Annotated in this window: 28 protein-coding genes; 19 read left to right on the top strand and 9 right to left on the bottom strand. The window is 41.7% G+C overall.

Annotated elements, in window-relative coordinates; translation table 11 throughout:
* Positions 1-8: 8 nt before the first annotated feature.
* Complete coding sequence (locus DXD04_RS12065) at positions 9-590, bottom strand: DUF3109 family protein (RefSeq protein WP_117673519.1); 582 nt, start codon at positions 588-590, stop codon at positions 9-11.
* Positions 591-721: 131 nt separating this feature from the next.
* Between DXD04_RS12065 and DXD04_RS12070 the strand changes: the two genes are divergently transcribed.
* On the top strand, positions 722-1,324 hold the full coding sequence (locus tag DXD04_RS12070; RefSeq protein ID WP_117673521.1) for a ribonuclease HII: 603 nt from the start codon (positions 722-724) through the stop codon (positions 1,322-1,324).
* 74 nt (positions 1,325-1,398) lie between these two features.
* Here DXD04_RS12070 and DXD04_RS12075 read toward each other — a convergent pair whose 3' ends face one another.
* Genes DXD04_RS12075 through DXD04_RS12100 form a run of 6 tightly spaced genes read right to left on the bottom strand, consistent with a single transcriptional unit; the run spans position 1,399 to position 8,587 of the window.
* On the bottom strand, positions 1,399-1,620 hold the full coding sequence (locus DXD04_RS12075) for an immunity 17 family protein (RefSeq protein ID WP_022053998.1): 222 nt from the start codon (positions 1,618-1,620) through the stop codon (positions 1,399-1,401).
* 2 nt (positions 1,621-1,622) lie between these two features.
* Positions 1,623-2,051, bottom strand: a complete 429-nt coding sequence (gene tsaE / locus DXD04_RS12080; RefSeq protein WP_007560073.1) for a tRNA (adenosine(37)-N6)-threonylcarbamoyltransferase complex ATPase subunit type 1 TsaE — start codon at positions 2,049-2,051, stop codon at positions 1,623-1,625.
* 32 nt (positions 2,052-2,083) lie between these two features.
* Positions 2,084-2,905, bottom strand: a complete 822-nt coding sequence (locus DXD04_RS12085; RefSeq protein WP_117673523.1) for a metal ABC transporter permease — start codon at positions 2,903-2,905, stop codon at positions 2,084-2,086.
* A 14-nt stretch (positions 2,906-2,919) separates the two neighbouring features.
* Positions 2,920-3,339, bottom strand: a complete 420-nt coding sequence (locus DXD04_RS12090) for a phospholipase (protein ID WP_117673524.1) — start codon at positions 3,337-3,339, stop codon at positions 2,920-2,922.
* Between the two features lie 11 nt (positions 3,340-3,350).
* Positions 3,351-4,583: a 3-phosphoshikimate 1-carboxyvinyltransferase gene (locus tag DXD04_RS12095; RefSeq protein ID WP_117673526.1), complete on the bottom strand. Its 1,233-nt coding sequence runs from the start codon at positions 4,581-4,583 to the stop codon at positions 3,351-3,353.
* Positions 4,584-4,624: 41 nt separating this feature from the next.
* Positions 4,625-8,587, bottom strand: a complete 3,963-nt coding sequence (locus DXD04_RS12100) for a hybrid sensor histidine kinase/response regulator transcription factor (RefSeq protein ID WP_117673529.1) — start codon at positions 8,585-8,587, stop codon at positions 4,625-4,627.
* Between the two features lie 600 nt (positions 8,588-9,187).
* Between DXD04_RS12100 and DXD04_RS12105 the strand changes: the two genes are divergently transcribed.
* From DXD04_RS12105 to DXD04_RS12175, 15 genes are all read left to right on the top strand, one after another.
* A complete protein-coding gene (locus DXD04_RS12105) occupies positions 9,188-11,626 on the top strand; it encodes a glycoside hydrolase family 127 protein (RefSeq protein ID WP_117673531.1) in 2,439 nt (812 codons plus the stop codon).
* 26 nt (positions 11,627-11,652) lie between these two features.
* Positions 11,653-14,685: a SusC/RagA family TonB-linked outer membrane protein gene (locus tag DXD04_RS12110; protein ID WP_117673533.1), complete on the top strand. Its 3,033-nt coding sequence runs from the start codon at positions 11,653-11,655 to the stop codon at positions 14,683-14,685.
* A 12-nt stretch (positions 14,686-14,697) separates the two neighbouring features.
* A complete protein-coding gene (locus tag DXD04_RS12115) occupies positions 14,698-16,365 on the top strand; it encodes a RagB/SusD family nutrient uptake outer membrane protein (RefSeq protein WP_117673535.1) in 1,668 nt (555 codons plus the stop codon).
* Positions 16,366-16,390: 25 nt separating this feature from the next.
* Entirely contained in the window at positions 16,391-17,398 is a 1,008-nt protein-coding gene (locus DXD04_RS12120) for a DUF4859 domain-containing protein (RefSeq protein WP_117673537.1), read from the top strand.
* 247 nt (positions 17,399-17,645) lie between these two features.
* The gene (locus DXD04_RS12125) at positions 17,646-19,517 is read left to right on the top strand and encodes a DUF4859 domain-containing protein (RefSeq protein ID WP_259299552.1); all 1,872 of its coding nucleotides are present in this window, start codon (positions 17,646-17,648) and stop codon (positions 19,515-19,517) included.
* Positions 19,514-20,866 (top strand): DUF6055 domain-containing protein, encoded by a 1,353-nt coding sequence (locus tag DXD04_RS12130; protein ID WP_117673539.1) that lies wholly within the window; start codon positions 19,514-19,516, stop codon positions 20,864-20,866. Before DXD04_RS12125 ends, DXD04_RS12130 begins: the two co-directional genes overlap by 4 nt.
* A gap of 12 nt (positions 20,867-20,878) precedes the next feature.
* A complete protein-coding gene (locus DXD04_RS12135) occupies positions 20,879-22,252 on the top strand; it encodes an aminopeptidase P family protein (protein ID WP_117673541.1) in 1,374 nt (457 codons plus the stop codon).
* Positions 22,249-23,157: a DMT family transporter gene (locus DXD04_RS12140; protein WP_117673543.1), complete on the top strand. Its 909-nt coding sequence runs from the start codon at positions 22,249-22,251 to the stop codon at positions 23,155-23,157. Before DXD04_RS12135 ends, DXD04_RS12140 begins: the two co-directional genes overlap by 4 nt.
* A gap of 140 nt (positions 23,158-23,297) precedes the next feature.
* The gene (locus DXD04_RS12145; RefSeq protein ID WP_117673545.1) at positions 23,298-26,021 is read left to right on the top strand and encodes a glycoside hydrolase family 97 catalytic domain-containing protein; all 2,724 of its coding nucleotides are present in this window, start codon (positions 23,298-23,300) and stop codon (positions 26,019-26,021) included.
* A 16-nt stretch (positions 26,022-26,037) separates the two neighbouring features.
* Positions 26,038-28,452: a family 43 glycosylhydrolase gene (locus DXD04_RS12150; RefSeq protein WP_117673547.1), complete on the top strand. Its 2,415-nt coding sequence runs from the start codon at positions 26,038-26,040 to the stop codon at positions 28,450-28,452.
* A gap of 31 nt (positions 28,453-28,483) precedes the next feature.
* Positions 28,484-30,892, top strand: coding sequence for a glycoside hydrolase family 127 protein (locus DXD04_RS12155; RefSeq protein ID WP_117673558.1), 2,409 nt, complete (start codon positions 28,484-28,486; stop codon positions 30,890-30,892).
* 159 nt (positions 30,893-31,051) lie between these two features.
* Positions 31,052-33,265: a S9 family peptidase gene (locus tag DXD04_RS12160; RefSeq protein ID WP_117673549.1), complete on the top strand. Its 2,214-nt coding sequence runs from the start codon at positions 31,052-31,054 to the stop codon at positions 33,263-33,265.
* A gap of 150 nt (positions 33,266-33,415) precedes the next feature.
* Positions 33,416-34,417: an aldo/keto reductase gene (locus DXD04_RS12165; RefSeq protein WP_117673551.1), complete on the top strand. Its 1,002-nt coding sequence runs from the start codon at positions 33,416-33,418 to the stop codon at positions 34,415-34,417.
* A 148-nt stretch (positions 34,418-34,565) separates the two neighbouring features.
* Positions 34,566-35,867: a hemolysin family protein gene (locus DXD04_RS12170; protein ID WP_117673553.1), complete on the top strand. Its 1,302-nt coding sequence runs from the start codon at positions 34,566-34,568 to the stop codon at positions 35,865-35,867.
* 246 nt (positions 35,868-36,113) lie between these two features.
* Positions 36,114-40,139, top strand: a complete 4,026-nt coding sequence (locus tag DXD04_RS12175; protein WP_259299553.1) for a hybrid sensor histidine kinase/response regulator transcription factor — start codon at positions 36,114-36,116, stop codon at positions 40,137-40,139.
* Positions 40,140-40,171: 32 nt separating this feature from the next.
* Here the strand turns inward: DXD04_RS12175 and DXD04_RS12180 are convergent, their stop codons facing one another.
* Both DXD04_RS12180 and DXD04_RS12185 read right to left on the bottom strand, forming a co-directional pair.
* Complete coding sequence (locus DXD04_RS12180; RefSeq protein WP_117673554.1) at positions 40,172-41,992, bottom strand: RagB/SusD family nutrient uptake outer membrane protein; 1,821 nt, start codon at positions 41,990-41,992, stop codon at positions 40,172-40,174.
* Between the two features lie 33 nt (positions 41,993-42,025).
* Positions 42,026-45,244, bottom strand: a complete 3,219-nt coding sequence (locus DXD04_RS12185) for a SusC/RagA family TonB-linked outer membrane protein (protein WP_117673555.1) — start codon at positions 45,242-45,244, stop codon at positions 42,026-42,028.
* A 352-nt stretch (positions 45,245-45,596) separates the two neighbouring features.
* Between DXD04_RS12185 and DXD04_RS12190 the strand changes: the two genes are divergently transcribed.
* From DXD04_RS12190 to DXD04_RS12200, 3 genes are read left to right on the top strand one after another with little or no spacing between them, the layout of a single operon-like run.
* Positions 45,597-47,501: a heparinase II/III family protein gene (locus tag DXD04_RS12190; protein ID WP_117673556.1), complete on the top strand. Its 1,905-nt coding sequence runs from the start codon at positions 45,597-45,599 to the stop codon at positions 47,499-47,501.
* 26 nt (positions 47,502-47,527) lie between these two features.
* Positions 47,528-48,772 (top strand): glycoside hydrolase family 88 protein, encoded by a 1,245-nt coding sequence (locus DXD04_RS12195; RefSeq protein WP_117673557.1) that lies wholly within the window; start codon positions 47,528-47,530, stop codon positions 48,770-48,772.
* A gap of 42 nt (positions 48,773-48,814) precedes the next feature.
* A complete protein-coding gene (locus tag DXD04_RS12200; RefSeq protein WP_409034804.1) occupies positions 48,815-50,014 on the top strand; it encodes a DUF2264 domain-containing protein in 1,200 nt (399 codons plus the stop codon).
* Positions 50,015-50,259 lie beyond the last annotated feature (245 nt).

Here is a 50,259-nt window from a genome sequence, read left to right on the forward strand (position 1 = left end):
TTATTGTTTTAAATCAGATGCTGTGCTTCCAGTTCCTTGGCTACATTTTCCAGCTCCTGATACCATTCAGCACCAAATTTGCGAATCAACGGCTCTTTCAGAAATTTATAAACCGGCAGGTTTTCTTTCTTTCCTAACAAAACTGCGGCCTTACATACATCCCATCGGTGGTAGTTGACTGCCTTATACGGACCGTAATCTCCTATGCGTATCGGATACAGGTGGCAGGAAATCGGTTTGTAGAAGTTGCATTTCCCTTCCCGGTATGCTTTTTCGATGGCACAATAACAATAGCCTTTCTCATCGTAGCAAGTAAATACGCAGTCCTTTCCGTTGACGATAGAAGTAACCAGATCCCCTTCTTCGTCTGTGTAGACCACGCCCTGGCGGTTGATTACCTCCTGAGCTTCCGGAGCCAGATCATCCCAGATTACGGGTAGCACTTCCTCCAGTTTTTCCACTTCTTCCAGTTCTACGGGTGCACCTGCATCCCCTTCAATACAGCATTCTCCTTTGCAGGCGTGCAAGTCACATAGAAATTTTTCCCGGAATACATCCAGGCTTACTATTACGTCGTCAATCTGTACCATAAGTTTCTGTTTAGTGCGGCAAAGATACGAAAATCGGTGAATAACACAGGGATAACTTCTGCTGAAAATAAATGGCCACACTTGAAAAAAAGCACTACCTTTGCAGTCCGAAAAAATAGAATGATTCATATATGCTGTTACCCTATTTACATAAAGACCTGATAGAAGCCGGTTGTGATGAGGCCGGTCGTGGTTGTCTGGCAGGAGCCGTCTATGCTGCAGCCGTCATTCTTCCTCCCGGATTTCAGAATGAAATGCTCAATGACTCCAAGAAACTGACAGAGAAACAGCGTTATGAATTGCGTACGGTAATCGAGAAAGAAGCTACAGCCTGGGCTGTAGGGGTAGTGACACCCGAGGAAATAGATAAGATTAATATCTTGAATGCTTCCTTTCTGGCCATGCACAGAGCCGTATCTCAGTTGAAGGTCACTCCTCAGCATCTGCTGATTGACGGGAACCGCTTCAATCCTTATCCGGGAATTCCGCATACCACTATAGTGAAAGGAGACGGGAAGTATCTTTCCATAGCCGCTGCTTCCATTCTGGCAAAGACCTACCGTGATGATTACATGAACCGTCTGCATGAGGAATATCCCATGTACGACTGGAAGGGTAACAAAGGTTATCCCACCAAAAAACACCGGGCTGCCATTGCTGCCTACGGCACGACTCCTTATCATCGTATGAGCTTTAATTTGCTGGGCGACGGTCAGCTCTCCCTTGATTTTTGAAGTGTGGAAAAATAAAACAGCCTGTTAATAACCGGAGAAAGTTATTAACAAGCTGTTGAAAACTCTGTTCGTTTTTACACCGTACCCTGAATGGACAGGAAGAAAAAGATTCCTGTTCCCATCATCAGTATGCCAATCAGGGCATAAAACCAGCGTGCCTGTTTCCGTCCTACGTTTCTCACGATGAACTGTGTGTTCTGTGCCGTGAAAAACCAGTTCCAGTTGCAGATGGCTGCCAGTACAGACAAAAGTCCAACCAGGACAAATAGCCCTTGTATAAAATAGTGTATTCCCATTTTTATGCGTTATTCTCGTCGAAGCGGACTGTGCGTGTACCATCTTCTTTTTCTTCAATGTACACGTTCACTGCATTGCCCGGAAGCAGTTCCTCAATCAGTTCCGGCCATTCAATGAAGCAGAGAGCGCCACTGTAGAAATAATCTTCATATCCCATGTCGTACACTTCTTCCAGCTTCTTGATGCGGTAGAAGTCAAAATGGTAAATCAGTTCTCCGTTTTCATCTGAGCGGTATTCGTTGACAATGGCAAATGTCGGTGAGTTGATGACATCTGTTACGCCCAATTCTTCACATACGGCCTTGATGAATGTAGTCTTTCCGGCTCCCATTTTACCATAAAAGGCAAAGACCGTATTGTCTCCCATCGCTGCGATGAATTCTTTGGCAGCTTCGTGGATATTGTCCAGTGAGTTGATTTTTATTTCCATAATACTGTGATTTTAACTTGATTCCGATATTCCTAATGAGCCGTTTTCTTGCGTAGCATGCAAATTAACTTAGCTCCTACATAAATTAAAATTGAGATAAATATGATTGCTGCTCCCGAAGGTACCCGAAGCTGGTAGGAAAGTAGCAGTCCCCCCAAGCAGCCTATGTAACCAATGCCGACAGACAGCCAGATAATGCGTTTAAAACTATAAGTAAAGAGATTGGCCGTCATCTGCGGAAGCGTGAGCAAAGAGATAGCCAGTACGATACCCACCATGCGTAAGCAGGCTACGATGGTCAGGGCGATGAAAGCCATGAGCGTATATTCGAAAGCAGCCACAGGAATGCGCTGTGAACGGGCAAATTCCCGGTCAAAAGAAATGGCTGTGATAGGCCTTAGAAACAATGTAAAGAATAGAATAAGTGCCACACTCAAGATAGCCAGCAGTGTAATGTCACTCCGGTTGATGGTCAGGATGTTACCGAAGAGGAAGGACGACAGGTCGGGCGTGAATCCGGGAGCCAAGAAGCTGAAGATGATACCTACTGCCATACCAAATGTCCAGAATACCGCAATGGCAGAATCTTCCCGCATGTCACTGCGCTTGCTGAGCCATTCCACTCCGAATGCTGACAGCACAGAGAATATGGCCGCACTTAAAATCGGGGAGATACCTGCATATAAGCCGATACCGATTCCTCCGAAAGAGGCATGCGTAATTCCTCCGCTGATAAACACCAGTCGGCGGGTAACGATATACGTGCCTATAATTCCACAGGCAATGCTGGCAAACAGACTTCCCAGCAGGGCATGTTGGAAAAACGTATAATGAAATAGTTCTAATATATTCATTGGTGAATAGCAGCTTAGTGAAAACGACGTTCTCCGACAATCAGGAACAGTTCATCTTTCAGTTCGTCAGGAATTTCTATTCCGCGGAGTTGCAGGCTGCGGCACCAGCCGGCTACCTCTTCCTCCTTCATGGTATACATGATTTCCCGGAACTCATTGATTTCCTCTTCCGTGTAGTTGTCCGACGGATGTCCCTTGAAGCGGTCCAGCTCCTCATCGTCGTAATATTCTATTTGTTTGCTGACAGCTGCCAGCAGACTCTCTTTTTCACAAATCTCATGCTGTCCGCAGCATTCTTCGTCCACGGTTTTTATTTCGGGGGCTTCTTTCAGTTCCCCTCGTTCTATTTTTTTCTGGATAGAGCGGTTATAAAAGAATCCGGCTATCAATCCGAAAATGACTATTCCAATTAAAATAATGACAAGAATCCACATAATGAATCAGATTAAAGTTGGGTGATACGAAAACCTGCCGTCAGTAAATCTTCCCAGAACCGGGGATAAGACTTGGATACGACGTGCGGATTGCGGATGCGTAATGCACTGTTACAGAGTGCAGCTGGTGCGAAAGCCATGGCCATGCGATGATCCTCATACGTGTCGATGGCAGGCGATTCATCCGGAGCACATCGGGTACCGTTCCATGAAAGTACGGAACCTTCACTTTCTTCCAGTACATAACCTAATTTACGCATTTCGGCAATTAAGGCAGCCATCCGGTCGGTTTCCTTGATTTTCAGACTTTGCAGTCCGGAGAAACGGAAGGGGATGCCCAACATGGCGCAAGTCACCACGAAAGTTTGTGCCAGGTCTGGCTGGTTCACAAAATTATATTCCATCCGGTCGGTATGCGTATGTGTTTGTTTCAATGTCACGCTGTTTCCTTCTCTTTGCGTGCAGACACCCAACTGCTCAAACAGCTCAGCCACTTTTGCATCCCCCTGCGGACTCTGTGCAAATAGTCCAGGAAGTGTTACGACGGCTTCATGCTTGGATAATGCTACGATCTCATACCAGTAGGAAGCCGCACTCCAGTCACTTTCCACATAGTAAGGAACAGGATGATAAGGCTGTGGAGCCACCTGCAAGGTATGGTCGGATGTCCATTCAGCTTTTGCCCCAAAATCTTTCATCACTTTCAGCGTCAGGTTGATGTAAGGGCGTGAAATAATTTCTCCTTCCAGTTCCAGGTTCAAGCCGTGTGCCAGCATCGGTCCTATCATCAGCAAGGCCGAGATATATTGCGAACTGACATTTCCCGGAAGACAGAGTGAATGTCTTTCCAGTGCCTTTCCCGTAATCTTTAACGGGGGATAACCTTCATTTTCCGTGTATTCAATCTGCGCCCCCAGACTTCTCAAGGCATCCACTAAAATCTTGATAGGGCGTTGTCTCATCCGTTCGGTTCCGGTCAGTACATGTGTACCGGGAGTTACGGACAAATAAGCCGTCAGAAAACGCATGGCCGTACCAGCAGCCATGATGTCAATCGTTTCCGGCATGTGTGTCAATGCTTCTATCATTACGCGCGTATCATCGCAGTCCGACAGATTTTCAGGACGGCATGTACTGCCCGCCAGTGCATTGATGATAAGTGCCCTGTTGCAGATACTTTTAGAAGAAGGCAACTGAATACAAGTCTGTATGTCAGCCGGTGGGGTGATTTCTATACACTTCATGGTTTAATCAAATCTTTGTGACGCAAAGATACATAAAATTTTCATTCTGCTTTATGTGCATGACTGGCTATATACTCTCCCGGTTTCATTCCGAATTGTTTCTGGAAACACTTGCTGAAATAAGACGGATTATTGAATCCCACCATGTAGCTTACCTCATTGATGCGGTACTGGTTTTCCAGCAAGAGAGAAGCCGCTTTCTTCAGGCGGATAATCTGAATCATTTCATTCGGTGTTGTATTGGCCAGTCCTTTGATTTTCACAAATAATCCGGAACGGCTGATACATAATTTTTCAGCCAAGAAGTCGACTGACAGTTCTTCGTTGTTCAGGTTCTCTTCAATCAGGTGGTTCATTTTCTCCAGGAACACTTTATCACTCTGATTGGCCGCAATGGAGTTGATGGAAACCGTCGGCATTTGTGAGAACTTTTGTCGTAACTGCAAACGCAGTTCTAACAGGTTCTTGATGCATGCCTCCAGATATTGCAATGAGAACGGTTTCTCAATATAGGCATCTGCCCCACAATTCATACTCGTAATCTTGGCTTCCGTATCGGTCTTTGCCGTAAGCAGGATAAACGGAATGTGACTGGTCAGCTGGTTGTTTCGTACCGCTTTACACAAATCAATTCCATTCATGTTCGGCATCATCCAGTCGCTGATAATCAGGGCCACTTCCTGTTCCTTCAGCTTGTTGAGCGCATCCACCCCATCTACAGCCGTCACAATGGTATAGCTGGTCTGAAAGTGAGAAGAGAGGAAGTGTAGCATATCTTCGTTATCATCTACAATCAGCATGATGGGGAGCACCTTCTGCGACATGGAAGCTGTGGCATTCTGCTCTGGGATAATATCTTCCGGAAGCGGACTGCCTGCCTGATTTTCTTCCTCTTCAGCCGATAGGTTTTCCTGTTTTTGAGGAAGAGTAATCATGAATGAAGAACCATGCCCTTGCTGGGAAGTTACCTTGATCTGTCCATGATGTGCTTCTACTATCCCCTTTACGATACTGAGCCCGATGCCGGTTCCCGGTTTGTTCTCTGAAGCCTGATAGAAAGGTTTGAAAATCTTTTTCAATTCCTCTTCATTCATTCCTTTTCCATTGTCTTTTACTTCTATGGAGAAGGTCTGTTTTTCGGGATGTTCCTGAAAACGGACCTCAATCCTGCTTTGCGTATATTTGTTGGCGTTTGTCAGCAGGTTGCTTAGCACCTTGGTAAGTGCTTCCTTATCCACATCCGCATGAAAATGTTCATTGGGATAAGTGACGGAGAAGTTGACTCCATTTTGCTGAAGTGTCGGTGAGAAACGTTCACATACAGCCTGCATCAGTTCTTTGATGGATTGTGAGCTGAACTTCATCCGTATTTCTTTTTGTTCCACTTTTCGGAAATCCAGTAACTGATTTACCAGGTACAGCAACCGTTGGCTGTTACGGTCGATAATCTCCAGTTCCTGACGTTCGTTGGTAGGAATATGGGTTGATTGCATGATTTTTTCCAACGGTCCGATGATGAGTGATACCGGCGTACGTATCTCATGCGCAATCATGGTAAAGAAATTAATTTTAGCTTCGTGAATTTCTATTTCCTTTTTGCTGTTCAGCTCGTCAATGGCTTTGGCATGTTTCTTCTCACTGCGCCGTATGACGTAGCGTAGCAAAAGACCTAGGGCAAGCAAGAACAGCAACACATAGCCAATCTTGAAAGGCAGAGACAGATAGAAAGGCGGATGTACAATGATACGGATGGAAGTTCCTTCTTCGTTCCATATATTGTCATTGTTGGAGGCTTTCACTCTAAAGGTGTACGTGCCTGCCGGAAGGTTGGTATAGGTGGTGCTGTGCTGTGAACCTACATAGTTCCAGCCTTTGTCAAATCCTTCCAGCATGTAGGCATACTGATTTTTCTGTGGAGTGCAATAACTTAATGCCGCATAATTCAGGGTAATGACATTGTCTTTATAAGAAAGATGAATTTCTTTCAGATGGTCGATGGCTTCCGGTAATGTACCGTCTTTTTGTGTGTCAATTTTCTGATTGAAAATTTCCAGGCTGGTCAATACTACATTCGGTTTTTGTGTATTGAGTTTCAATTGGTGAGGATAGAAGGTATTAAAACCGTTGATGCTTCCAATATAGAACTCACCGTTGCGTGTTTTTAACGCAGAGGCCATGATGAATGCTTCACTTTGCAGCCCGTCGCTTTTAGTGAAAATCTGAGTCTCTTGTGTGGCTGGAGTATATTTCACCAGTCCTTTGGCAGTGGTAAGCCACAGGCAGTCTTCTCCTTCCAAGATGGCATTGATACACTCGTTGGGAAGTCTAAGTGGCTGGTAAGTAAATATATCTTTAAGGGGATTATATAAGTACAGTCCTTCGCTGGTTGCAGCCCAGATTTCATTGTCTTTATTAATGCATAGATGGTTGACAGTTAGGCTATTGAAACCTTTTTCCAGACCATATTTTTCCCATTCCTTATTCTTTTGTGGAGAATATCGGAACAGTCCTTTTCCTTGAGTGGCAATCCAAAGATTTCCTTTGGCATCCTCTACAATTTCAATAATAAGTGCTTCTAAATGTTTAATAGGGGTAAAATGTTGTTTTTGTGCGTCGTATTGACAAATTCCATTCATTGAGCCTGTCCAAATTTGTCCTTGACTGTCTTTAAAAATAGAATAGATGCTATTTTCATCCAGACCATTTGTGGTATTATAATTCTTGATTTTTCCTGTTTGTGCATTTAGGACTTGTATACCGTCTCCGTATGTGCCTATCCATAAATCTTTGCCTACTATGCAGAGTGCATGCAAGTTATGTTTATTCAGCTTTTCTCTTCCGTGAAAATCTATAAATTGCATTGTGGAAGGATTGAAGCAACTGAGTCCTGAATCATCGGATGCAATCCAGATATTCCCGTTTTCATCCTCACAGAAACGGCTGATAATTCGACTGTTGAAGTAAGGAATGTCGCTGGATTCGGAGTAGCCGTTGAACTGTCCACAGTAGGGTGGAAGATAGTTTATTCCATTATAATAGGTTCCAATCCATACTCCTCCTTCTCTATCCTTTAACATAGGATAGATAAATTTATCGGACAATGATTTTTCGCTATCTCCGTAATTATCATAGAGAAAACTTTCATGGGTGACAGGATTAAATATCGTAAGTCCGTCGTCTGAACCTATAAACAGCAGTTCTGGAGAGTATTCAAGAATGGAATGAATATGTAATATTCCTTTTCCTTCTGTCAGGTATTTCTCTACTTGTTTTGTTTGTGGGTCGAGTTTCCAGAGGCCTTTATCCCAGGTTCCTATCCAAATATAGTGTGAATTGTCTTCCCATAGTGCCATGGAGTAGACGCCTTCTGTTTCTCCTTCAATCGTATAAGTTTCAAATGTGTTGTTTACTTTATTTAGTTTGCAAAGTTGATAGGGGCCTGATAGCCATATATTGTTTTGTTCGTCATTAAGTATACGGATTACAATATTGTCGTTTTGTGGTATTTCAAACTGGGTGAGTTTATCGGTTTGTGTGTTAAATAGAAAGATACCTTGTTTGTGTGTGGCAATCCATATATTTCCAGCTTTATCTTGAATAATATGTGTAATCCATGAAGTGATAGAGGTTTTGTCACTTGTTTGTTTGACAAATGGGGTAAATGTATCTTTAACTTGATTGTAGATGAATACGCCGTTGTCCGTTCCTAACCATAGCTTTTTGTCGGTAGTTTCGCAAATGGTATTGATTGAATTGGCGTGGAAATTGGAATAGAGTGGATTGTTTTTTTGATAAAGGGTAAATTGGTTACCGTCAAAACGGTTTAATCCATTTTCTGTACCTATCCAGATATATCCCTTTTGGTCTTGGAATAAAGTTGAAATATTATTGGATGAAACTCCGTTTTCAATATTATAATGGCGAAAATGGAACTGGGTAGGTAATATAGCATAGCCACATAGGTGGATTGATAGGCTAATGATTAGACAGTAAAAGGATTTCATACGTGTTGTTTTCTTTTTAAATCTTTACAAAGATGACTAAAACATACGAATAAAGCATATAAAATAGTATAGAAAAATAATGTAAAAGTCTAATTAAAGATTCCGGAGCATTGTCTTGAACTCTCCGGTATATTTTTTAGAAGTCTTCAGCCTATTCCGTGAAATGCCCTAATATATTCTCTGTTTCACAGTGCGGGATTTGTATCCCACACTGTGAAATATATATCCCACACTGTGGTTTTTGTATTTCACAGTGTGAAACAGAGAATTTGTTTCCATATTTCCTTCTTTATCTAAGGATGTGTGGAAGAATTATTACTATGATATTATTCTTACAAGGTGCTGATGCTGTTCAGCTGTCAGTATAATAATGGCGGCAGGAAGAATGAGTGTCTGCATGATAGATGCTAAAATAGTCCTGAAACATATCAAAAAAATCTAATGTAATTGTATAACTAGTTGGATTATAGAGTGTTGTCATGTTTTAGATATACGTAGGACACCGACTATTTTGGTAGTGGAATGGATGATATTTTTATCACTCCAATCTTTAAACTTCTACATTTGCAACAAACGAATAAAGAACCCAATTTATATAATATGAAGAACAAGCTTTTGATATTGATGAGTGGTGTCGCTGTGCTGGGAATCACTTCCTGCACAAAACCGGCCTATCAGCAACCGGATGCTCCTATTCAGGAAGTTCCGTTTACCCAAGTACATATTAATGATGGTTTTTGGTTGCCCCGTATTGAAACAAACCGTACGGTTTCTATTCCTTCCGCTTTCAAGGAATGTGAGAAGAACGGTCGTTTCGATAATTTCGCTATTGCAGGCGGTTTAAAAAAAGGGGAACATCGTGGTGATTTTTCTTTTGATGATACTGACCCGTATAAGGTAATAGAAGGAGCGTCTTATTCATTGGCGGTGAAGTATGACCCTCAGCTTGATCATTATTTGGATAGCGTAATCAATATCATTGCAGCAGCTCAGGAACCGGACGGATACCTGACTACCTGTGTGACAAATAAGTGCTATCGACTTTCTGGTTGGTGGGGACGTTCCAAATGGGAAAAACTGAACAGTCATGAGTTGTATAACAGTGGTCACATGTATGAGGCTGCCGTAGCACATTATCGAGCTACGGGCAAGCGTACATTCCTTGATGTGGCTATCAAGAATGCCGACCTGGTTTGCAAGGTATTCGGACCGGGTGAAGGACAGAAACATGTGCCGTCAGGCCATCCTATCGTGGAAATGGCATTGTGTAAATTATATAAGGTAACGGGTGACAAGAAATACCTTGACATGGCCCGTTATTTTGTGGAAGAAACCGGACGTGGAACAGACGGACACAAATTGAGCGAATACAGCCAGGACCACAAGCCTATTCTTCAGCAGGATGAAATTGTAGGTCATGCGGTACGTGCCGGATACCTTTATTCTGGTGTAGCCGATGTGGCAGCTCTGACAAACGATACGGCTTATTTTCATGCGTTGACCCGTTTGTGGGATAACCTGGTGAGCAAGAAACTGTATATTACCGGAGGTATGGGTTCCAGAGCTCAGGGAGAAGGTTTCGGCCCGAATTATGAATTGCAGAATCATACCGCTTATTGTGAGACCTGTGCAGCCATTGCCAATGTGTACTGGAACTACCGTATGTTCCTGGCTACGGGTGATTCCAAGTATGTGGATGTGTTGGAACGTGCCTTGTACAACGGCGTGATTTCAGGTGTTTCTCTGAGCGGTGACAAATTCTTTTATGACAATCCGCTGGAATCTATGGGCGAACACGAACGCCAGCGCTGGTTTGGTTGTGCCTGCTGTCCGGGTAATGTAACCCGCTTTATGGCTTCCGTACCAAGCTATGCGTATGCCACCCAGCAGAATGACATTTATGTGAACCTCTATATCCAGGGTAAGGCAGAAATGCAGACCGCAGATAATAAGGTGACATTGGAACAGACTACCGAATATCCGTGGAACGGAAAAGTAACCATTAAGGTTACTCCTGAAAAAGAAGGCAAATTTGCTATCCGCCTCCGTATCCCAGGATGGACAAAAGCAGCTCCTGTAGCTTCTGACCTGTATGCATATACCGATGCGGCCAAGAAATATACATTGAAGGTAAACGGCTCGGCTACACGTGGAGCAGAAGGTGACGGCTACGAAACCATCGTACGTACATGGAAGGCAGGTGATGTAATTGAACTGGAAATGCCGATGGACGTTCGTCGTATCAAAGCCAACGATAAAGTGGAAGTAGACCGTGGAATGGTAGCATTGGAACGTGGACCGATTATGTTCTGTCTGGAAGGAAAGGATCAGCCTGACAGCATCGTATTCAATAAATTTATTCCGAATGATACTCCGATAGAAGCTTCTTACGAAGCCAATCTGTTGAACGGGGTGATGGTATTGAAAGGTACCGCAAAGGAAGTTGAAAAAGACGGTACAGTGAAAGACGTTGCATTCAAGGCCATTCCTTATTCTACATGGAACAACCGCGGAGCCGACCAGATGGAAGTATGGATTCCGGAATCAAAAGAATATGCAATTCCAACTCCCGAGCCGACTATTGCTTCAAAGGCACAGACATTCACCATTCAGGCTGCAATCCAGAAAGATGCGCCCGAGTCGGCAGCTGTGATGTCCTACGCATGGGGCGTGAACGACCAGTGGGAGCCGAAACGTTCTTCAGATACTTCCAAGCCCTATTTCTACTGGTGGTTGAAGAATGGTACGATGGAGTCTCTGGCCTACGAATTCGACAAACCTTACACCGTATCGAAAGTGGAAGTTTACTGGCTGGATTTTGATCATTACGACGGTGATTTCCGTGTACCGCAAAGCTGGACATTGTATTACAAGTCTGGAAACAGCTGGAAAGAAGTAGAAACGAGTGATAAATATGGGGTAGAAAAGGACAAATACAATGTAGTAAACTTCAAGCCAGTCCAGACTACCGGACTGAAAATCTCGGCACAGCTTCAGAAAGGAGCTTCGGGAGGTATTATTGAATGGAAAGTAGAGTGATTTATTAACCCTTAAATATAAACAAGATGAATACACAGTTAAATCGCATGTTGTTTAGTCGTGCATTTGTAAAAGTGTCGGCATGTGTAGTGCTTTCTGCAGGTTGTTTACCTATGGCAACCTATGCGGAATCTGTTGGAGCACCGGTTGTGGAGACTGTCTTGCAACAAAAGGCTATCTCTGGTAAGGTGGTTGATTCAAAAGGTGAGTCCATTATTGGTGCAAATATTATGGAGAAAGGCACTTCCAATGGTACGATTACTGATTTTGATGGGAATTTTAGCTTAAATGTATCAGCCAAATCAGTACTTCAAATTAGCTACATCGGTTATAAGACGCAGGAAATTCCTGTCAGTCAGTTGAAGGCAGGTGCTGTCATTACCTTGAAGGAAGATACGGAAGTGATGGACGAAGTCGTGGTAATTGGTTACGGTACGCAGCGTAAAGGTGATGTGACCAGTGCGATTGCTTCTGTAAAAGCGGAAGACTTTACAGTGGGTAAGGTAGGCGATGCGGCCGATTTGATTAAAGGTAAGGTGGCTGGTTTGAGTATTGCAAAAGGTTCTGGTGACCCGAATGCGACTTCTGCCATCCGTCTGCGTGGTGTTATCTCCGTAAATGGTAGTACAACTCCTTTGATTCTGATAGATGGAGTGGAAGGAGATTTAAGTACAGTCGCTCCTGAAAATATTGAAGCTATCGATGTGTTGAAGGATGCTTCTGCCGCAGCTATCTATGGTACACGAGGTGCAAACGGTGTGATTTTGATAACTACAAAAACCGGTAAGCGTGAGGCACATACTACTGCTTCTTATTCGGGCTACGTTTCTGCTTCTCAGTTTGGCAAGAAACTGGATTTTATGACTGCAGAAGATGTACGTGCCGGGAAAACAAACTTTACAGACAAAGGGTATGATACTGATTGGCTGGATGCCATCAGCCGTACCGGTTTTACTCATAATCACAACTTTAATATTTCTGGAGGTACAAAACAGACTACTTATTCAGCAGACTTTACTTATCGTAAGGAAGACGGTGTGATTATGAATACGTATGCAGAAGATATCCGTATGCGTTTTGATGTTTCTCACTGGATGCTGAATGATATGTTGAAGGTTAATTTGAATATGGTCAAGAAATGGCATAAGAATAGTGCAACCAATGCTACAGCCACAGACCAATCAAATATCTACCGTCAGGCAATTGCACGTAATCCGACAGCTCCGATTTATAACGAAGATGGTTCTTATAATGAAGATTTCGGGGTAAACTACTACTATAATCCGGTAGGAATGTTGGAAGAACGTTTGGGTAATTATACTTACGAAGAGACTCGTGCTGCTGGTAATATTACTTTTGAACCCATTAAAGGATGGCAAACCAATTTGATGTTAGCTACCAGTCGTTTTGGTGCCCACGATAAGGGGTATAATACTTCTGATTATTATGGGAACCAATTGAACCAATGGACAGGATATGCTTATCACACAAATAGTGAAAGCTTTCAGAATAATTTGGAGCTTACTTCTAAATATGATTTGAATGTAGGTAAGCATCGTATGAATGCAATGGTGGGTTATAGTTACCAGTATTACAAATATGAACAAAATTATGCTAATAACTATAATTTTCCAACAGACTTCTTCCAATGGAATAATTTGGGTATAGGTCAGGCTTTGAAGGAAGGTAAAGCAGGAATGGGCAGTAGTGCCAGTGAAAATACTTTAATTGGTTTCTTTGCCCGTGTAAGTTATGCCTACGATAATCGTTATAATTTGTTGGTGAGTGTACGTCGGGAAGGTTCTTCCAAGTTTGGAGATAACAATAAGTGGGGTACGTTCCCTTCTGCTTCATTAGGATGGACTATCAGTAATGAGGAGTTTATGAAAGGCATTACTTGGCTAAATAATTTGAAATTGCGTGCAGGTTTTGGTATTACTGGTGTTATACCGAATGATCCGTATATTTCATTGACAAAGTACGCTTATGGCAGTTCCTATTATTATAGTGATGGTAAATGGTTACCAGGTTTATCTGTAAGTTCTAATCCGAATCCGGATCTTCGTTGGGAAAAATCTACGGAATTCAATGTGGGTTTAGATTGGAGTGTATTGGATAATCGTTTGGGTGGTTCTATTGATGTATATAACAAGAAGACAACTGATTTATTGTTTTGGTACACAGTTCCAACTCCTCCGAACTTATTCAATTCAACTTTGGCTAATGCGGGTTCTGTACGAAATCAAGGTATCGAAGTTGCTGTAAATGCAGTTCCGGTGCGTACCAAAGACTTTGAATGGAAAACTGTTGTTACAGTTTCTGCTAATAAAAATAAGTTGTTGAGTTTGTCTAACGATATGTATGAATCTAACAGCTTTATGGATACCGGGGGACTGGGGGAACCTATTAGTATTTCTACTCACCGTATGGAAGAAGGTAGAGCTTTGGGAGAATTTTATGGATTGAAATCTGTTGGTGTATCCGAGAATGGTCTGTTCCTGATTGAAAAACCAGATGGAGAGGTTGTAGAATTCTCTAATGATCAGTTGAAAAATGATGAATATCGTCAGTACTTGGGTAGCGGTCTGCCTAAAGTCTATTTGGGATGGACAAATAATTTGTCTTATAAAAACTGGGATTTGAGTATGCAGTTTACCAGCCAATTGGGATTCAAGATTTTGAATGAGCCTCGTGCTTTCTATGAAAACAATTCTATTGCATACAACCGATTGAAATCTGTTGAGGAAGCTCCTTATGGTGGACAGTATACATTGTCTTCTTCTCAGCCTCAGACTTTTGTAAGTTATTATTTGGAAGATGGTGATTTCTTGAAGTTGACGAACCTTACTATTGGCTATACTTTCCCAATAAAGAAGAACAATAAATACATCAAGGGGGTACGTGCTTATTTGTCTGGTGATAACTTGTTCTGTATTACTGGTTATTCTGGATTGGATCCAGAGTTGTCCAACTGGTATCCTACTTCTGCAGGTATTGATGCGCGTGATAAATATCCATCCATTCGTTCGTTTACCTTTGGTTTGAACTTAACTTTCTAATATTGAATCGATATGAAATCAAATTTATATAAATCATTACTCGGAACAGTAATCGGTGCAAGTATGCTCTCACTGAATAGCTGTACTGATTTGAGCGAAACTATTTATAGTGAGCTGGCATCTGAAAAGTACGAATTTACAGATAAGGATGCTGCTGCCATGTTTGCTCCTGTATATTCTTCCTTGCGTAGCTTGTATTGGGGATGGAATGGTTATGCAGATGTGATGGATGAGACCTCTGATCTGTGGACTACTCCTTTGCGAATTGGAGTGGGATGGGGAGATCTTTATATTGCTATGCATGAGCACAATTTCCATTCACAGATTGACCATTTGTGGACTGAATGGCAATATGCTTATGAAGGTATTAATGCTTGCAATAAACTTTTGGCGGATAAGGCTGTACAGGAGGCAGAAACATCAGTTGCACAACTTCGTGCTTATCGTGCATTGTATTATTACATTTTGTTTGATTTGTTCCGTAACATTCCATTGGATACTACGTATGATCATCCGACTGGCTGGCAACCCGAGCAAGCTAAACCGCAGGAGGTTTGGGATTTTCTGATTACGGAACTGAATGACATTAAAGATAAGTGCGGTGATGAAGTGAGAATGGGTGAAATCAATAACTATGCGGTACACATGATTCTTGCTAAAATGTATCTGAATCATAACGCATGGTTTAATGACCATTCGGATGATTCTTATTATCAGAAATGTATCGATGAGTTGAATCAGGTGTTGGCAGGTCCGTTCGCACTGGCACCGAATTATTCTGATAACTTCAAGGAAGATATTTCTACATCTCCGGAAATTATTTTCGGTATTCCGTTTGAATATTTGTATGCCGGTGGTAACTATTATGCCAACAAATGGATGAACGAAGCCGGACGTGCTACATGGGGATTTACCGGATGGGCTACAGGCGGAAGTGCAGCTTTGCCACAGTTCCTTGAAACTTACGATCCGGATGATACACGCTTTACAGACTGTTGGATTGAAGGTGAACAGAAAGATATGAATGGTAATACTATTTATGTAGATGGTAAACCTTTGAACTATACACGTGAAATCCGTAGTACAGATAATCCGGGCTGTTACCCAATGGAAGGAGCCCGTCTGGTGAAATATGAAATCAAGACTGGCGACTGGGGTACTTCTTACGACGATGTTCCTTTCTTCCGTCTGGCAGACGCTATGATGATGAAAGCCGAATGTCTGTTGCGCTTGGGTGGATATAATGGCGAAACCGAAGAAGACGCTGCTCGTCTGGTTACACAGGTACGTGCACGTGCTTTCAAGGATAATCCGGAAAAAGCTACCCGTACAGTGGCTCAGCTGAAAGGTGGCAGTGTGTACAAATATGGTCATCGTGAGAATACGGCCAAACAAGATGAACCGGATAATTGGGTAACTACGGAAGAAGGTGGTGCTGATATTATTTTAGGTGGATTATTGGATGATTTGGCATGGGAGTTTGTAGCAGAACATCATCGTCGCCAGGACTTGATTCGTTTCCGTATGACGAACGGACAGAATGTGTTCAATGGCAAATCTTGGTTCTGTAAAGACCGTAAAGAAGATGTGAATGATAATCATTGTGATATCTTCCCGATTCATAAGACATTCCTGGAAGGAAACTTGAAGTTGAAACAAAATCCGGGTTATGGAGGTTAATGAAAACACTTAAAAAAGATTTATCATGAAAAAGAATATATTATTAGCATTTTGTTGCTGTTCGTTGCTCGCATTTACAGCATGTAGTGACGATTACAATGATGCTACCTCAAAACATGTTTATGGGGAAAATGAAAACCCTTATTTAAAGATTGACACAGAAGCTCAGATTTCTGCTACTGGTGTCTTGGAAGTAAATGGAGAACATTCATATACAGTAAAGCTTTCGGACTATGCTGCAAAGTTTGAAGAAAAGATGGGTATGAGTGTAGATGCTGTGATTGATGGATTGAGCACAGGCGAAACTGTTTTCTATCCGATTAATACGACTCGTAATCAGTGGTTAAAGACGCCATATAACAAGGACGATGCCGGTTGGTATTTCAACTCGGCGAACCAGCCTTGTGCGCAGGACGATGCGGCTTGCAGAGCTTCTGTGGTACTGGATAAAACGAACAAGGAATTGGTTTTTGAATTGTCGGAAGGCGGAATTACCGCTGGTACAGTGTTGGCACTGGAAGTAGGATTCGCTAAAAACGGTCCGGATTATGACGACTATGTACGCTTTACTCTGAATGCGAGTGTGACAGACCCGACTGTAGCTGTTGCTACTGTGGCACTTCCTAATACAAATTATACGTCGGATGATATTTTGTTGACCTCAATTGAAGAAAATATTGCTGCTGTGTTTGAAATGACATTGGACGAATTTATTACAGCATTTGACGAAGGTACAATTAAGTTTTATGCGGCAGACCCAACAACTGGTGTATGGGATACAGAAAGTGCTTATACAGGTGAGGCACCTGCAGGCTATTGGTTTGATGAAGCTGGTAAGGTATGTGCTTACCCTGGTGTAGTATGTGCTAATTTTAAACCTGACTCTGATGATGTAAGTAAGAGTTGTGTAAAATTATGTTGCATGCCAGAAACGGCAGTTGGTAAACAATATAATTGTAGTTTTGGATTTATTGATACTACTGATGCAACCAAATTTTTCCGTTTCGTTGTTACTTGTAATATTACAGAATAGTATAATTAGGGAAAGATGGATATTTTAGGAGAATATCCATTCCCTTAAACAAAAACGTCCTGATAGAATTGTCAGGACGTTTTTATTTATCGATTTAGTAATGAGAAGTTAAGTCTTTATGTGTTTTAAATCTGTGAAATATCTGGATAGATCTGTAACTATGTGTTTATTGCTTTGGTTCTGCTTGCTGTGGAGTTGTAGCGATAAGGTTCCTCAAAAAGAGGAGGATAAAAACATTTTACAGGTTATGTCTGAAGATAATATTGAGGACTTTGATAAATATTACAAGCCGGCTGAGTTTGAAGGGATGGATATGCTCCGAAGTGATGCCAAATGGTCATGGTTCCGTTCCAAACAAAGTGAGCATTTCTTCGTATTCTGGGAAGCTGGTTTTGGTGATGACCCTAATGCGGAAACAGTTCCTGCCAATTTGAGAGTAGATATAGATGACCTCCTGGAAAAGGCGGAACTATTCTATCGGACTAATGTGGAGAAACTGAAATTTGCTGAAACTGGACAGGGGAAATCATTTTTGGACCGTTATAAAATGGAAATATATTTGTTGTATCAGGAAGAATGGCTTGCCACAGGTTCTGGATACGACAATATCATCGGGGCCTTGTGGGTAAATCCGAGTACATGCCAGCCTGTAGGCTCTACTATTGCACACGAAATCGGACATAGTTTCCAGTATCAGGTGTACTGCGATAAGTTATGCCAGGGAGGAAATGATGACCTTAAATCGGGTTTCCGCTATGGATATGAAGGAAGCAATGGTGGATGTGGCTTCTGGGAGCAGTGTGCGCAGTGGCAATCATTCCAGGATTATCCGGAGGAGATGTTTACCTCTTATAACTTTGACGTCTGGTTGAATAATAATCATCGTCATTTTGAAAATGAATGGATGCGTTATGCCAGTTATTGGTTGCAGTCTTATTGGACTATGAAACACGGTATTGAGACAATCGGTAATATTTGGAGAGAGTCTGTCTATCCGGAGGATGCTATTTCGGCGTATACACGGTTGTATTGCAATGGCGACTGGAGTAAAACTAAAAAGGAACTGTATGATTATGCCAGCAGGATGGCAACCTTTGATATTGATGGAGTACGTGAGTATTCAGAGGGCTACCTCGGACGTTATCATACTACTTTTTATACGAGTGGTGAATATTATCAGGTGGCTTATGCCAATTGTCCGGAGGCTACAGGCTTTAATGTGATTCCTTTAAATGTGCCAGATGCGGGCAATATGGTAGTAGCGGCTGATTTTGTAGGGCTGGAACCTGGTGCAACACTGGCTTCGGGTGATCCGGGTGAATATATGGAATCGGAAACAGTGAAGGGTACAACCACGAAATACAATACGGCGGGTAGTGCCGGAAATATGGGATGGATGTATGGTTTTGTAGCTTTGAAACAGGATGGAAGCCGGGAGTATGGTGAAGCACATTTCGATAAGAGCGGACGTGTTTCCTTCACTGTTCCGGCTGGTACACAGAGTTTGTATTTTATAGTGCAGGCTGCACCACAGAATTATGTAGTTCATCCGTGGGATGAAAAAGAGTTGACTGATGAACAGTTCCCGTATAAGGTGAAATTTGAGAATACAAATTTGTTGGGAAATATTACAATCGACCCGGATGCTGAACCTCAGGATTTGACACTGACGTATAATGTTACATTTGCAGCAAGTGATGCCGATTATAATGGGGCTTCTGTCAGTGTTTCTGAAAATGGAGATCTTACGAAAATAGCACAGGCGCTTGCTATGCAACCCTCACAATTGACTTCGAACATGTTATCAGCAAAGTCTGAGCCTCAGGAAGGAAAGATTGCTTTTGCTGCTGTGAAGCCGAATGGTAGTTTGGACTATAATACGACTGCTAATGGGTACGGGTTCTGGTTCGATAGTCTTGGCAATCCCATTGGATGGGGAAGTGATAATGATAGTAAGGTCTATGTGGAATATGATGCGAAAAACTTTAGTTTTTCTGTCGGACAATATCCGGGAAAATTAGCTTCGGGTGATAATTATATCGTGAAAGAAGCCTTGGTCTATACAAAGGGCGGACAACAATATGTAATAACTTTAGTCTTTAATATTGATATCAAATGAACAAACGACTAATAGGGACATGTTTTTTAGCGGCAGTTTTTACTGCCGCTTTTTCTCAATCGGTATGTCCCGTTGATTTATGTAACAATAAGTTGAGAGGAAAAGAAATCTACATTCCCAAAGATTTGCAGGGAATGGATCTTCAGAACCCGGAATCCCAATGGAGCTATCACCGGATGTGCTGTACGGATAATGTGGTGGTGTTTTGGGAGAAAGGTTTCGGTAACGATTTGGCCAATCCTCCTCAGTTGGAAGGGCATGACATGCATGTAGATTTGAATAACCTGACGGATAAACTGGGATACTTCTATACGTTCTTCCGTGACTCTTTACAGTTCACGAAACCGGGTTCGAAAAGTGACCGTTACCGGATGATGGTGATGATTAATTATTCGCTGGAAGGAACGGCCTACGGAGGTGATTATGACCAGCAGATTGGTGCACTATGGGCGGCTCCTAATCGTATACAGGATGAGAAATTGAACTGCGTGGCACATGAATTAGGTCATAGCTTTCAGGCACAGATTTCGTGTGACGGAGAAGGAGAGGCCTGGGGTGGCTCCGGCTTTTTCGAAATGGCATCACAGTGGATGTTATGGCAGGTGAATCCGGACTGGCAGACGGATGAACGCTATCACTGGGAAGCTTTTACAAAGTTGACGCACAAGGCTTATCTGCACTTGGAGAATATTTATCACTCACCGTATATTCTGGAATATTGGGGGATGAAGCGAGGACGTCCGATTATTGCAGAGCTTTTCCGTCAGGGCAAGAGAGGGGAAGACCCGGTGATGACTTACAAGCGCATGACGGGATTGTCGCAGGAAGCTTTCTGTGATGAGATGTTTGATGCCTGCCGGCATTTGATTAACTGGGATTTTGACAGGGTGTGGAAGAATACGCGTCCTTATGCGAACAAGTACACTTGCAAGTTGACAGCCCAATCGGATGGATGGTATCAGGTGGCCGCCGAAAATTGTCCGGAGAATTATGGATTTAATGCCATTCCGCTGAGGGTACCTGAACCGGGAACAAAGGTGGAGTTGCAGTTTGAAGGAGTAAATGGAAAGCAAGGCGGATATGTATCGGTACATCCGGAAAAGGCCGGTTGGCGATATGGGTTTGTAGCCGTCAAAGCCGACGGGAAGAGTATATATGGTGAAATGTCTGCCGATAAAAAAGGAAAACTCACTTTTAAGGTGCCTGAAAACGAGAAGTTAGTATATTTGTGGTTGGTAGTGATGGGGGCACCAGAGGAGCATTGGATGAATCCTTCACCGGAAAGTGGGGAAAAAGATGCACAGTGGCCTTATCGCATCAGACTGAAAGGAACGGATTTAAAGAACTAATTTTATTGGGGTATGTTTGCAAAAGAAACGTATGTCGCTCGCAGGCGGCAGTTGAAGGAGAGTGTAGGCTCCGGCTTATTGCTCTTTTTAGGGAATGACGAGTGTGGAATGAATTATGAAGACAACACGTATAATTATCGGCAGGATTCTTCATTCCTCTATTTCTGGGGATTGTCATACGCTGGTCTGGCGGCTGTAATTGATATTGACGAGGACCGTGAAATCATTTTTGGTGATGAACTGACCATTGACCATATCGTGTGGATGGGGACGCAGCCAACTTTACACGAGAAGGCACAGCGAGTAGGAGTGACGGAAACCTTGCCACTGGCTGAACTGAAGAAGTACGTAGAGAAGGTGGTGGCACAGAAGCGTACGGTACATTATCTTCCGCCTTATCGGGCAGAGCATCGCCTGAAGCTGATGGACCTGTTAGGGGTAAAGCCGGGAGCAGAGATGCCTTCTATTCCGTTTATCAAAGGGATTGTGAACCTGCGAAATTATAAGACGGAAGAAGAGATTGCAGAGATTGAACGCGCATGTGATGTGACGGCTGAAATGCATCTGGAGGCAATGCGTGTGTTGCGTGTCGGGATGAAGGAGCATGAGGTGGCTGCGGCATTGGAAGCGGTGGCTCAGGTGCATGGATGTAACTTGTCTTTCCCGACCATTGCTACGGTATGCGGACAGACTCTTCATAATCATTATCATGGGCATACGGTAAAGGAAGAGGAGATGTTGCTGGTGGATGCCGGAGCAGAGACGGCCATGGGGTATGCAGGTGATATGTCTTCTACTATCTGTGCGGGAAAGAAATTTACCAGTCGGCAGAAGGATATTTATGATATTCAGGTGGCTGCGCATCAGGCAGCGGTGAATGCTTTGAAGCCCGGGGTATATTTCCGTGATGTGTATGACTTGTCCTGTCGGGTAATTTGTGAAGGCTTGAAAGGGCTGGGACTGATGAAAGGAAATCCGGCAGATGCGGTAGAACAGGGAGCACATGCCATGTTCTTCCCTTGCGGACTGGGACACATGATGGGACTGGATGTGCATGATATGGAAAATCTCGGAGAGGTATGGGTCGGTTATGACGGACAGCCTAAGAGTACGCAGTTCGGGCGTAAGTCGTTGCGTCTGGCTCGTAAGTTGGAACCGGGTTTTGTACTGACCATTGAGCCGGGTATCTATTTTATTCCGGAACTGATGGATTACTGGAAAGCAGAGCATCGTTTTACCGATTTCATTAATTATGAGAAACTGGAAAGTTATCGGGACTTTACGGGGCTGCGTAATGAGGAGGATTACCTGATTACGGCTACCGGAGCACGGAGACTGGGTAAGAAGATTCCTTTGACAACGGAAGAAGTGGAGGCAATGAGATGACGAACGATAGTAAAGCGATTGCGTGTGCCTGTGTGGCGGTGTTAAGCTGGTCGACGGTGGCCACGGCTTTCAAGATGGCCTTGCGTTATCTGACGCATTTCGAGATGTTGTGGGTGGCCAGCCTGACTTCACTGGTGATATTTGCGGTGTTGCTGACTGCACAGCGGAAATGGAGATTGCTTGGGAATCTGACTGGGAAACAATGGCTGTATTATGCCGGACTGGGACTGCTGAATCCGGTGGCTTATTACTTGGTGCTGTTCAAGGCATACGATTTGCTTCCTGCGCAGGTGGCGCAGCCTATTAACTATGCCTGGCCGATTGTGCTGCTGATTTTATTGGCTTTGTTTGCCGGACAACCTATACCTAAGAAGAAATACATCGGTATGTTTGTTTCTTTGGCGGGAGTCGCTTTGATCTCAATCGGTACCGGATTTAACGGAGAGATGAGTGTATCGACCGAGGGGTTTCTATTGGCGGCACTGAGTGCTGTGCTGTGGGCTACCTACTGGATGCTGAATAACCGGAATAAGGTACAGACGGATGGTAGTGTGGTTTTGTTTTTGACTTTCTTATTTGGTTCGGTTTATTTGTCAGTGGGAGCTTTGTTCTGTGGGTTGAACTTGAGCTCGCTGACCGGTGTGTTGTCGGGCATGTACGTCGGAGGATTTGAAATGGGAATTCCTTTTATTTTCTTCGGACTGGCCATGCGGAAAACTTCCAATCCGGCATTGATAAACCAGTTGTGTTACCTGTCGCCCTTCATGTCATTGTTCTTCATTTCTGTCGTGCTGGGCGAGCAGATTGTGTTTACTACTTACATCGGACTGGTGATGATTGTGTTGGGTATCGTCTTCAATCAGTATTTCGTAAAAAGTTCCAATCAGGCAAAAATCGTCCAATAGGATGAAAAAATAGTATAGAATCGCCTCTCCTGGGTGCAGGAGGGGCGATTTTGGGATAATATTGTTATCGTTTCAGACTTCAATGGCAGAGAGTTATTCGTTTATCTTTTTTCTTTGCAATTGGAAAAATATTCTATGATATGAAAAATACATCGTTAATCGTAAGTGCTGTTTTATGGCTTTGCAGCTGTCTTTCCATGATGGCAGCCGGAAATAAAGTATATGTGGTGCAGTCGCCCGACAAGCAGTTGAAAGTAGAAATCTCTGCGGGTACGGACGGACTGATTTATTCTGTATATCATAAAGACTCTCTTATTGTTGTTGATAGTAAATTAGGGTTAATTCAAGAAGGAAAGACACCTGCTCTGGCGGGTGGGGCGAAAGTGATTTCTGCCAAAACTAAAAAGATTTTTCAGGACATTGATGCACCTTTTTATCGCTTCAAGTCGTTTCAGGCAGTTTGCAATGAAATGAACTTGAAGCTGAAAGGTGAGTATGGAGTGTATTTCCGTGTCTACAACGAAGGAGTGGCTTATCGTTTTTATACCTCTTCCAAAGAGGATTTGATTATCAAGAATGAAATTGCGGAATTCCGGTTTGCTGGTGATTATACAGCTTATTTGCCGTACTCTACGAATAAGGAAAAACCGATGGCAATGGCTTTTCAAAATACGTATGAGGTGAAACCGTTGTCAGAGGCTCCACAGGAACTGGCTTTTTTGCCGGTAACAGTGGATTGCAAGCAGGCGAAGGTGACACTGCTGGAGTCGGACTTGGAAGCTTATCCGGGAATGTTTGTGCAGCCGGATGGAAAGCAGGCATTGAAAGGTGTGTTTGCTCCTTATCCGAAAAAGACGGATTTCTATCCATGGCGCAAGCAGGAGTATGTGACGGAAACGGAGGATTACATAGCACGCGTAAAAGGAAACCGTACGTATCCGTGGCGTATCCTGGCTATAACGGAGAAGGATACAGAAATGCCGGTGAATAATCTGGTATATGCGCTGGCTTCTCCTAACCGCATTGGAGACTATTCTTGGGTAAAACCGGGTAAAGTGGCTTGGGACTGGTGGAATGACTGGAACCTGAAAGGGGTACCTTTCAAGGCAGGTATTAATATGGATACATATAAGTATTATATTGATTTTGCTTCCCGGAACGGATTGGAATATGTCGTATTGGACGAAGGTTGGTATGACCCGAAGAGTGGGGATATGCTGACAGTGATTCCTGAACTGGATTTGCCGGAATTGATTCGATATGGAAAGAGCAAGGGAGTGGAGCTGGTACTCTGGACGGTGTTCAATGTGCTGGATTCACAGTTGGATGAGGCTTGCCGGAAGTATGCTGAAATGGGAATCAAAGGCTTTAAGGTGGATTTCCTTGACCGGGATGACCAGACTGCGGTGGAAATGATTTATCGTATTGCGGCAAAGGCAGCAGAATATAAACTGATATTGGATTATCACGGTATCTATAAGCCAACCGGTTTAAATCGTACTTATCCGAATGTGGTAAATTATGAAAGCGTGTTTGGTATGGAAGAGATGAAATGGAGTGAGGTGGAGAAGAATATGCCGCTTTATGATGTGACTTTCCCGTACATCCGTTTGATGGCTGGCTATGTGGACTATACACCGGGGGCTATGCGGAACTTGTCGAAGCGTGATTTCCAGCCTATGTATTCCAGTCCCGCCAGTATGGGTACACGCTGTCATCAGTTGGCTGCTTACATTGTGCACGATTCTCCGTTTACGATGCTGTGTGATGCACCGACAAATTATTTGAAAGAGCAGGAATGTGTGGATTTCATCAGTTCGATTCCGGTGGAAACAGATTCTACCTTTATTTATTCAGGTAAACTTGGTGAATCAATTGTGACGGTTCGCAAAAAAGATATTAACTGGTATATCGGAGGTATGACAAACTGGGATGAGCGTGAGGTGACACTGGATTTCTCTTTCTTGGGTGAAGGGGAAAAGTATCAATGTACTTTGTTCAAGGACGGTGTCAATGCATCTCGCCAGGCAGAAGATTATGTGAAGGAAACTTTTGTGGTAGATGCCCATACGAAACTGCCTATCCATTTGGCTTCTGGAGGAGGCTTTGCCTTGAAACTGGAGCGTACTTTTGTAACGGAAGTGAAACCTTCAGCTGTGCCTGCGGGAAAAGGAATCCCTTCTTTTTATAAAAAATACTTGGAAGTAGACGGATTATATATCGTGTCATCTGATAAGGTACGTGATGAGGCTCTGGAAAAGGCGTATGAGATTGTATCGCTGATGCTGGCGAAGCGTCCGGATGTGAAGCAGTACATGGTGAGCAAAGGATGTCATGTGATGATTATCGGTGAGCACGAAGAGGTGTGTGATTTGCCGGAATATGCGCATATCTGCAACACACCGGAGAATATCGCTTTCTGGAATAAGCGTGCCAGAGGCTTTGGCGGTGCTCCGGAAGATGACTTTTCGGCCAGCTGTGGAGAAGAGAATGTGCTGGCTTTCCCAGGTGACAAGTATGTGGGAGAAAATATCCTGATTCATGAGTTTGCACATTTGTTCCATACCATTGGTATTGTAGGTGTAGAGCCTGATTTCAACGACCGTTTGGAGCAGTGCAGACAAAATGCCATTGCCAAGGGATTGTGGAAGGATACGTATGCTATTTCAAATAAAGAAGAGTATTTTGCAGAATGTGTGCAGTCGTTCTTCAACTGTAACCGTTATTCGGAGACTCCGAATAAAGTACACAATGCCATGAACCGTCGTACGAAACTGAAATCGTATGATCCTGACATGTATCAGTTGCTGAAAGAGTATTTTTATGAAATTGAAATTCCGATATTGAATGAAGTGCACCCATAATAAAAGGAGGAAAAGAATGAAAAAACATGTATTGACAAGTTTGTTGTTGGGTACAGTTTTGAGTACTGCTTATTCACAAAAGGTGGAATGGAATACTCCAGGTGCGGGGAATCCGTTTATTCCAGGGTATTTTGCAGACCCTACGGTAAAGAAGTTCGGAGATACATATTATGTCTATGCTACGACTGATGGTAGTGGGGCAGGGTTTGGCCCTTCGCAGGTATGGTGTAGCAAGGATTTTGAGAACTGGACCATTATGCCGATGAACTGGCCGGACAGCCACTGGATTTGGGCACCGGATGTAATGCAGCATACCGATGGCACATATCGTATGTTCTACTGTCAGCCTTGCAATGTATATGAAGGAGTTGCAGATACACCGCGTGGACCATGGAAGAATGTACTGGGAGAAAGTGAAGCCGTATTGGTTCCCGACCGTTTTGTGAAGAATGCCATTACGCTGGATGGCCAGACGTTTGTAGACGATGACGGCTCGGTATATTTGTATTGGGGTACATGGGGTATCTATAAAGGTTTTGGCTGCGGGGCTGGAAAGATGACGTCTGATATGAAAGGTTTTGTGGAAACAAAGTTGATTCCTAATACGGAAGTAAAAGATTTCTTTGAGGCGCCGTTTGTGATGAAACGAAACGGTATCTATTATTTTATGTATTCTTCCGATTCGTGTCATGACAGCACCTATCATGTGCAGTACGCTACGAGCACGGTAGGACCGCTTGGACCTTATACATATAGAGGTACAATCCTGAAGACGTCCGCCGACGGTACAGTGCACGGACCGGGTCATCACAGCATTTTGCAGGAAGGAGATAATTATTATATCGTATACCATCGTCATGATAATCCTCATTCCAACCGTGGATTTCATCGTCAGGTTTGTATTGACAAGCTGAAATTTAATGCTGATGGTTCCATCGCTCCTATAGAAGGAACACACAGCGGAGTGGGGGCTTTTGCCAAGAGTGTATTGAAATCGAAAAACTTGGCCTATCGGAAACCGGTCAAAGCTTCTTCGTATTATGATGCCAACTTTGTGCCTGAATATGCGGTAGACGATAATAATGGTACGTTGTGGCGTCCGAAGACAATGGGGCAGGAGTGGATTGAGATTGACTTGCAGAAGGTTGAGAATATCCGTACGGTGTGGACACAATTTGAATATGGCACGTCGTATTATCAGTATGTAATTGAGACTTCAGTAGACGGAAAGAAGTGGGATGTTTTTGCGGATAAGCGTTCCAATTATCTGGCTGGAAGTCCGATGGTAGATTTCGGTGATGTGAAAGCACGGTATGTACGATTAACCACAACGGGAACACAGAAAAATGGTTTTGCCGGTGCTTTGTGGAACATTAAAGTGTTCGGCGAGTTTGAAACGGCATCTCCTCAGTTGTGGATGGGACTCTCGGGCTTGGACTGGAACGGTACGGAGTGGAGAAACGACGGCGGTATGCTGGGCGGTGTCTTCCAATTGAAATCCGGACAAGTTTCCCGTAAGCGTATTGACGGACAGGAGGCTATTGTGTTGGCCCCAGGTACATGCTTGGAATTTATGTCTCCGGTTGTTAATCCAAAAGAGGAGCATACAACTACAGTCTGGGTGTATGAAAATAACCGCTGGGTTTCCCAATCGGCAGACAAGTATGTACAGCGAGGAAAGGTAGTTATTCAGTCACAGGACAAGGAACTGACATTGACAAATTTCCGTTATTATAACTGGAAACAGGAAGAAGCAGAAAAGGCTTACGATGCAATTGTAGGTTTGGTACGTGTAGAGGCTTCTGATAAGATGAAAAGAGGATTGCTGGTATCTCTGGATGCAGATGATTTTGCAGTAGGTGATACGGTAGGATATATTCCGAATAAGGGAGTTGTAGAAGGTTATTTTGAGACTCAAAAGGCTCCGGTAATTGTAGAAGAACAGCAGGGTAAGAAAGCTTTCCGTTTTGAAGGCGAGCAGTTCTTCCGTTCCAGCTTTACCTTGCCGGCTACTCTTCGTGACAATGCTCCTTATACGTTGGAAGCCTGGGTGCTGAATCCGGAAATGGCTGAGAATGAATGTGTGGCCGATTTTACCAGCTCGCACGATGAAATGGAAAAAATCATGCTGGTGAATGGCACAGAACCTCGTTGCGGAATGCTGAACCATTATGGCTGGTACGAAGATGTCGGTTATAAGGAGGCTAAGTCACTGGAAGGAAAATGGCAACATATTTATGTCGTTTTTGACGGACGTATCGAGAAGGTATATATAAACGGGCAGTTAATCAGTTCAAAAGATATTCAGCTGCTGATTAAACCGATACAATTTGTAACTTTGGGACAGAATGCAGAAGGTAACTGGCCTTTTAGCGGCTATCTGCATGCGTTGAAGATCTGGGATGAGGCACTTCCCTTGAAAGATAAATGAGAATAATAACCTATAAAATATGAGTAACACCATGAAAAAATTTGTGATTTCTGCTCTGCTTTTTTCCTTGATAGGAGGTGGGGCATACGCGCAGAAGAAGGCTTCTGCACACGGCTATCCGATTGATCCGGTTCCGTTTACTTCGGTAAAACTGACGGATTCTTTCTGGGGACAGCGTTTGAAAGCCAGCCGTGAAGTAACTATTCCATTGGCTTTTAGCAAATGTGAAGAAACCGGACGCTACAAGAACTTTGAAATGGCAGCTCATCCGAGTGAAAATAATAAGGTGACAGGCTATTCATTTGATGATACGGATGTGTATAAGACTATTGAAGGAGCCAGCTATCTGCTTCAGACTTATCCGGATAAGAAGCTGAAGAAATACATTGACAGTGTGCTGGTAATTGTGGCTGCTGCGCAGGAGCCTGACGGCTATTTGTACACTTCACGTACTATGAATCCTAAACATCCACATGAATGGGCCGGTAGTAAACGCTGGGAGAAGGTGGAAGAACTGAGCCATGAGTTCTATAACTTAGGTCACATGGTAGAAGGTGCTATTGCACACTATCAGGCTACGGGACAACGGAATTTCCTGGATATAGCCATTCGTTATGCAGACTGTGTCTGCCGTGAGATTGGTGACAAACCGGGACAGCAGGTACGTGTGCCAGGTCACCAGATTGCAGAAATGGCATTGGCTAAACTATATCTGGTAACGGGTGACCAGAAATACCTGGATCAGGCTAAATTCTTCCTGGATAAGCGCGGCTATACTTCTCGTCGGGATGAATACAGTCAGGCTCACAAACCGGTAATTGAACAGGATGAGGCAGTAGGACATGCAGTACGTGCAGCGTACATGTATTCTGGTATGGCCGATGTGGCTGCCTTGACAGGTGATACAGCTTATATTCATGCCATCGACCGTATCTGGGATAACATTGTTTCTAAGAAATTGTATATCACCGGAGGTATTGGTGCGACAAACAACGGGGAAGCTTTCGGAAAGAATTATGAACTTCCTAATATGTCGGCTTACTGTGAAACTTGTGCGGCTATCGGTAATGTATATATGAATTACCGTTTGTTCCTTTTGCACGGAGAGTCCAAGTATTACGATGTGCTGGAACGTACTTTGTACAATGGATTGATTTCAGGTGTATCTTTGGATGGTGGCGGTTTCTTCTATCCGAATCCGTTGGAGTCTATGGGCCAGCACCAGCGTCAGCCTTGGTTCGGTTGTGCTTGTTGTCCGTCTAATATCTGTCGTTTCATCCCTTCTGTTCCGGGCTATGTTTATGCAGTAAAAGGAAAAGATGTATACGTAAACTTGTTTATTGCCAATAATGCTACTTTGCAGGTAAACGGAAAGAAGGTTACACTTTCACAAACCACATCTTATCCATGGAACGGGGATATTACACTGGCAGTAGACCGTAATTCAGCCGGACAGTTTGCCATGAAGATTCGTATTCCGGGATGGGTACGCAATCAGGTAGTTCCGAGTGACTTGTATACTTATACCGATGGTGTACGTCCGAAATATAGTGTGAAGGTGAACGGTGAAGAAGTGACATCAGATTTGCAGAAAGGTTACCTGACCATCGACCGTAAATGGAAAAAGGGAGATAAGGTAGAAGTTCACTTCGATATGAACGTGCGTACGGTAAGAGCGAATGGAAAGGTGGAAGCTGACCGTGGCCGGGTTTCTGTAGAACGTGGTCCGATTGTGTATTGTGCAGAATGGCCGGACAATGATTTTGATGTATTGAGTGTATTGATGAACCGCACTCCGAAGTTTGAAGTCGTAGAAAAACCGGATTTGTTGTATGGTATCAATCAGATTAAGACTCAGGCTCAGACATTGGAATACGATGAATCAGGCCGTCTGGTCGCAAAAGATCATACACTGACCATGATTCCATATTATGCATGGGCACATCGTGGAGCGGGAAATATGGCTGTGTGGTTGCCGAATGAAGTAAGTGCTACTCGTCCGGTTGCTATCCCGACACTGGCATCGAAGAGTAAGGTAGATGCTTCACATAAAGTGAAATCACTGTCTTCTATTTCTGACGGACTGGTGCCGAAGGATGAAAATGACCGTACGATTCCGTATTATCATTGGTGGCCGAAAGAAGGTACTACAGAGTGGATTTCATACGAATTCCCGGAAGAAATGGAAGTTTCCAGCTCTACAGTGTATTGGTATGATGATGCTCCTTGGGGAGGTTGCCGTGTACCGAAGTCTTGGAAAATCTATTATAAAGATGCTTCTGGCAATTGGACTCCAGTTCAGAATATTACAGCGTATGGGGTACAGAAGGGCAATCCGAATACCGTAGACTTTGAACCGGCGAAGACAAAGGCTGTGAAGTTGGAAGTGGTACAGCCGGATAAGAATTCTTCAGGTTTGTATGAGTGGGAAGTGAAATAACCATGAGAATTAATAGATAATAATGCAATCAGATTCGGGGTTTTGGGTTTTCTTGGGGGTGACTGAAGAGAATCTGAAATCCCGAATTCTTTAATATAATATGATAAAATGGAAAATAACTTATTCAAATCAGGCGTTTTGTTATTTGCATTAGGAAGTATGTCTTGTATCTCACTTTGGGCACAAGGTACGGTAGAGGATTACAACCGTGCGTATGCGCTGCGAGAGAAATACAATGCCAAGCACGTGCTGTATGCAGGTGTGGTTCCGCATTGGGTAGATCAGACTTCTGCTTTCTGGTATGTACGGCAGACAGAAAAGGGAAAGGAATATGTGAAGGTAGATGCTGCTTCGAAAAAACGTACGGCATTGTTTGACCAGCAGAAAATGGCGTCTGCTTTGACAGAAAAAGCAGGACGTGAGATAAATGCTTATAACCTTCCGCTTCAGAATTGCCGGTTAAATATTTCATTGGATACGTTACGCTTCCAATTGGACGGGAAGTTCTGGGCTTACAGCATCAAAAATAACCGTTTGTTGGATGAAGGAGCAATACCTTCTCGTGGAAAGGAACGCCACTGGATGGAAGTGGACGATGAGAAAGAAGGTAGCCCGGTTACCTCACCGGATGGTAAGTGGACCGCTTTTATCAAAAATGACAACGTATATGTTCGCGAAGTGGCTACAGGCAAAGAGAAGCAGCTGAGTCAGGATGGAACGTTGAGCAATTATTATTCTTCGTATATCCAGTGGTCGCCCGATTCCAAGTCGGTGGTATCTTGTCGGATTCGTCCGGTAGAAAAACGTTATGTATATTATGTGGAATCTTCTCCTGCCGATCAGGCGCAACCCAAATTGCATAAGCAGGAATATGCAAAACCTGGAGACGAGCTGCGTTTCAAGGTGCCTTGTATTTTCGAAGTAGAATCCGGCCGTCGTTTGATTCCTTCTACGGAGCTGTTCAGCCATCAGTATGAATTGTCTGGTCCGATGTGGAATGCGGATAGTAAGGCCATTACTTTCGAATACAATGAACGCGGGCATAAAGTATATCGCGTGTTGGAAATGTCGGCAGTGGATGGCAGTGTGCGTACGTTGATTGAAGAAAAGGAAGAAAAATACGTGAACTATCCTCGCATTTACCGTAACTACCTGAGCGATGGCAAGCGGATTATCTGGTCAAGTGAGCGGGATAATTACAACCATTTGTATCTCTACGACCGGGCTACCGGAAAGCCTTTGAATCAGATTACGAAAGGCGAGTGGTATGTTCGTGGAGTGCAGCATGTGGATGAGGCCAATGAAGTGATTTACTTTTCGGCTAATGGTATGAAGAAAGGCGAGGACCCGTACTTGATTCATTATTATAAAATCAATTTTGATGGAAGTAACCTGGTGGAACTGACTCCGGAAGAGGGAATGCACCAATGCTGGTATTCATCCGACTATAAGTATCTGGTAGATGTGTATAGCAAAGTAGACCAGGCTCCGATTGCTGTGCTTCGTGATGCAAAGAACGGAAAAATCCGTATGCAGCTGGATAAAGCCGATATTTCTGCTTTGCTGGCCAATGGCTGGAAAGCCCCGGAAGTATTTTCTGCCAAAGGACGTGATGGAAAAACGGATATGTGGGGAGTGATTTATCGCCCGTCTAACTTTGATCCGTCGAAGAAATATCCGGTAATTGAATACATTTATTCCGGACCGGGCGACCAGTATGTGCCGAAGACTTTCTCTTCTTATAACTGGTGGATGACATCGCTGGCTGAACTGGGATTCATTGTGGTACAGGTAGATGGTATGACGACCTCTTTCCGCTCAAAAGAATTTGAAGAAGTTTGTTACAAGAACCTGAAAGATGCCGGATTGCCCGACCATATAGCCTGGATTAAAGCCGCTGCGCAGAAATATCCTTATATGGATATTGACCGGGTAGGAATTTTCGGTTGCTCTGCCGGAGGACAGGAGTCTACCGGGGCCGTGTTGTTCCATCCGGAATTCTACAAGGCTGCCTATTCGGCATGTGGATGTCACGACAACCGTATGGACAAAATCTGGTGGAATGAACTTTGGATGGGATATCCGGTAGATGAATCCTACAGTGCTTGTTCCAATGTAGACAATGCTCATCTGCTGAGTCGTCCGTTGATGCTGGTGGTAGGCGAACTGGACGATAATGTAGATCCGGCTTCTACCATGCAGGTGGCCAATGCTTTGATAAAAGCCAATAAAGATTTTGAACTGGTGGTTATCCCGGGAGCTCACCACACGATGGGAGAGGACTTTGGCGAACACAAGCGTTATGACTTCTTTGTCCGCCATTTGATGGGAGTCACTCCTCCCTCATGGGATAAAGTGAAGACAGGAAAATAACTTGTGGCAGGTCAATGGGTCATTCATTTTTGTGAATCAGGTTCGGAGGAATCGTTATGAAAAGGAATGGCCCATTTCTTTTTTAAAAGAAAAGATTATTTTTGTCATTGATATGATAAAATAAAGTTGTACGCCTTAAAATTAAGTCTAATGATAGAACCTGTTTATTCTGCTGCTGAAAATCGTTACGAATGTGGTATGCAGTATCGCCGTGCCGGTCGTAGTGGAGTGATGCTGCCCGCTATTTCTTTAGGATTATGGCATAATTTTGGTGATGTAGATACACTTTCACTTAGCCGGAAAAAATTGCACTATGCGTTTGATCATGGAATTACACATTTTGACTTGGCTAATAATTACGGACCTTCTTATGGCTCAGCCGAAGAAACCTTTGGGCAGATTATGAAGTCATCGTTCGCTCCCTATCGGGATGAGTTGTTTATTTCCACGAAGGCAGGTCATGACATGTGGCCAGGCCCGTATGGCAACTGGGGTTCCAGAAAACATCTGATGGCCAGCCTGGACCAGAGCTTGAAGCGGATGAATCTGGATTATGTGGATGTATTTTATTCTCATCGGTATGACCCGGAAACGCCGTTGGAAGAAACTCTTCAGGCATTGGTTGATATTGTGCGTAAGGGAAAGGCTTTGTATGTCGGCTTGTCTAAATACCCGTTGGATGCCTATCTGTTTGCATCTCGTTATCTGAAAGAACGGGATGTGCCTTGCCTACTGTATCAGGGACGGTATAGCATGCTGGTACGCGAACCGGAATCTCAGGGGATATTGAATGCTGTGAAGGAGAATGGAAGTGGGTTTGTGGCTTTTTCTCCTTTGGCACAAGGCTTGCTGACTAACCGTTATCTGAACGGTATTCCGGATAATTCTCGTATAGCAAGGGGTGGTTTCCTGAAAAAAGAGGCGCTTACGCCGGAGGTGTTGAGTAAGATACAAGCATTGAATGAACGGGCGGCTATGCGCGGACAGTCACTGGCCGAAATGGCTCTGGCCTGGTTGTTGAAAAACGAAACTGTGATTTCCGTGATTGTAGGGGCCAGTTCGGTAGAACAGCTGGGAGATAGTTTGAAAACGTTGAATCATCTTTCATTTGAAGAAGAGGAACTTCATGCAATCGAAAAAATTCTGATGTAGCCGGCTAACTTCATGTGTGTAAGGTGAAAAGAGAAATGAAAAAAGTGAACTGTCTGTTTGTTAAAACAATATAATTATAGGCAGCTCACTTTTTTTGCTATGAACATTCATATAAATTTGTTCCCCTGAAACACACTTGTTTTTATATATGGATGAAATAATCATTATTATCGGGTTGATAGTACTGAACGGTATTTTCGCCATGTCCGAGGTGGCATTAATATCAGCCCGAAAATCCCGGTTGTCGACAGATGTAAAAAAAGGGAATAAATCTGCTCGCGTAGCATTGAAACTGGCAGGGGACCCAGATCGTTTTCTTTCTACAGTTCAAATTGGTATTACATTAATTGGTATTTTGACCGGTATCTATTCGGGAAATAAAATTGCGGTCGACCTGACGAATCTGCTTATCTCATGGGGAGTTGCTTCTTCTTATGCTTTTGGACTGGCACAGGGAATAATTGTAGTGATAGTGACTTATCTTACTATTATTTTTGGTGAGCTGGTGCCTAAACGTATTGGTATGAGCATGGCCGAGAGAATGGCTAAGCTGGTGGCACGGCCTATGAATGTGCTGGCAAAAGTGGCTTTACCCTTTGTCTGGCTGTTATCTAAGAGTACGGAAGCAATCTTTAATCTGTTGGGCATCAAGTATACCGACAGTAAAGTGACAGAAGAGGAAATCAAGTCTATTATTAAAGAAGGAGCAGACGATGGAGAAGTACAGCCTGTAGAACAGGACATTGTACAGCGTGTATTCTTGTTGGGCGATTTGAAAGTAGGCTCCATTATGACGCATAAGAGTGACATTGTGGCACTTGAGAGTGGAATGACGGCGGCTGAAGTGAAAGCTGTGCTGGTGAATGAATTGTATGAGTTTTATCCGGTGACGGAAGATGGTGACTTGGATAAGGTGAAAGGGGTAGTAAACCTGAAGGATTTGGTGTTACATCTTTCTGAAGAGAATTTCAATTTGCCGGCTCTGACGCATGAGGCTACATTCTTTCATGAAAACATGAATGTGTATAAGGCTTTGGAGCAGATGAAGGCCCAGAAGATAAGTCGTGCCCTGGTTTGTGATGAGTTTGGAGCTTGCGTGGGAATTATCACCTTGCGTGACATTCTGGAAGGCTTAGTTGGTTCTATGGATGATGCTGGGGAAGAACCGGATATTATCAAGCGAATCAATAAAGATGGCTGGCTGGTAGACGGCCAGTGTCCGTTGTATGATTTCTTGTGCTACTTTAATCGTCAGGACCTTTTGGAAGATGTAGACTATCATACGGTAGGAGGTTTAATTCTGCAGCATTTACAGCATATTCCACAAAGTGGAGAAACACTGGAGTGGAATAATTTTGTGCTGGAAGTGGTGGATATGGATGGTGCGCGAATTGATAAAGTCCTGGTTACCATTCCTTCCGTAGAAAATGAAGAAGAATGTGAATTTTAGAATGGAAAAAGTTTGATTTATTTTAAAGGAGTTTTTCAGGATTAGGTCTTGAAAAGCTCCTTTAAATTTATAATTATGGATAGAAAATGGTTTGAAAGTTCTTTTATTTTATATCCGGATTTTTCTTTACTCTGATTTTTGATATACGTACGATAATTTTTTAAATTTGGCACACGATAAACCATAGACTTTGTAGTCGGGAAATCTAACTATGTTCAACTTATTCATAAATAATGCAAGCATAAAATGATGCGAAAGTTATTTTTTATACTATTTATATTATTAATATTGACGACAATAAAATCCAATGCACAATATTTTCAGAATCTTAGTGTAGGCAATGGGCTATCTCAGCCTTCTGTAATGGCTATAGGACAGGATACTTTGGGGCGAATGTGGTTCGGTACAAGAGAAGGTTTAAATGTCTATGACGGAGGTAAGATTAAATATTACAAGGGTGAGGTAGATAATGGGAAAGATGGGAAATTATGGATTGGTAATAGTATATCTTCCATTGTATCAGAAAATCTTGTAGATGGCAATAAAGTGTATTTTATTTCTGATTTCTTTTTGTATGCTTATGATGTGCAAACCGAACTGTTTTGTAAGATAGATAATAGAGGGAAGGTAACGGCTATGACTGCATATAAAGGAAATATTTTGTATGCACAGAGGAACAACATATTTTTGTATGATCTCAAAACTCATAAAAAAAGCATTTATAAAATTTTACCTGAATCTACCTCTGTTAATGTAATTGAAGTTGACAGAGACAATATGTATGTAGGTACGACTGATGGTATAATTATTTCTCCTTTTGGCGCACTTTGGGAGGAGCAGTACCTTTTACCGGGAGAAGATATCTATAGAATATATGAAGATTCAAAACATAATTTGTGGATAGGAACGAGAATGAATGGACTTTATCGGAGAGTGAATGATAGAATAGAGAAAATTCCACTTTGTCCGAATGGCATAAACGGTATAATTGACCCGCAGATTCGTGAATTTGTTGAAGACGATGATGGGAATATATGGTTTGGCACTTTTATGGGTTTACAGAAATATGATATAAAAAACCATACTTATGCAGCCGTAAATATTCCGCAGTATGCGGGTGGGCTTAATCATCCTTCTATTTTTTCGCTTTTCAAAGATAGGCAAGGAAATATTTGGGCTGGAAGTTATTTTGGGGGCGTAAATTATTTCAACCCAACAAGAAATAGTGTAATTCATTACGATTATCAGGCAAAGGATTTGTCTAGTCTTTATTATTCATACATTGGTGAAATGATAATGGACAAAAGAGGGAATTTGTGGATAAGTACGGATGGAGGAGGAGTCAGTTGTATAGATCGTGGGTGGAGAACTGTGGAGCAATTTACTGCCACGCCTCTTTCACGTCATGGGCTTCCTCATAATAATGTGAAAAGTATGTGCTATGATATGGATAATGATATGCTATATATAGGTACACATCTTGGAGGCTTGTCTCGATATGACATTAAGAAGAAGACTTTCTATAATTATTCTACGGATTACAAATCTCCCGTTATGCCGGGAAGAATTATACACCATGTCAAAAAGTGGAAAAATAAAATTGTTGTTTCCTCAAGAGAGGGAGTGTTTTTGCTCGATACTCGGTCAAACAGATTTACTCATTTACCAGATTGTTTTGGTGAAGCAATGATTTTTGATATAGATAAGAACGGAACTTTTTATACTACATCTGGAAATAATATAAAAGCAATTTCTCTTGATACTCCTCATAAACAGGAAATAATATCACTTCATGCTTTAGGAGAGGTGTCGCATATTCTTTCAGTAGATAAAAAACTTTATATTTGTACTTTAGGCAGTGGAATGATTGTTTATGATACCTCTTTGAAGACAATTAATACCTATACATCATATAATAGTAATCTTCCCAGTAATTATTGTTATTCTTCCCGATTGACCTTAAATGGTAAATTGATACTTATAGGAGATAGAGGAATAACTATGTTTGATACGGATAAAAAGACGTTTGCGAGTATAAAGCAAGATTATTTAAAAGCTCCTATTATATATGGATGTGGCATCTGTATTTCTAAGGAAAATATAATTTACGTTGGCGATACAAAGGGGATAACACGTGTTGAAGAGTCTGATTTTTTATCTCCGTTACAACATAAACAACCGATTTATTTTTCTAATATTAATGTAAATAACGCTATAATACATCCATCGGAGGAAGGAAAAATCCTGAAAAAATCTTTGGCATTCACAGATAGAATAGATTTAGCTTCATCGCAAAATAATATAATTATAGAGTTTGCTAGTTCTGATTATATAAACAGGCATGTACAACAGATTTTTGAATATAAATTAGAAGGGTTTGATAAGACTTGGATTTCGACTACAGTTCCTTTTGCGAGATATACGAATCTTTCTCCTGGAAATTATACATTGTGTGTTAGAATGGCAGATGGTGATGCACAGGATATGGCTGTACTTAATATCTGTATTTCGTTGCCGTGGTATAACACATGGTATGCATGGGTTTTGTATATCATTATATTTATTACCATCGTTTGGATGATAATACGTTATAGAAAAGAGAAAAATGATTTATTTCTTTCACTTGAAAAAGAGAGATTTGAAAAGCAGCATATAGAAGAACTTAATCATGAAAAATTGGTGTTTTTTACCAATGTAAGTCATGAGTTTCGTACTCCACTTACCTTAATAATAAGTCACATAGAATCTCTTCTTCAGATGCCCAATCTACAACCAATGGTGTATAACCGGGTTTTGAAGCTTAAGAGAAGTGCTCAATATATGAATAACTTGATTTCTGAGCTTTTGGATTTTAGAAAGTTTACACAAAATAAATATACGCTGAATATGTCGCAGAAAGATATCTGCCTTTTTATGAAAGAGATATTTTATGTATTTAGTGATTATGCACATAGTAAAGGACTTAAATATGAGTTTTTCTCCAATCAGGAAGTAATATTATGCTGGTTTGACTCAAAGCAGTTAGAGAAAGTGTTTCTTAATTTGTTGTCGAATGCTTTTAAATATACGGAGAGAGGTAGTATTGAGATTAAAATATGCGTGGAAGGTGAGAATGTGGCTATTTCAATACATGATACTGGAAAAGGTATAGCAATGGGTGATTTTAATCGTATTTTTGATCGTTTTTATCAGATTGAAGGATCTTCTGAGACTGCTACATCTCCAGGTACTGGAATTGGCTTGGCTCTTACGAAGAGTATTGTAGAGAAACATCATGGAGAAATTTGCTTAGATAGTCAGTTGGGAAAGGGTAGTGTATTTACTGTAAAACTTCCACTTGGTGATGCAAGATATATTCATGATGAGCATGTTCATTTTGCGGATCGGGAGAAGGAGTCAGATTTGAAGGAGACAGATGAGGATAGTAGAGTTGGAATATGTGCCGTTGCTAACGAAGAAAGTTTCCAAAGCGAAGAAGGAGAGTCAAAAAAATATACGGTTTTAGTTGTGGAAGATAATGACGAGCTTATTCAAGTGTTATGTGAGCTTTTTTCACCTTTTTATCAGGTAATAATGGCAAGTAATGGCAAGGAAGGATTAGATAAAGCATATGAATATAAGCCTGATTTAATTATTTCGGATATTATGATGCCTGAGATGTCCGGAACGGAAATGTGTCTGAAAATAAAGAACAATATTGACTTGTGTCATATTCCTATTATACTTCTTACTGCATTAAATAGTGTAGAACAGAATATTGAAGGCCTTAATAGAGGAGCGGATGATTACATCTCGAAGCCTTTTAATCCGAGAATCCTACTTGCAAGAGCAAATAACTTGGTTCGAAATAGATTGTTAATACACAACCAGATACGTAAAAATCCAATAACGGAAGTTGATCTGACTAGTATTAATTTGCTTGATCAGGAGATTTTGAAGAAAACTTCTGAGGCTATTGAGGCACATATGGATGATACGGAATTTGATATACCGGAACTTTGTAAAGAGATTGGGGTAGGACGTTCTGTTCTGTATTCAAAATTTAAGGCCTTAACTGGTATGACTCCTAATAATTTTATTCTAAATTACAGGCTTAAGTTTGCTGCTACTATGTTACAGAAGTATCCGGATATACCAGTTTCAGAAGTGGGTGATAAGTGTGGGTTTAGTTCGCCTGTCTATTTTAGTAGGTGTTTTAAAAATCAGTATGGAGTAACCCCTCAAAATTATAGGAAAAGTTCTAGAAATAATTCTATGGAAAAAGGCGTCTAATTTTTAGACGCCTTTTTCCATAGAAATTATTTTTACCATCCAGGGTTTTGTCCTTTAGCCAAATCAGGATTTTTTTCGCATTCAGACAATGGGAATGGCCATAAGTAATCTCTTTCTGTCACAACACGTGTGTAATAAGCATTGTATAAGGCTATTCCATATACGGGGCCATTTAAAGTTTCAAGAAGTTTCCATCTTTTCATATCGCTAAAGCTATGTCCTTCAGCAGCAAGTTCTATTGTACGTTCGTGGCGCAAACGTTCAAAAACTTCCTCTTTTGTATTGGCTGCCATTTGTGGGGTACCGTTGTTGATTTCAGGCATATTTACTCCTTTTCTTGTACGTACTTTATTGATGTACTTCACTGCATTGTCTTTGTCAAAGCCAGATTCTGAGAAGATATAGCACTCTGCCAGCATTAGATATACATCTGCCAGGCGAATAAGTGGGAAGTTAATAGGGGTATCTGCACGGTTGTTTATTGCTCCATCCATATCATATTCTGCTACAAATTTCCGGAATGGATAGTATTCATAGTTTCCGTTGACACGTATGAATCCATTGGTCTCGTTGCAGATTCCGACTTCTTTTGTCATGACAAATTCTGTATCTTTAGCTTTATTGCTGACCCAACCTTTGAATTGAGTGTATGGAAGAATCACCGTTGACGCCATTCTTGGGTCACGATTTTCATACATGCTTAATAATTCAGCTCTGTGTGTTGTGTATTCTTTTACACTTTTATTGTCTTCGGTAAGTTTGGAGTAGAAGACTTCTTCTCGCATTGGGTATTCTTTTTTCTTTGTTTCTGTATTTTCAACAGCATCATTATAGGTTGGATATCCATTCCAGCCGTATGAGGCTTTTGCTTCTGTCCAGCTGAAAGGTGATCCATCTTTCCATTCATAAGAATCTACAAGATTGACCGAGGCCATTACATTGTTCCAGCAGCTACCAAATGCAGCTCTTGTTCCCATGTAGAAAGTGGTTGGCATACCGAAGTCCTGTCCAATTCCACCAATATTCTGTATGGCAAAAATCATTTCACTACTTTCGTCACCACCAGGTTTGAACAGGTCTGAATAAGGGTTCTCACCTTCTTCGTAGAGTTTATACACTCCTGCATATTGAGAATTTTCTGTTTCACCAATAAGTTCTCTGAAGCATTTCTTGGCTTCATCATATTTCCCAGCATAAAGAAGTACTTTCCCTTTTAGTGCAAGGGCAGCTCCGGATGTGGCTCTTCCTTTGTTGGTGCTATCCCATTCGACAGGCAGTTTCTTTATTCCTTCTTCAAGGTCTGTCAGGATAAATTGTCTTACAGTTTCAATGTCACTTTTGGGTTTGAGCATGCTCATAAACTCATCTTCTACAATGGTAGTTTCATCGTAGATAGGAACTCCTCCCCAAAAATCCATAAGAGTGAAATAATATAATGCACGCATGAACTTGGCTTCTGCCTTATACCGCTCTTTTAACTCTTCTGTCATATCACATTTGTCTACATTCTGTAAGACGATGTTGGCGCGAGAAATTCCTTCATAAAGTTTCTGGAATTTGTTTGTAACAAATCCTTCGCTACTAGTATAGGTGCCTCTTGCGATGGTGGCATATGAAGCTGGGTCGTAACCGCTGCCAACACCTCCTAAGCAATCAAAACCAAATTGTCGGCCAAAGACGTCTTCGTCTGTCATCAGGCTATAAACTCCCATCATGGCTTGGTCAGCATGGGCTTGAGTCTGGAAGAAAGTAGTAGAATTTAATTGATCTTCCGGAAAAACATCCAAATCATAACATCCTGTGGTGAATGCCATTGAAGCAGCTAAAACTGCAATTAATTTATATTTTTTCATAATGGTAAATCATAAATGGTTATAAAAACTATGTTAGAAAGATACGTTAATACCTACTACCACATTTTTCATGGTCGGATATCCCAGTGTTCCTCCTAATTCAGGGTCAAATCCTCTAAAAGAAGTAAAGGTGAAGAAGTTTTCCAAACTTCCGTAAACACGGATACGTTCGAGAGAGGTTTTGGATACAATTGATTTAGGTAAGGTATATCCTAACTGAATATTACGTATTTTTAAGAATGAAAGATCTTGCAGATAAAAATCGCTCATCTGTTTGTTTTTGTTATTTGAATATTCAAGTAGTCTTGGATATTCGGCAGATGTAGTTCTTCCTTCATACCATCTTCCTTCTACAACTTCTTTATTCATCTGATAACCATAACGTACAGAAGCCGTGTTGGCTAAATCATTTTGCCAGTAGATTTTTGCTCCAGCCTGACCTTGGAAAAGAACAGAGAAATCAAGCCCTTTGTAAGATGCATTTAAATTAAGTCCGAACTGGAACTTAGGATTAGGACCGTCGCTCACAATTTCTCTATCATCCAAGTTAATCAGTCCGTCTCCATTGGTATCTTTGTATAAGAAGTCTCCTTTTTCTGGCTTACCTGAAGAGAATATTTGATTTTCTGCAATGTTGTTACCATATAATTGTTTTGCGTTGTCTATAATCTGTTGAACAAGTTGCAGGTCTTCATCTGTTTGGATGATGCGGTCAACTCTCAAAAGATATTGTGAGTTGATGGAATGGCCTTCCCAGATAACGTTTGCGCCGTCAATACTCATACCACCTTTGTCTCTTCCTTTAAATTTATTGACAATATTTTTTACATAAGTGAAGTTTCCATTGATGCCGTATGAGAAGTCACCAATCTTATCTTGCCATCCTAAAGTAAATTCAACTCCTTGGTTAGTTACAATAGCACTGTTTTGTTTGGGAATATCGGTTGAACCATGTACCAAAGGAGCAGGTAGTTCGATAAGGATATCTTTGGTACGTTTGTGGAAGTAATCAATTGTTCCAGTAAAACGGTTATTGAAGAACCCAAAGTCAACTCCGACATTTGTCATATAAGTTGATTCCCAGGTAAGTGCCCTGTTGGCCAATTTGGTTTGAACAAGTCCTTGCACTAGCAGGTTGTTTAGTGAATAGTTACTGTTATCAATTGCGTAAGTAGCAAGCGCATCGTAGTTGCCTACAGAATTGTTCCCTAATGAACCGTATGAAAGGCGAAGTTTTAAATTGCTAAGTCCTTTTTCTAATGCTCCTTTCATAAATTCTTCCTGATCGATTCTCCATGCAAAAGAACCTGAGGGGAAATACCCTGTTCTTTTATTAGAGAGGAAGCGTGAAGACTGGTCAGCGCGAAGGTTTAATTCGAGCAGATATTTGTTGTTCCAGTCAAGGTTTACACGTCCGAAGAAAGATCGCATAGCCCATTCAGTACTTGATCCAGATGCACTGGCGTCTCCTGTGGCTCCATTTATCACGTTTAGACTATAGTCGATTAAGTCATACTTGGTCGCTTGGAAGTTATGTTGGTAATATCTTTCCTGGCTGGCACCAATCATTGCATTCAGCCCTAACTGATCATTGATGAAACGGTTTTCATATCTGGCTACTACATCATTGAAATAGCGTTGTGTTTTTCCGTCGTAGTTCATGATGCTTGATTTACCTTCTGTGGTACGTGTAATCAGTTCGTCTCTGAAGTTCCATTGTTCCAGGATGACAGGCTTACGTTTTCTTTCTTCATCTACAACATCATATGAATAAGAACCTGTGATGCTGAATCCTTTGAATGGTTTTAATGTAGCTACAAAACGAGTTCTCAAATTGTGTTTTGCAATGTTACCGGCTACTTGGTTAAGGCGTACTAGTGGGTTATTGACAGCGCTCTGTGCATCGTCTTCTGGATTATTCATCGCACCAAATCTTCCGTCGGGTGCTTGAAATACCATGCCTGGAGTAGTGGCAGAAGCGTATGTGAATACGTCATCTACAGAGGTTGATGTGCTTGAGGTATCTGTATATTTGGCCGCAGGATCCATGTTTGATACATACCCATTTACGTATGCTCCTAAAGTTAGCCAAGGTTTGATATCTGCTGTAATGTTGAGTCGACCGCTATATTTTTCAAACCCTGTATTATCCATGACTCCCGGATTGTTCTGATAACCAAATGAAGAATAGAATCTTATTTTCTCACTTCCTCCACTCATTGAAATTACATGATTGTGTGATACAGAGTTGTTGAATGTATCATCAATCCAGTTTGAATTTGGATAGCGCAAGGCATCTTTCCCTTCATTGTCTCTCCATTCTTGAATGGTCTGTGCAGAGAACTTTTCGGCCATTCCTGAGTTTCTATATCCTTCATTGATATATTCCATGTAATCTGCATAATTGGAAACAGGATCCATAGAACTTGGAATAGAAGGAGAGGTAAATGATACATAACCGTTATAGTCAAGTTTAATTTTACCTGACTTACCTTGTTTGGTGGTTATTAAGATGACACCATTGGCAGCACGTGAACCGTAGATGGCAGAAGATGCTGCGTCTTTCAATACTGTCATTGTTTCAATATCCTGAGGATTGACGGTATTGATACTGGCTTCAGCTCCATCTATGATTACAAGAGGAGAAGAATCATTAAGTGTTCCTTGACCGCGTACTTTGATGGAGGCGTCATCATTTCCTGGCTGGTTGCTTGACATCTGGACACTGACACCGGCTGCAAGTCCTGACAATGCATGAGATACGTTTGTGATAGGACGGCTTTCTGTTAATTCACTTACATTGATGGTAGAGAGAGAACCTGACAGGTTTACTTTTTTCTGAGTACCATAACCTACTACTACTACTTCTTCCAGTGTTTCCGTATCTTCTTTAAGATTTACAGTAATGTTGTTGGTAGTAGAAGTAACTTTTACTTCTTGTGTATTAAATCCAATATAGGAAACCTGAAGAATACACTCCGAAGGAACATTTAGGGTAAAATTTCCGTCAATGTCGGTAATCGTTCCGTTAGTTGTTCCTTTCACAATTACGTTAGCTCCAATAATAGGCTCACCTGCCGCATCAAGAACTTTACCATTAATTGCTTTTTGCTGTAAAATACTTTCAATTGCATCTGCATGTGGTGACGATGATTCGTTGGCTGCGGTAGCTATGCCTGATGCAAAAAAAGCTAAAGAAACTCCTGCCAAAATTCTGGTCATGGAGATTTTGTAGTTCCTAGCACTTTTCATAAGTATAAGTTTAAGTTTGTGAATTATTGACATAGCAAAGATTGTTAGAATCTGTAAATTCTATTATACGAATTGTCCGATATATATGTAAAAAAAATCCGGAGATTTTTTTAGGAATATTTTTATGTCAATATAATTGTTAGAATAGGTGGTGCGTATCTTATTAATTTATAGGTGATTATATGAAATTACTGATTGCGCAGCTTTTAATAACTCGAAGAAACTGTTTTTTCTTGTATAAAATAGTGCTGGAAGTGATCTATACAATTTGTGTATCTACTATGTACAATATTGATACCTTGTTATATGATTAAGCCTTAATATTGCATTGTTAATTAATAATACTAATATCATGAAAACAAAAAGTTTTTTTTCTTTAATTGTCTTCGTTTTTCTTTCATGTATTAAAGTGGCTGCTTATACTGAGAGAAATTTTCTTCAACATGTGGCGGCTCAGGAAAGTCTTGCGGAGTGCCTTGTCTTAAATCAAAAATGGGTTCAGTATCCTTCTTATAAAGATCGGGAAGGATGGAGTCGGTTTTTAGGGGAATATAAAGATGAAATTATTAAAAATGGAGAGTCGCTTTTAGGGTACACTTGGAAAGTGGTAAAGGCAACAGACTATCTGGAGTTTGAAAGAAGTGGAAATCGGGAGATTATGGAACGGCCTTTTGATGACAACAATCAAGCTATCGTGAGGCTTATGCTTGCTGAACTGGCAGAAGGGAGGGGACGTTTTATAGACCAGCTTATTAATGGAGTCTTTCATACTTGTGAAATGACATCTTGGGCATTGTCAGCCCATTTGGTGACTCAGCCTACACACCGTGCATTGCCTACACCCATTTATCCTTTGATTGATTTAACAGCTGGGGATTTGGGAAGTCTTTTATCATGGGTATATTATTTTATGCATGAAGAATTTGACAAGATAGATCCGGAAATTTCCCGACGCTTATACAGAGAACTGGATGAAAGAATAATGAAACCTTATTTGAATAATGATAGTTTTTGGTGGCTGGCTGCGAATTATAAAGGGCAAATGGTGAATAACTGGAATCCATGGTGCAATAGTAATTGTTTGATGACATTTATGCTGCTGGAGAATGATGTAGACCGTCTTTCTAAAGCTGTTTCCCGTAGTATGCAATCGGTGGATAAGTTCCTTAATTATGTTCACTCTGACGGAGCATGTGAAGAAGGACCTTCTTATTGGGGGCATGCTTCAGGAAAATGTCTCGATTATCTTGTTTTGTTGAATCGGATAACTGGTGGTAAAATCTCAATATTTGACAATCCGCAGATTAAAGCAATGGGAGAGTATATTGCAAGAAGTTATGTAGGGAATGGATGGGTTGTTAATTTTGCGGATGCTTCTGCCAAAGGAGGTGGAGACCCTTATCTTATATACCGATATGGAAAAGCTGTAAAGAGTGACATCTTGAAGCAGTTTGCTTCAATGCAAAATAAGGGAAGCAAGATTTCTTTTAGAGGTCGTGATCTGTTCCGTATTTTAGAAGCTTTTTTAGTGGAGGATGAATTATGTGCGTATCAAGAAGCCTATACAGGTGTTTCTTATACCTGGTATCCTGAGACGGAATTTTGCTATGTAAGAAATAAGAAGGCCTTTTTTGCCGCAAAAGGAGGATATAATGATGAAAGCCATAATCATAATGATGCGGGCAGTTTCTCTTTGTGGGTAAATAATATGCCGGTTATTATTGATGCGGGAGTTGGTACTTACACAAGACAGACGTTTAGTAGTGAAAGATACACGATTTGGACTATGCAAAGTAATTATCATAATTTGCCGATGATAAACGGGGTTCCTCAAAAGTATGGACGCCAGTATAAGGCTACGGAAGTTAAAGCTACGAAGAATAGTTTCTCTGCGAACATAGCTACAGCTTATCCTGATGAAGCTGGAGTGAAGAAATGGATTCGTTCTTATACAATGAAGTCTGACGCTCTTATGATAAGTGACCGGTTTGAACTGAATGAGATAAAGAAAGAAAATGTGATTAATTTCTTGTCATGGGGAGACATAATCATAAAAGATGGTGTAATTGAGATTTCTGTCAATGGGGTTAAAGGTACGTTGAAATATGATACTAAGATGTTTAAAGTAAAAAAGGAATGTGTAAAACTTACGGATAAAAAATTGTCGTCTGTATGGGGAGCGGAGGTCTATAGGTTGTCTTTTATTGCTAAAGAAAAAGAGCAAAAGGGTTGTTATACTTTTACAATCTCTTTTTAAGTTAAACTTAATGCGTGAAAATATTTATGGGTATTTTAAAATTGTTATTAAATTGTTGTGTAGCAGCAACTGTTTGTGGGTTGGGAAGCTGTATGAAAAAAGCAGAATCAACTGAAAAATCCTGGGTTGAGCAGGCTGTTGAAAATGCTAGGTGTCAGATTGGATTGGAGATTGATACAATTGAGGCGAGTGGCAAGGTTTTGAATCCTGTGACTTTGAACGAGAACGAGCAAGTTTATTATTGTGGGTTCTCAGACTGGAGAAGTGGTTTTTTCCCAGGAAGTGTGTGGTATTTGTATGAACTTACGGATGATAATACGCTTCTTTCTGTTGCACAAAAGTATACGGAGGCGTTGGATGAGGCTAAAAAACTTACTTGGCATCATGATATAGGGTTTATTGTGAATTGTAGTTATGGTAATGGGCTTAGGTTATCAGGAAAGGCCGAATATAAAGATGTGATGATAGAAGCAGCTAACTCTTTATGTACCCGTTTCCGGGAAAAACCTGGAACTATACAAAGTTGGAATGTTTCTGGAAATAGTTGGCAGGCTCAAAGAGGCTGGGAATGTCCGGTTATAATTGATAACATGATGAACCTGGAATTGTTGTTTGAAGCAACAAAACTGTCTGGTGATTCTACTTATTATAAGATTGCCGTAGCGCATGCTGACAGAACATTGAAGGAACAGTTTCGTCCAGATGGAAGTTGTTATCATGTCATAGATTACAGTCTTTCAGACGGGAGCGTAAGACACCGTCATACAGCACAAGGATACTCTCATGAATCTGTTTGGTCACGTGGACAAGCGTGGGCTATATATGGTTTTACAATGTGTTATCGTTATACGGGCGATAAAAAATATTTACAGCAGGCCATAAAGACTTTTAATTTCATGAAGAACCATAAAAAGATGCCTGAGGACCTTGTTCCTTATTGGGACATGGAAGCACCTAAAATACCTGATGAGCCTAGAGATGTTTCTTCTGCAGCTGTTATAGCTTCTGCTTTGTACGAGATTTGCACATTGGGAGTGCCTGAGGCGATTTCCTATGAGGAATATGCTGACCATATTATGGCAAGCCTTGCTTCAGAGCGTTACACAGCAAGATTAGGTGAGAATGGGCGGTTTATTCTGATGCATTCAGTGGGAAGTATTCCTCATAACAGCGAAATAGATGTTCCTTTGAATTATGCAGATTATTATTATCTGGAAGCATTGAAACGAAAAGTAGACATAGAAAAAAGTAAAAACCTTGCATTAAAATAAATGACTATGATGAAAATTAAAAGTGTGCTTTTAGTAGCACTTATGTTAGTATCTGTTCATGTTGTCGCAAAAAATGATAAAGAGTCACAGGCTAGTGACCGGGAAGTTTGGACCGAACTATGTTATAAGATAGCGCAGCCTATACTTGAAAATATGAGTAAAGGTGAATTGCAGAAGAACATGAATCTGGAGCTTAGTCCGACTTGGGATGGAAGAGACAAACGAGTGGCTTATATGGAAGCCTTTGGACGCCTGATGGCTGGTATTTCACCATGGCTTGCTTTGCCAGATGATGAAAGTAAAGAAGGTAGAATGAGAAAACAACTCCGTGACTGGGCTATATCATCGTATAAAAATGCGGTAAATCCTGATAGCCCGGACTGCTTGTTGTGGGAAGGGCCCACTCAGATATTGGTAGATGCGGCTTATATTGCAGAAAGTTTTATGCGCGCACCTGAAGCAACTTGGAATAGACTGGACCCGATAACTAAGCAAAGATATATCGATAGGTTTATCGGGTTGAGAGTGATACGGCCGGCGTATAATAACTGGTTGCTTTTTAGAGCCATGACTGAGGCCTTTCTTTTGTCTATAGGCGAAAAGGCTGATATGTATGCACTAACTGTAGCCGTCAATAAGATAAATGAATGGTATCTGAGTGATGGCTGGTATAGTGATGGACCGGAATTTGCTTTGGATTATTATAACTCTTATGTAATACATCCGATGTATGTGGAAGTATTAGAGGTTTGTGAGGCTAATAAATTTTCAACTCCAGTTTCTGTTTCTTTAGGGGTTAAAAGAATGCAGCGCTTTAATACTTTCATAGAAAGACTTATTTCTCCTGAAGGCACCTATCCGGCATTTGGCCGATCTGTGGTGTATCGTATGGGGGCATTTCAATCAATGGCGCTTGCCGCATGGAAATATGGTTTGCCAGAGGACCTGAAAAATGGACAAATCCGAAGTGCACTTACCGCAGTAATGAAAAATATGTTTTCTGTTGAGGGTAATTTTGATAACGAGAATTTCTTGAAACTTGGATTTGTGGGACACCAGCCTAATTTGGCTAATTATTATACGAATAATGGAAGTCTTTATATGACTTCTTTAGTCTATTTGCCATTGGGACTTCCTGCTGATCATCCATTTTGGTCTGATCCAGCTGAAGATTGGACTTCGAGAAAAGCATGGAAAGGTGAAAGATTTCCGATTGATGGACACATTTCCCTAAGAAGATAATATCTTTAAATAAAAAACTCTTTGGTTTTGTAGAAAAGTCAAAGAGTTTTTTTATTAAATGTGATGGTCGTTTGTATAGTTTCTTCCTTTGAACTATATGTTTCCGCCGTTCGAACCGTACGTTTTGCGTTGCGGAGCCGTAGGTTTTTCGTAACGGAAACGTAAAAAGTTCCTTTTCGTTCGTGTAAAAATTCCGTTCCTTTTTCCGTATTCCATTCGCAGCTTCAGGCTTTGCAGCTGTTTTC

This window comes from Phocaeicola plebeius, assembly GCF_003437535.1.
Classification (GTDB): Bacteria; Bacteroidota; Bacteroidia; order Bacteroidales; family Bacteroidaceae; genus Phocaeicola; species Phocaeicola plebeius_A.

What these genes read in the sequence shown, in the direction of transcription:
- DXD04_RS12065 (WP_117673519.1), bottom strand. Translation starts at nt 590, where the DNA reads ATGGTACAGATTGACGACGTAATAGTAAGCCTGGATGTATTCCGGGAA.
- DXD04_RS12070 (WP_117673521.1), top strand. Translation starts at nt 722, where the DNA reads ATGCTGTTACCCTATTTACATAAAGACCTGATAGAAGCCGGTTGTGAT.
- DXD04_RS12075 (WP_022053998.1), bottom strand. Translation starts at nt 1,620, where the DNA reads ATGGGAATACACTATTTTATACAAGGGCTATTTGTCCTGGTTGGACTT.
- tsaE (WP_007560073.1), bottom strand. Translation starts at nt 2,051, where the DNA reads ATGGAAATAAAAATCAACTCACTGGACAATATCCACGAAGCTGCCAAA.
- DXD04_RS12085 (WP_117673523.1), bottom strand. Translation starts at nt 2,905, where the DNA reads ATGAATATATTAGAACTATTTCATTATACGTTTTTCCAACATGCCCTG.
- DXD04_RS12090 (WP_117673524.1), bottom strand. Translation starts at nt 3,339, where the DNA reads ATGTGGATTCTTGTCATTATTTTAATTGGAATAGTCATTTTCGGATTG.
- DXD04_RS12095 (WP_117673526.1), bottom strand. Translation starts at nt 4,583, where the DNA reads ATGAAGTGTATAGAAATCACCCCACCGGCTGACATACAGACTTGTATT.
- DXD04_RS12100 (WP_117673529.1), bottom strand. Translation starts at nt 8,587, where the DNA reads ATGAAATCCTTTTACTGTCTAATCATTAGCCTATCAATCCACCTATGT.
- DXD04_RS12105 (WP_117673531.1), top strand. Translation starts at nt 9,188, where the DNA reads ATGAAGAACAAGCTTTTGATATTGATGAGTGGTGTCGCTGTGCTGGGA.
- DXD04_RS12110 (WP_117673533.1), top strand. Translation starts at nt 11,653, where the DNA reads ATGAATACACAGTTAAATCGCATGTTGTTTAGTCGTGCATTTGTAAAA.
- DXD04_RS12115 (WP_117673535.1), top strand. Translation starts at nt 14,698, where the DNA reads ATGAAATCAAATTTATATAAATCATTACTCGGAACAGTAATCGGTGCA.
- DXD04_RS12120 (WP_117673537.1), top strand. Translation starts at nt 16,391, where the DNA reads ATGAAAAAGAATATATTATTAGCATTTTGTTGCTGTTCGTTGCTCGCA.
- DXD04_RS12125 (WP_259299552.1), top strand. Translation starts at nt 17,646, where the DNA reads ATGTCTGAAGATAATATTGAGGACTTTGATAAATATTACAAGCCGGCT.
- DXD04_RS12130 (WP_117673539.1), top strand. Translation starts at nt 19,514, where the DNA reads ATGAACAAACGACTAATAGGGACATGTTTTTTAGCGGCAGTTTTTACT.
- DXD04_RS12135 (WP_117673541.1), top strand. Translation starts at nt 20,879, where the DNA reads ATGTTTGCAAAAGAAACGTATGTCGCTCGCAGGCGGCAGTTGAAGGAG.
- DXD04_RS12140 (WP_117673543.1), top strand. Translation starts at nt 22,249, where the DNA reads ATGACGAACGATAGTAAAGCGATTGCGTGTGCCTGTGTGGCGGTGTTA.
- DXD04_RS12145 (WP_117673545.1), top strand. Translation starts at nt 23,298, where the DNA reads ATGAAAAATACATCGTTAATCGTAAGTGCTGTTTTATGGCTTTGCAGC.
- DXD04_RS12150 (WP_117673547.1), top strand. Translation starts at nt 26,038, where the DNA reads ATGAAAAAACATGTATTGACAAGTTTGTTGTTGGGTACAGTTTTGAGT.
- DXD04_RS12155 (WP_117673558.1), top strand. Translation starts at nt 28,484, where the DNA reads ATGAAAAAATTTGTGATTTCTGCTCTGCTTTTTTCCTTGATAGGAGGT.
- DXD04_RS12160 (WP_117673549.1), top strand. Translation starts at nt 31,052, where the DNA reads ATGTCTTGTATCTCACTTTGGGCACAAGGTACGGTAGAGGATTACAAC.
- DXD04_RS12165 (WP_117673551.1), top strand. Translation starts at nt 33,416, where the DNA reads ATGATAGAACCTGTTTATTCTGCTGCTGAAAATCGTTACGAATGTGGT.
- DXD04_RS12170 (WP_117673553.1), top strand. Translation starts at nt 34,566, where the DNA reads ATGGATGAAATAATCATTATTATCGGGTTGATAGTACTGAACGGTATT.
- DXD04_RS12175 (WP_259299553.1), top strand. Translation starts at nt 36,114, where the DNA reads ATGATGCGAAAGTTATTTTTTATACTATTTATATTATTAATATTGACG.
- DXD04_RS12180 (WP_117673554.1), bottom strand. Translation starts at nt 41,992, where the DNA reads ATGAAAAAATATAAATTAATTGCAGTTTTAGCTGCTTCAATGGCATTC.
- DXD04_RS12185 (WP_117673555.1), bottom strand. Translation starts at nt 45,244, where the DNA reads ATGAAAAGTGCTAGGAACTACAAAATCTCCATGACCAGAATTTTGGCA.
- DXD04_RS12190 (WP_117673556.1), top strand. Translation starts at nt 45,597, where the DNA reads ATGAAAACAAAAAGTTTTTTTTCTTTAATTGTCTTCGTTTTTCTTTCA.
- DXD04_RS12195 (WP_117673557.1), top strand. Translation starts at nt 47,528, where the DNA reads ATGGGTATTTTAAAATTGTTATTAAATTGTTGTGTAGCAGCAACTGTT.
- DXD04_RS12200 (WP_409034804.1), top strand. Translation starts at nt 48,815, where the DNA reads ATGTTAGTATCTGTTCATGTTGTCGCAAAAAATGATAAAGAGTCACAG.